Origin of the sequence: Mycobacterium sp., from assembly GCF_029961025.1 — a bacterium.
Classification (GTDB): Bacteria; Actinomycetota; Actinomycetes; order Mycobacteriales; family Mycobacteriaceae; genus Mycobacterium.
The window spans coordinates 1-57,671 of record NZ_JASBVP010000016.1 but is presented as its reverse complement, the minus strand read 5'-3'; the positions used below and the strand labels follow the sequence as shown (position 1 = coordinate 57,671).

Sequence of the window (57,671 nt, the reverse complement as noted above, 5' to 3'; positions counted from 1 at the left end):
CCATCCGGTGTGGCGTTCGTCGACTTCCCGCTGGACCACGTGTTCTCGCTCTGCGATGCCGACCCCCGCCCCGGCGCGCTCACCGGCCCGGCGCCCGCACCGGCCGCCGACGAAGACGCTCTCGACCGCGCCGCAAGTCTCCTGGCCCGGGCGCGCCGGCCGGTGGTCATGGCCGGCACCAACGTCTGGTGGGGCCGCGCGGAGGCGGCGCTGCTGCGGCTCGCCGAGCAACGGCAAATACCGGTGCTGATGAACGGAATGGCCCGCGGTACGGTACCCGCCGATCACGAGTTGGCGTTCTCGCGAGTACGGGCAAAAGCATTGGGGCAGGCCGATGTCGCCCTGGTGGTCGGAGTGCCGATGGACTTTCGGCTGGGCTTCGGAGGGGTGTTCGGCTCCCAGACCCAGCTCATTGTCGCCGACCGCACCCAACCCGCTCGCGAGCATCCGCGGCCGGTGGCGGCCGGGCTCTACGGTGACCTGCCGGCGACCCTGGCGGCCCTGGCCGACGGCGGCCGGGCCGGCCACCCGAACTGGCTCGAAGACTTGCGGGAGGCGGAGACCGCGGCGCGCGACCTGGAGCGGGCCGAGATGTCCGATGACCGGATTCCGCTGCACCCCATGCGGGTCTACGCCGAGCTGGCGCCGCTACTGGACCGCGACGCGATCGTGGTGATCGACGGCGGCGATTTCGGCTCGTACGCGGGCCGGGTGATCGACAGCTACCTGCCGGGATGCTGGCTGGATCCCGGCCCGTTCGGGTGCCTCGGCTCCGGGCCGGGCTACGCGCTGGCCGCCAAACTGGCCCGCCCGGACCGCCAGGTCGTGCTGCTGCAGGGAGACGGCGCCTTCGGGTTTTCCGGCATGGAATGGGACACCCTGGTCCGCCACCGCGTGCCGGTGGTCTCGGTGATCGGCAACAACGGCATCTGGGGCCTGGAGAAGCACCCGATGGAGGCGCTCTACGGCTATTCGGTCGTTGCCGAACTGCGCCCGGGAACCCGCTACGACGAGGTGGTGCGCGCCCTGGGCGGCCATGGGGAGCTGGTCACCGCCCCCGCGCAGCTTCGACCGGCGCTGGAACGCGCGTTCGCCAGCTCCCTGCCCGCCGTCGTCAACGTGCTCACCGACCCCACCGTGGCCTACCCGCGCCGATCCACCCTGGCCTGACCGGCCGGCTCGGCGCTCCGCCCGCCGGCCCGCGTACCGTTGTTTTGTGCCCAAGACCACCAGCGTCCTGCCGGGGCGTCTGAGCGGCCGATTCTGGCGGCTGCTCGGCGCCGCCACGGAGAAAAACCTCAACCGTTCCCTGGCCCAGGTGAACGCCGCGGCGGAATTCGGCGAGCAGGCCGCCGATCTTGATGACGAGCAGCTACGCAAAGCGGCCCGGCTGCTGCGGCTGGACAATCTCGCCGAATCCCCCGATATTCCGCAGTTCCTGGCCATCGCCCGGGAGGCCGGCGCGCGGGCCACCGGGCTGCGGGCGTTCGACGTGCAGTTGCTGGGTGCGCTGCGGATGCTGGCCGGTGACGTCATCGAAATGGCCACCGGGGAGGGCAAAACCCTGGCGGGCGCCATCGCCGCCGCCGGGTACGCCCTGGCGGGCCGCCATGTGCACGTGGTCACCATCAACGACTACCTGGCCCGACGCGATGCCGAATGGATGGGTCCGTTGATCGAGGCGCTGGGTCTCACGGTCGGCTGGATCACCGCCGAATCCACCGCCGAGGAGCGCCGCGGCGCCTACGCCTGCGACGTCACTTACGCCTCGGTCAACGAGATCGGTTTCGACGTGTTGCGGGATCAGCTGGTTACCGACGTCGCCGACCTGGTGTCGCCCAACCCGGATGTGGCGTTGATCGACGAAGCCGACTCGGTGCTGGTCGATGAGGCGCTGGTGCCGCTGGTCTTGGCCGGCACCACCCACCGGGAGACGCCGCGGGCGGAGATCATCCGGTTGGTGGGGGAGCTGGTCGGCGACAACGACGCCGACAAATACTTCGCCACCGACTCCGATAACCGCAACGTGCACCTCACCGAGGCCGGGGCGCAGCGGCTGGAGGCGGCCCTGGGCGGCATCGATCTGTATTCCGAGGAGCATGTCGGCACCACGCTGACCGAGGTCAACGTCGCGCTGCACGCCCACGTGCTCTTGCAGCGCGACGTGCACTACATCGTCCGCGACGGCGCGGTCCAGTTGATCAACGCGTCCCGCGGGCGCATTGCCGCGTTGCAGCGCTGGCCGGACGGCCTGCAGGCCGCGGTGGAGGCCAAGGAGGGCATCGACACCACCGAGACCGGCGAGGTGCTGGACACCATCACGGTGCAGGCGCTGATCAACCGCTACCCCACGGTGTGTGGCATGACCGGAACCGCGCTGGCCGCCGGTGAGCAGCTGCGCCAGTTCTACCGGCTCGGCGTGTCCCCGATACCGCCGAACACCCCCAACATCCGCGAGGACGAGCCCGACCGGGTCTACATCACCGCCGCCGCCAAAAACGACGCCATTGTCGAACACATCGTCGAGGTGCACCAGACCGGACGGCCGGTGCTGGTGGGCACCCGTGACGTGGCCGAATCCGAGGAATTGCACCGGCGGCTGCTGCGTCGCGGGGTGCCCGCGGTGGTGCTCAACGCCAAAAACGATGCCGAGGAGGCTCGGGTGATCGCCGAGGCCGGCAAATTGGGCGCGGTCACGGTGTCCACCCAGATGGCGGGGCGGGGCACCGACATCCGGCTGGGTGGCTCCGACGAGGCCGACCACGACCGGGTTGCCGAGCTGGGCGGGCTGCACGTGGTCGGCACCGGCCGCCACCACACCGAGCGGCTGGACAATCAGTTGCGCGGTCGGGCCGGCCGTCAGGGCGACCTCGGCTCGACGGTGTTCTTCTCCAGCTGGGAAGACGACGTCGTCGCGGCCAACCTCGAGCTGCCCAAGCTGCCGCGGCAGACCGACGAGAACGGCCGGGTCACAAGCCCTAAGGCGGCGGGGTTGCTCGACCATGCCCAGCGCGTCGCCGAGGGCAAACTGCTCGATGTCCACGCCAACACCTGGCGCTACAACCAGTTGATCGCCCAGCAGCGCGCCATCATCGTCGAGCGCCGCGACGCCCTGCTGCGCACCCCCGCCGCGCGCGAGGAACTCGCCGAGCTGTCGCCCGAACGCTACCGGGAGCTCGCCGAGAGCCTGCCGGAAGATCGGCTGGAAAAGATCTGCCGGCTGATCATGCTCTATCACCTTGACCGGGGGTGGGCCGATCATCTGGCATATCTGGCCGATATCCGGGAGAGCATCCATTTGCGCGCACTGGGCCGGCAGAACCCGCTCGATGAGTTTCACCGGATGGCGGTCGACGCGTTCGCGTCCCTGGCCGCCGATGCGATCGAGGCCGCCCAGCAGACGTTTGAAACCGCGAACGTGCTGGACGACGAGCCGTGGCTGGACCTGTCCAAACTCGCCCGGCCCACGTCAACGTGGACCTACATGGTGCGAGACAACCCGTTGGCCGACGACGCGCTGTCCGTGCTGAGCCTGCCCGGGGTATTCCGCTAAGGCCTGATTGCTCATGGAGGCCGGGCCCGCGCACGACCGGGTGCTGACGGTGCCCAATGCGCTCAGCGCGGTTCGCCTGGCGCTGATCCCGGCGTTGGTCTACGCGCTGCTGGTCGTGCACGCCGATGCGTGGGCGGTGGCGATCCTGGCTATCAGCGGTGTCTCCGATTGGGCCGACGGCAAAATCGCCCGGGTCCTGGGCCAAGCCTCCAGCCTGGGGGCGCTGCTGGATCCGGCCGTCGACCGGCTCTATTTGGTGACCGTCCCGATCGTGTTCGGGGTCCGCGGCCTGGTTCCGTGGTGGATTGTCATCACGCTGCTGGCACGCGACGGGTTGTTGGCCACGACCCTGCCGGTGCTCCGCCGCCGCGGACTGACGGCGTTGCCGGTGACCTACGTCGGCAAAGCCGCGACCTTCGGGCTGATGGCCGCCTTCCCCCTGATCCTGCTGGGTCATCTCGGCGGGGTGTGCAACCGGGTGCTGCTGGCCTGCGGGTGGGCGGCGTTGATCTGGGGCCTGTATATGTATCTGTGGGCGTTGGTGTTGTACGCGCTGCAAGTGGTCGCGGTCGTGCGGACGATGCCCCCGGTGACCGCCGGTGACCGCGGGTGGCGTGGCCACCGGGAACCCGGGGGCGAGCAACCGCGTGCGGGGAAGGGCGGATAACGGTGGCTGACCCGGAGCGGATGCTTGGCGGCTATGGGCTATGACCGGGCCGCGATGCGCACCGGGCCGCCCGACCGCGGTTCGTCCCGGTGCCCTCAGCGTTGCCGCCCCGCTGTCGCGGCGCCCGGACCAGCACCCAACCATGAGCCAGGAACCCGCTTCACCGGCCGGGGCACCGTCCGGCAATGAGCACACGCGGCGGGCCGGAGGGCGATGCAGCAGGCAGACCGGGTGGACGTGACCGCCTTGCGACAACCGAAATCGCACCAATACGCTCAGCCCGTCAAGTGAGTAACGCCGACCCGAACAGGAGCGCCGTGACCAACATCCCGCCCGACCTCTACTACACCGCCGAACACGAATGGGTGCGTCGCACCGGCGAGGACACGGTGCGGGTCGGGATTACCGATTTTGCGCAATCGGCACTCGGCGACGTGGTGTTCGTGCAGCTGCCTGAAGTCGGCACGCAAGTGACGGCCGGCGAGTCGTTCGGTGAAGTGGAGTCGACCAAGTCGGTCTCCGATCTCTACGCACCGGTCACCGCGAAAGTGGTTGCCGTCAACGGCGATCTGGAAACCAGCCCGCAGCTGGTGAACTCCGATCCCTACGGGGCGGGCTGGCTGATCGACCTGCAAGCCGATGGTGACTCCCTCGAGCGGGGCATCGCGACCCTGTTGGACGCGGAGGCTTATCGCGGCACGCTGAGCGAATGAGCAGCGCAGCATCGGTGAGCCGCCGATCGTGTGGTGGTGGGCACATTGCCGGGCGGTGCGCGGTACGGTCGACACATCGGCAGCACAACCCAGGGCGAGCCGGTCCGGCGAACCGGCAGACAACGCCGACGCGGTCAGTAAGGAGCAGCGGGTGACGGAAAAGAAAGACAGCGACCAGACCTCCGACGAAGTCACCGTGGAGACGACCTCCGTTTTCCGCGCCGACTTCCTCAGCGAGCTGGAGGCGCCCGCGCAAACCGGCGTCGAAAGCGCGGTGTCCGGGGTCGAAGGACTGCCGCCGGGCTCAGCGTTGCTGGTTGTCAAGCGGGGGCCCAACGCGGGCTCGCGCTTCCTGCTTGACCGGCCGACCACCTCGGCCGGCCGGCATCCCGACAGCGACATCTTCCTCGACGACGTCACCGTGAGCCGTCGCCACGCCGAATTCCGATTGGAGAACAACGAGTTCCATGTCGTCGACGTCGGCAGCCTCAACGGCACCTACGTCAATCGCGAGCCGGTTGACTCGGCGGTGCTGGCCAACGGCGACGAGGTGCAGATCGGCAAGTTCCGGCTGGTGTTTCTGACCGGCCCGAAGCCCACTGACGATCAGGGATCCGCGCACTAGTGACCGCGCCCGACACCCCCGCACTGGCCGGGATGTCGATTGGGGCGGTCCTAGAGCTGCTGCGCCCGGACTTCCCGGATATCACGGTCTCCAAGATTCGTTTCCTGGAGGCTGAGGGGCTGGTGACACCGCGGCGTTCCGCGTCGGGGTATCGGCGGTTCACCGCGTACGACTGCGCGCGATTGCGCTTTATCCTCACCGCTCAACGGGATCACTACCTGCCGCTGAAGGTGATCAAAGCACAACTCGACGCCCAGCCCGACGGTGAACTGCCCCCCTCCGCATCGCCTTATGGGGCGCCCCGATTGCTGCCGGTGGCCGGCAGTTCGCACGCGGGCGCCGGATCCGAGGCCGCGGCGGTGGCACCCACCCGCCAGCGGCTGAGCCGGGAAGACCTGCTGGCACGCTCGGGGGTGGACGATGCGCTGCTGACCGCACTGCTGAAGGCGGGGGTGGTCACCACGGGTCCGGCCGGGCTTTTCGACGAGCAGGCGGTTGTCATCCTGCAATGTGCGCGGGCGCTGGCCGAGTACGGTGTCGAGCCGCGGCACCTGCGGGCGTTTCGCTCGGCGGCCGATCGGCAATGCGATCTGATCGCGCAAATCGCCGGGCCGGTGGTCAAGACCGGCGCGCGTGACCGTGCCGATGATTTGGCGCGTGAGGTCGCCGCGCTGGCCATCACCTTGCACACGGCGCTGATCAAGTCGGCTGTTCGCGACGTACTTGACCGCTGAGGGCTAGACTTCGTTTGACGGCTTGGTATTCGACGGTTCGGTGACCACGCCGCACCGCGACGCCAGGACAGACTCGGACAGGCAGCATATGCGGAGGGCAGAGATGGGTGAAGTTCGCGTGGTGGGCATTCGCGTCGAGCAGCCGCAGAACCAGCCAGTGCTGCTGCTGCGCGAGGCCAATGGAGACCGGTATCTGCCGATCTGGATCGGCCAGGCGGAGGCCGCAGCCATCGCGCTCGAGCAGCAGGGCGTGGAGCCGCCCCGGCCTTTGACGCATGACCTGATCCGCGATGTTATTGCCGCGCTTGGGCATTCGCTTAAAGAGGTGCGGATTGTCGATTTGCAGGAGGGCACTTTCTACGCTGATCTGATCTTCGACCGCAACATCAGGGTGTCGGCACGGCCGTCGGATTCGGTGGCGATCGCGTTGCGGGTCGGTGTCCCGATCTACGTGGAGGAGGCGGTGCTCGCCGAGGCCGGCCTGCTCATCCCGGAGGCAACCGACGCGCAGTCCGGCGGCGCCGTTGGAGAGGACGAGGTGGAGAAGTTCAAGGAGTTCCTCGACAGCGTGTCACCCGACGATTTCAAGGCCACCTGACGGCGACGCCGCCGAACCACGTCGTCGCCACATCACGGATGTGTCTCAGCTGCGACCGTGAAGTCGACACGCCTCGCGGATCGCGGTGAGCGACCCGCAGGGTCGCCATACTTGGAGGGCGACGATGAGCGGATGGCTCGTCGGAAAGCGTATGCTCTCAAGCACTCGGGCCTGAGCAACTGCCGGGGCAGCCGGTGATATTGAGCGCGATCGGCGAGAGGAAGCACCGTGGGCGAGCAACCACATCAAGACCAGCTCGGCTTTGCTGACCACCCGGATCCCGCACCCGCCCCCGGACCCGAGGACACCGCGGCCGGCCGAGACGGCAGCACCCCGGCCCCGGGCGGGCCCGTGCAGGAGGGCCTGTTCCCCGACGACTCGGTGCCCGACGAGCTGGTCGGCTACCGCGGCCCGAGTGCCTGCCAGATCGCCGGGATCACCTACCGCCAGCTGGACTATTGGGCGCGCACCTCTCTGGTCGTGCCGTCGATTCGCAGCGCGGCCGGCTCCGGCAGCCAACGGCTGTATTCGTTCAAGGACATCCTGGTCCTCAAGATCGTCAAACGGCTGTTAGACACCGGCATCTCGCTGCACAACATCCGGGTCGCCGTCGACCACCTGCGTCAGCGCGGCGTCCAGGACCTGGCCAACATCACGCTGTTTTCCGACGGCACGACGGTATATGAGTGCACGTCGGCGGAGGAGGTCGTCGATCTGCTGCAGGGCGGGCAGGGGGTCTTCGGTATCGCGGTGTCCGGTGCGATGCGCGAGCTGACCGGCGTCATCGCGGACTTTCCCGGCGAGCGCGCCGACGGCGGTGAATCGATCGCAGCCCCCGAGGATGAGCTGGCGTCGCGGCGCAAGCACCGCGACCGCAAGATCGGTTGAGGACGGCGGTCACGGTCGGCGACCGGGCATCGGCCCTGCCGGCACCACCGGCTGGGTAGAATCGGCCTCGCATCGCCCTGGGGCGGGAGAGTTCCGTGACGGCCAGTCACGGACGCCGAAGGAGCAGCACCTCTCCGTCAACCTCTCAGGCACCCGGACCGCACCAGATTTCGATGCCTCTGGAAAGCGGCGGCCCGCCCGTCCGGGTCGCCCGCCGATGGGGAAAGACCATGGGCCAGTGGTCGAATCTCTCAGGCGCCCGGCGCGGGTAGACGACAGAGGGAGAGGAACACAGCCAGCTGCGGTTCCACCCTGACGTCAGGAGTCCCGATGGTCGACCCCCACGCCGTCACCGCCCCGCGCGCGTTCGCCGACCGGCATATCGGCCCGGGCCGCGAGGATATCGCGGCCATGCTTGCCGTCATCGGGGTCGACACCCTCGACGACCTGGCGGTCAAGGCGCTGCCCGCCGACATCCTCGACACCCCCACCGAGACCGGCGTAGCGCCCGGTCTGGAGCTGCTGCCACCGGCGGCCGACGAAGCCCAAGCGCTGGCCGAACTGCGCGCGCTGGCCGATGAGAACACCGTCGCGGTGTCGATGATCGGCCAGGGCTTCTACGACACCGTTACGCCACCGGTGCTGAGGCGCAATATTGTGGAGAACCCCGCCTGGTACACCTCCTACACGCCCTACCAGGCGGAGATCAGCCAGGGCCGGCTGGAGGCGCTGCTGAACTTTCAGACCATGGTGTCCGACCTCACCGGCCTGGAGGTCGCCAACGCCTCGCTGCTCGACGAGGCCAGTGCGGCGGCCGAGGCGATGACGCTGATGCACCGCAGCGGGCGGGGCGCATCGAACCGGCTGGCCGTCGACGTGGATCTGTACGCCCAGACGGCAGCGGTGCTGGCCGGCCACGCCGAGGCACTGGGCATCGAGATCGTCACCGTCGACCTGCGTGACGGCCTCCCGCCGGGGGAGTTCTTCGGTGTCATCGTCCAGCTGCCGGGCGCCAGCGGCCGGGTTAGCGACTGGTCCGGGCTGGTGGCGCAGGCACACGACCGCGGCGCGCTGGTCGCCGTCGGCGCCGATCTGTTGGCGTTGACGCTGATCACCCCGCCCGGAGAGATCGGGGCCGACGTCGCGTTCGGGACCACGCAACGGTTCGGGGTGCCGATGGGATTCGGCGGCCCGCACGCCGCGTATCTGGCGGTGCGCGCCGCCTACACCCGACAACTGCCCGGCCGGCTGGTGGGGGTTTCCGTTGATGCCGACGGGGCGCCGGCCTACCGGCTGGCGTTGCAGACCCGCGAGCAGCACATCCGCCGGGACAAGGCGACCAGCAACATCTGCACCGCACAGGTGCTGCTCGCGGTTCTGGCCGCGATGTACGCCAGCTACCACGGTGCCGAGGGCCTGACCGCCATCGCGCGCCGGGTACACTCGCACGCCCGTCACCTGGCGGGCGGGCTGGCCGGGGCCGGCATCGAGGTGGTTCACCCGGCATTCTTCGATACCGTGCTGGCCCGGGTTCCCGGGCGGGCCGCCCGGGTGCAGGCCGCCGCCAAAGAGCGCGGGATCAACGTGTGGAAGGTGGACGAGGATCACATCTCGGTCGCCTGCGACGAGACCACCACCGATGAGCATGTCAGCGCCGTGCTGGCGGCGTTCGGGGCCGGGCCGGCACGGGAGTTTCACGGCCCGGATATCGCCACCCGCACCTCGGAGTTTCTGACCCACCCGGTGTTTACCAGTTATCGCACCGAGACGTCGATGATGCGCTACCTGCGCACCCTGGCCGACCGAGACATCGCGTTGGATCGCAGCATGATTCCGCTCGGCTCGTGCACCCTGAAACTGAACGCCGCCGCCGAGATGGAGCCGATCACCTGGCCGGAGTTCACCCGGCTGCACCCGTTCGCCCCGGCCTCCGACACCGTGGGGCTGCGTAAACTCATCGACCAGCTGGGCACCTGGCTGGCGCAGCTCAGCGGCTACGATGCGGTCTCGCTGCAACCCAACGCCGGCTCGCAGGGTGAGTACGCGGGCCTGCTGGCGATCCGCCGCTACCATGCCAGCCGCGGTGAACCGCACCGCGATATCTGCCTGATTCCGTCGAGCGCACACGGCACCAACGCCGCCTCGGCGGCGCTGGCCGGTTTGCGGGTGGTCGTGGTCGCCTGCCGCGACAACGGCGACGTCGACCTCGATGACCTGCGGGCCAAGATCAACGGGTACCCGGGCCGGGTGGCGGCGCTGATGATCACCTATCCGTCCACCCATGGCGTCTACGAGCGCGACATCACCGCGATCTGCGCGGCCGTGCACGACGCCGGCGGGCAGGTCTACGTCGACGGGGCCAACCTCAACGCGCTGATCGGGCTGGCGCGGCCCGGGAAATTCGGCGGTGACATCAGTCACCTCAACCTGCACAAGACGTTTTGCATCCCGCACGGCGGTGGTGGCCCGGGCGTCGGGCCGCTGGTGGCGCGTGCGCATTTGGCGCCGTTTCTGCCGGGTCATCCCTACGCTCCGGAGTTGCCGTCGGGCCGCCCGGTGGCCTCGGCGCCTTACGGGTCGGCGTCGATCCTGCCGATCAGCTGGGCCTACATCAGGATGATGGGCGCTGCCGGCTTGCGGGCAGCCTCGCTGACCGCGATCGCGTCGGCGAACTACATCGCGCGCCGGCTCGACGAGTACTACCCGGTGCTGTACACCGGCGCGAACGGGATGGTCGCCCATGAGTACGTTTTGGACCTGCGCCCGCTCACCAAGGCGACCGGCGTGACCGTCGACGATGTCGCTAAACGGCTGGCGGACTACGGCTTTCACGCACCAACAATGAGTTTTCCGGTGTCCGGAACGCTGATGGTGGAACCCACCGAGAGCGAGAGCCTGGCCGAGATAGACGCCTTCTGCGAGGCGATGATCGCGATCCGCGGCGAGATCGACAAAGTGGCGGCGGGGCAGTGGCCCGTCGACGACAACCCGCTGCGGGGCGCACCACACACCGCCGACTGCCTGCTGGTGACCGAGTGGGATCACCCGTATACCCGGCAAGAGGCCGCCTACCCGCTCGGCAAGGCCTTCCGCCCGAAGGTGTGGCCGCCGGTGCGCCGCATCGACAACGCCTACGGTGACCGCAATCTGATCTGCGTGCGTCCGCAGGCGTCGTCCTACGCCCGGCAGCTCAGCTGAACCGCCGGGCGATCGCCCCCGCGATCGCCTCGGGGGCGTCCTCCTGGATGAAATGCTTGGCGTCGGCCAATTCGACGAGGACGTGGTCGGGGAAGGCGGCCCGGATCCGCGGAATCATCGCGGCGGGTCGAAACGCCGGATCCTTCATGCCCCAGACCAGCAGGGCGGGCTTGTCGCCCAGCGCGGCGAGCACTTCCCGGGCGAGCCGTTCCAAAAGCGGCCGGGCCGCCAGGATCTCCTTGGGCATGCGGGCCACACCCAGCCGCTCCTGGGGGCCGGGTTGGGCCGCCCGATAATGCGCCATCACCGCAGCGCTGAGCCGGCGGCCGGTGCCCGCGGGAATCAGTCGTTCGACGAAGAAATTGCGCTGCACGATCGCATACTGCATCGGGGGGCTGGACATCAGGGTGGCGAAGGCCTTCATCGCCAGCGTGTCCGCCGGCCAGAACCAGGTGTTGCCCAAGACGATGCCGCGCACCCGATCCGCCCGCGCCACATCGACCGCCAAGCTGATCGGCCCGCCCCAGTCCTGGCCCATCGTCAGATAGCCGTCCAGGCCGAGATGGTCGACCAGTTCGCCGACCACCCCGGCATGCTCGGCGACGGTGTATCCGAATCCCGCGGGCCGCTCGGACAATCCGAAACCCAGGTAGTCCGGTGCGACACAGCGGAAGCGCTCGCGCAGCGCGATGATGATGTCGCGGTACAAGAAGCTCCAGGTCGGGTTGCCATGGCACAGCAGGATCGGTGGTCCCGGGGAGTCGGCCGGTCCCTCGTCCACATAGTGCAGGCGGCCCCTGGTGCTGTCGAACCAGCGTGACACGAACGGATACAGCCGGGGATCCGGGGTGAAATCGACACTCATCGCGCTCCTCGATGCCGCTGCGATGCGATGCTAGCAGCGAACGGCGCCGGTGCCGCCCGGTCGTGATCGACGCGACGGGGTGCGGGGCGGCCGCTATCGTGGCGGCCCTCAGCTCAAAAAGCGGGCCACCGTGGCGGCCAGGTCCGGGGAGTCCGAGGTCGCCAGGTTCTGGTAGCCGCCGCCACTGAGCTGGGCGACCGCTTCCCAGGTCGGCCGGTCGGGGTCGCTGCCGAAGTCGATGATGTTGACCGCCACCGGTTTGGCCGGGTCGGCGCTCTGGCGGATGAACTCCTGCAGACCCGGCCCGTCGAGGGTGCGGTCGGTGTGTGGTCCCGCGGTGACGACCAGCACCGAATTGGGGCGGTCGGGCTGGAAATTGGCCAGCGCGTCGCGGTACACCAACCGCAAAGTGGTGAGCGACACCGCCCCACCGGGTGCCGAATGCTGATTGTCCAGCGTGGAGAGCAGCGCCTCCGAGCGTGGCCGACCGTGGATCGGCTCGTCCAACGGCCCGCTGGGCACCTCGGTTCGGCCTTCGATGCCGTCGAAGGTCCATAACCCGATCACCGAAGTCGCCGGCAGCGCCTTAATCCGGTCGTCTAGTGCGGCAATCACATTGGCCAGCCGACTGTGGCCGCCCTCCTGGGTGACCATCGACTGGTCCAGCATGATGATGACGGCCGGGCCGGTTGCCGGGGCGGTCAGCGCAGCGGCCAGGGTGGCGCGCAGCGGATCGTCGCCCACCGTCAGCGTCGACGGCAGCGCCGCGAAACTGGTGACGTCGCTGCTTGGTGGTTTCACGCCGGGCACGCGAAAGCCGGCCTTGGCCAGCACCGCGAGTTGGTCGGGCTTGCGCATGAACCGGGCAAACGCGCTGGCGGCGGTGACCTGCTCGGGTGATAACCAGGAGCCGGCCAGCAGCACCGTCGGATAGTCGGCGACGGCGACCGGTCCGGGCGGCAGCCAGGAGCTCAACGTGCGTTCGGCGTCGGGGGTCGACCGGGCGCGCTGGAACAGCTGCTGCTCGGTGGTGACGACCGCGTGCACCGGAGCGGCGGCCGGATCCCCGGGCGCCAGCAGCGTGTTCATCGCCGCCGCCAAAGACGTGTCCGGCAGTTTGGGTTGCGCATCAACCAGGGCGCGCACCGCCCCGGTCCCGGTGGTCGGTGGGGCCCCGGGAGGCGCCGATGCCGCGGCCACCGCTTCGGCCGCCAGGAAGGCGGCGTCACCGTTGCCGCTGACCGGCAGGGCCAACCGCAGCGAGCCCCACCCCGGCAGGCCCAGAGCGGTCAACGCCTCGGGTGTGGTTTGCAGCCCGGGCAGCGTCGCCCACGTCTGCCGGGAGAGGGCGCGGCGCAATTCGGGCCGCACCGCGAGCAGCACCGGCGAGCTGGCCAGCGAGCGGCTGTCGCTGACGGTTTGCCGGCCCGCGGCGGCGGTCAGCCGCGCCGTCGCTACCGAGCTGGCCGGGATCCACAGCGCGGGACGGGCGCCGAGGTCGGCCGGCCAGTCACCGGTGAAACCGTTGACGACGGCGTCGGAGCCCGCGGGTTTGACGCTCACCATGACGCAGCGGTCACCCACCGGGGTTGCCGAGGCGTTGTACCGTTCGGCGAATTCCTGAACCGTCTCGGCAATGGCGGGGTCGGCGATGACGGCTACCGTCTCTTTGCCGCCGAGGCAGCGCCCCGCGGCCAGGTGGGAACGGGTCGACAGCACCGTCCCGAAGAACCGCCAGGCAATCACCGCCGCCACCACCAGGACCACGGCAACCAGGGCGGCGATCACCCCGACACTGACCCCGCGCGGCCCGCCGTCGCTGCGGTGGCCGCCGCGCCACGGCGCACCGCCCCGATGGCCGCCACCGGCCCGCGCCGGCGTCGCAAACGGCTCCTCGGCGGGCCCCGCAAAGTCGGGATACTCCTCGCAGGCTTCGCCGGCCGCATCCCCGGGCTCGGGCATGCTGTGCCTACCCATGCCGGTGTCTGAATCCTCTCCTTCGACGCTGTCGACGCACCATCGCCCGCCCCGTTGCCGGCTGCAGTCCGAGTCTAGCCAGGCCGGCCCGCCGAGCGCGCACGGCGCTCACGCCCGATCGCGGGCCTTACGCTCCCTGCGGCGCCGATGCAGGATCGGCTCGGTGTACCCATTGGGCTGCTGCGCGCCTTCCAAAATCAGGTCTTGAGCGGCCAGAAACGCGATGCTGTCGTCGAAGTGGGGCGCCATCGGCCGGTAGTTGGGATCCTCGGCGTTCTGCCGGTCGACCATCGGGGCCATCCGTTCCAGGCCGGCCCGCACATCCTCGGCGGTGATCACCCCGTGGCGCAGCCAGTTGGCCAGCAATTGGCTGGAGATCCGCAGCGTGGCGCGGTCTTCCATCAACGCGACGTTGTGGATGTCGGGCACCTTCGAACACCCGACGCCCTGGTCGATCCAGCGCACCACGTATCCCAGGATCGACTGGCAGTTGTTGTCGACCTCCTCGCGGATTTCCTCCGGAGCCCAGGCCAGCTCCTTGGCCAGCGGAATGCTCAACAGCTGGTCGATGGCGGGGCGTTGCCGGCCGGCGAGTTGTCGCTGCACCTCGAACACGTCAACCCGGTGGTAGTGCAATGCGTGCAGGGTGGCCGCGGTGGGTGAGGGCACCCACGCGGTGCTGGCACCGGCACGGGGCTGGGCGATCTTCTGCTCCACCATATCGGCCATCAACTCGGTCGCGGTCCACATGCCTTTGCCGATCTGGGCGCGGCCGGTAAACCCGGCCGCCAGCCCGACGTCGACGTTGTTGTCCTCGTAGGCCAGGATCCACGGCTGGGTCTTCATGGCGGCCTTGCGGACCATCGGCCCGGCCTCCATCGAGGTGTGGATCTCGTCGCCGGTGCGGTCCAGGAAACCGGTGTTGATGAACACCACCCGGTCGGCCGCGGCCTTGATGCACGCCTTCAGGTTGACGGTGGTGCGCCGCTCTTCGTCCATCACACCGACCTTGAGGGTGGTCTGCGGCAACCCCAGAACGTCTTCGACCCGGCTGAACAGCTCGGTGGTGAACGCGACCTCCTCGGGGCCGTGCAGCTTCGGTTTGACGATGTAGATGGAGCCGGTGCGGCTGTTGACCAGCGGCCCGTTGACGTCGCTGGCTTTCAGCCCGTGGATGGCGATCAGGCCGGTGAACAACGCGTCCATAAGGCCCTCGAACACCTCGTGGCCGTCCGCGTCCACGATCGCGTCGTTGGTCAGCAAGTGGCCCACGTTGCGAACGAACATCAGGCTGCGCCCGGGCAGGGTGAACGCGCGCCCGTCGGGTGCGGTGTAGCGGCGATCGCCGTTGAGCACGCGGGTGAAGGTCCTGCCGTCCTTGGTGACCTCTGCGGTCAGGTCGCCCCTGTTCAGGCCCAGCCAGTTGCGGTAGCCGTGCACCTTGTCCTCGGCGTCCACGGCGGCCACCGAGTCCTCGAAGTCGATGATCGTGGTGACCGCCGACTCCAGGATCACGTCTTTGATCCCGGCGCGGTCGCTCCCGCCGATCGGCGAGTTCGGGTCGATGAGGATGTCGATGTGCAGGCCGTGGTTGACCAGCAGCACCGACGCCGGCTCCCCGGGCGCACCGGTGTAGCCGGCGAACTGGCCGCCGTCCGCCAGCGTGGTGTGCCGCCCGTCGGCCAAGGTGACGACCAGCCGGCCGGTGTCGACGGCGACACCGGTGGCCTCCGACCAGGAGCCATTGCCCAGCGGAACCGCGTCATCGAGAAACGCGCGCGCGTAGGCGATCACCTTGCCGCCACGCACCGGGTTGTAGCCGGCGCCCTTTTCGGCGCCGTCGCTCTCCGGGATGACATCGGTGCCATAGAGCGCGTCATACAGCGAGCCCCAGCGGGCGTTGGCCGCGTTCAGTGCGAACCGGGCGTTGAGCACCGGCACCACGAGCTGCGGGCCGGCCGTCTTAGCGATCTCGTCATCAACCCCGGACGTGGTGATGGTGAAGTCGTCGGGTTCGGGCAGCAGATAGCCGATCCGGGTGAGGAATTGACGGTAGGCCTCCGGGTCGTGCGGCTCGATGACGTGCTGCCGGTGCCACTTGTCGATTTGGGCTTGCAGCTCGTCGCGGCGGGTCAGCAGCTCCTGGTTTTTGGGGGTGAGGTCGGTGATGACCTTGTCCGCACCCGCCCAGAAGCTGTCCGGGTCGATGTCGGTACCGGGCAAAGCCTCATTGTTGATGAAGTCGTAGAGCACGCGGGCAACGCGCAGGTGTCCCACCGGCACGCGATCGGTCATCACGGTCCTCCTCATCGGCAACTAGCTCAGCGTACCGGCCGACGGCCCGACCACCGCGGGTCGCATCGCGCTACAGCAGGTCACACCGGGTAGCGGCACGGCCGGCGGCGGCCGGACCCGTCCGGTGACCGCTCGCTGGCAACGCAGCATCCCGGCGCATCCGGGGTTGATCGCTGAGATCATACGGGCCGACGCGGACGCGGCGTTCCCCGGCCGCCGGGTTCCGGCCAGCCACCCCGGACACCTCCGATGCCGCGCGTTCCGTGTCCCGCAGCGCCGACCAGCTCACCCACCAGGTCGGCCAGCGCCACCATCGCGACCACACCGCCGTCGGCGGCGGTCACCAGCGCCAGATGGCTCTTGGTGCGCCGTAGCTCAGCGAGGGCCTCGGCCAGCGGCGTCGACTCGCCGAGCAGCGGCAGCGGGCGCACCGCCGCGAGATCGACCACGGCGTGCGAATCGTCGGCGACCGGCAACACGTCCTTGATGTGCACATAGCCGATGAAACCGCGGTTCGCGCCGAGCACCGGAAACCGCGAATACCCGGTCTCGGCCAGCGCCCGCTGGAGCGCCGCGACGGTGGGCCCCGAGCCTTCCGCCGCCGCCGGCACCGCCCGAACGTCGGCCAGCGGCACCGCGACGTCGGCGACCACCCGATTGCGAATCTGCAGCGCCCGGGTGAGCCGGGTGTGTTCCTCGCGATCCAGCAACCCTTCCGACACCGATTCGGCGATCATCTCGCTGAGTTCGACCGTGGAGACGGTGACGTCGAGCTCGTCTTTGGGTGCCACCCGCAGCGCCCGCAGCGTCGCCCGGGTGCACCGGTTGTAGAACTCGATGACCGGGCCCGCCACCCGCAGGTAGGCCAAGTAGGGCGGGATCAACAGCATCGCCGCCCGCTCCGGGCCGGCGATGGCGATGTTCTTCGGCACCATCTCGCCGAGCAGCACGTGCAGCGCCACCACGACGGCCAGCGCCGCCACGAACGACCCCGTCTGCAGCAGCCCATCGGAGACCCCGGCCGCGCGAACGGGCCGCCCCAACAGATCGGCCACCGCGGGCTGGCCGATGCGGCCCAGCAGGATCGAGGACACCGTGATCCCCAGTTGGGCGCCCGCGAACATCAGCGGGAGCCGCTCGCCGGCCCGCAGCACCGTGACAGCGCGGCGGTTGCCGTGTTCGGCCAGCGCTTCCAGCCGGTCGCGGCGCGCCGAGATGAGCGAGAATTCGGCCCCCACGAAAAACGCGTTGGCGGCGATCAGAACGATGGTCAGCAGCACGCGCAGCACATCCGTCACCGGCGCCTCCGGTCGCGCTGGCCCGACCCGCCACCCGGGCGGAGTTCGAGCAGATCGATTCGCCGGCCGTCCATCCGGACCACCGTCGCCAGCCACCGCGCCGGGTGATCCGAACCGCCCTCCGGGTCAAACGCCACCAGTTCCACCGCCTCGCCGACGGTCGGAATGTGGCCCAGCCGCTGCAGCACCAGCCCGCCGATCGTCTCGTATTCACCCTCGGGGGCCCGGTAGCCGGTGGCCGCGGCCACCTCATCGATGCGCAGCAGGCCGGAAACCCGCCAGCCGCCGCCGGCGGCCACCACATGGGGGGTGGCGTCGTCGTGTTCGTCGCGAACGTCGCCGACGATCTCTTCGACCAGATCCTCCATCGTGACCATGCCCGCGGTGCCCCCGTACTCGTCGACCACCAGCGCGGCCTGCAGGTCATTGCCACGGATTTGGGCCATCACCGCGTCGCCGTCCAGCGTCGACGGCACCACCGCGACCGGCCGGGCGATAGCGGTGAGCGGCGTGCGGGCGCGCTCGGCGGGTGCCACCTCGAAAATTTGCTTGACGTGCACGATACCGACCGGGTCATCGAGGTCGCCGGCCACCACCGGGAACCGGGAGAACCCCGTCTGGGCGGCGGCGGCCGCCAGGTCGGCGACGGTGTCGCCGGTTTGCAGGGCCACGACTTTCGACCGGGGCGTCATCAGCTCCTCGGCTGTCAGCGTGCCAAACTGCAGTGACCGGCGCACCAGTGTTGCGGTGGTGGGATCCAGCGTGCCGCTGCGCGCCGAGGTGTGCACCAGTGACAACAGCTCCTGCGCCGAGCGCGCCGACCGCAACTTCTGGGTGGGCTGGATCCCCAGCCGGCGCAGGATCCAGTTCGCCGTCCCGTTCGTCAGCCGAATGGCCGGCGTCATGATCCAGGCGAACGCCAGTTGCAGCGCCACCACGGCGCGGGCGATCGGCAGCGGGCGCGCCACGGCGAGGTTTTTGGGCACCAGCTCGCCGAACACCATGGCCAACGACGTGACGATCGCCAACGCCGCGAACGCGGTGATCCCGTCGGCGAGTCGATCGGGCACCCCGAGCGCATCCATCACCGGGTGCGGCAGGTCGGCAACCACGGGTTCGGTGAGGTAGCCCGTCACCAAGGCGGTGAGGGAAATCCCCAGCTGAGCACCGGACAGCTGGAACGACAACGTGCGGTGTGCGCGCTGCAGGTAACGCCCGCGGCGGTCGCCGCCGCGGGCGCTGGCTTCGACGGTGCTGCGCTCCAGCGCGGTCAGTGAGAACTCGGCGGCGACAAACAGCGCGGTGCCCGCGGTGAGCACCGCGATGGCCAGCAGGCTGAGCAGGGTGGCGGTGAGGTTCATCGGTGGAACAACCTGGGTGACCGCCGGGCCCGGAGGCCCACGGCCTCACCGGGTGCCTGCGGCACGTGATCCCTTTCGCTCGATGCCGCCCAGCGTGCTGCTGCGGCTTGAAGTTCACATGCTAGCGAAGGCCACTCCAGCCACCGTGTCACTCCGGCACGAGCACTCCGGCACGAGCGGGTCACCAGCCGAAGGGCAGCGGATGGCCCTCGGCGAAACCCGCGATGGACTGCACCCCGATCACGGCACGCTCGTGCAATTCCGCCAGTGTCGCCGCGCCGACGTAGGTGCAGGTGCTGCGCACCCCCGAGGTGATGTGGTCGATCAGGTCCTCAACACCGCCGCGGTCGGGGTCCAGACCCATCCGCGACGTCGAAATCCCTTCCTCGAACAACGCTTTGCGAGCGCTGTCGTAGGCGCTGTCGGCGGCGGTGCGGGCGACCACCGCCCGCTTGGACGCCATTCCGTAGCTCTCCTTGTACGGTCGATTGTCCCGGTCACGCATCAGGTCGCCGGGGGATTCGTAGGTGCCGGCGAACCACGAGCCGATCATCACGTTCGACGCCCCGGCCGCCAGCGCCAGCGCGACGTCCCGCGGGTGGCGAATTCCGCCGTCGGCCCACACGTGCGCATCGAGTTCTTTTGCCGCACGGGCACACTCCAGAACAGCGGAGAACTGTGGCCGTCCCACGCCGGTCATCATCCGGGTGGTGCACATGGCCCCCGGTCCGACACCGACCTTGACGATCTTCGCCCCCGCGCCGATGAGGTCTCGGGTGCCTTCGGCGGACACCACGTTGCCCGCGGCCAGTGGCACCCCCAACCGCAGCGAACAGACCGCCCTGATCGCCTCCAGCGCCCTCGCCTGATGGCCGTGCGCGGTGTCGATGACCAGCAGGTCCACCCCGGCCTCGACCAGGTCCTGGGCCTTGGCGGCGACGTCCCCGCTGATGCCCAGCGCCGCGCCGATACGCAACCGTCCCCTGGCGTCGACGGCCGGGGTGTAGATGCCGGCTCGGATCGCCCCGGCGCGGGTCAGCACACCCGCCAGCGTGCCGTCCGCGGTGGTCAGCACCGCAAGGCCGATCGGGGCGTGTTCGAGCAGGTCGAACACCTTGCGCGGATCGGTGCCCACCGGGGCGGTCACGAAGTCGGTGATCGCAACGTCGCGCACCCGGGTGAAGCGGTCCACGCCCATGCAGGACGCCTCGGTCACCAGGCCGATCGGGCGGCCCCCGGAAACCACCACCGCCGCGCCGTGCGCCCGCTTGTGGATCAGCGCGGTCGCGTCGGACACCGAGTCGTCGGGAGCCAGGGTCACCGGGGTGTCGACGACCAGGTCCCGGCTTTTGACGAAATCCACCGTCTGTTTGACCGCGGCGATCGGAAGGTCTTGCGGCAGAATGACGATGCCGCCGCGGCGGGCAACGGTCTCGGCCATGCGCCGCCCGGCTACCGCGGTCATGTTGGCGACCACGACCGGGATGGTGGTCCCGGAGCCGTCGTGGGTCGACAGGTCGACGTCGAACCGTGACGCCACCTCCGAGCGGTTGGGCATGATGAACACGTCGTCGTAGGTCAGGTCGTATCCGGGGCGGTGCCCGTCCAAAAACCGCATCCCGCGCCCCTTACACCGGTATTTCGCTGCGGTCCCCGTTCCACAGCGTGTGAAACGAGCCCGGCTCGTCGATTCGTCGGTAGCTGTGGGCACCGAAGAAGTCGCGCTGGGCTTGGGTGAGCGCGGCGGGCAGCCGCCGGGTGCGCAGCGCGTCGTAATACGACAGCGCCGAAGCGAAACCCGGGATCGGGATACCCAGTTGCGTTGAGGCGCACACCACCCGCCGCCAACTATCGATCGCCGATTGCAGCGCGTCACGGAAATACGGTGCGACGATGAGGCTGGGCAGGTTGGGGTCGGCGTCGAAGGCCGCTTTGATGCGGTCGAGGAACTTCGCGCGGATAATGCAGCCGCCGCGCCAGATGGTCGCCAGGTCGCCCGGTGCGATACCCCAGCCGTATTCGGCGCTGCCGGCCTGGATCTGGTTGAAGCCCTGCGCGTACGCGACGATCTTCGACGCGTACAGGGCCCGGCGGATGTCCTCGGTGAAGGTGTCGGGGTCGCCGGGCCGGGAAGCCAGTCTGCCGGGCGCCAGCCCGACGGCGGCCCGGCGTTGGGCGGTCGATCCCGACAGCGCGCGGGCGAACACCGCCTCGGCGATCCCGGTCACCGGAACGCCCAGGTCGAGCGCCGACTTAACGGTCCAGCGACCGGTGCCTTTCTGCTCGGCCTCATCGAGGATGACGTCGACCAACGGTTTGCCGGTCTTGGCATCGGTCTGCCGCAGCACCTCTGCGGTGATCTGCACCAGATAGCTGTCCAGATCGCCGGTATTCCAGGCGCCGACGACATCGGCGATCTGCGCCGCGGTGAGCCCCAGGCCGTCGCGGAGCAGCTGGTAGGCCTCGCCGATCAGCTGCATATCGGAGTACTCGATGCCGTTGTGCACCATCTTCACGAAATGCCCCGAGCCGTCGGGGCCGATGTGGGTGCAACAGGGCATGCCGTCGACGTGGGCGGAGATCGTTTCCAGCATCGGGCCCAGCGACTTATACGACTCCGCCGACCCGCCGGGCATGATCGACGGCCCGTTCAGCGCGCCCTCCTCCCCGCCGGAGATGCCGGCGCCGACGAAGTGCAGTCCGCGCTGCGCCATCGCCTGCTCGCGGCGGATGGTGTCGGTGTAGAGCGCGTTGCCGCCGTCGACGATGATGTCTCCGGGATCCATGGCCTCCGCCAGCTGGTCGATGACGGCATCGGTGGCCTCGCCGGCCTTGACCATGATCAGCACACGGCGCGGCTTTTCCAGCGCGGCAAGGAATTCGGGGATCGTCTCGGTGCGCACAAAACTGCCCTCGGAGCCGTGGCGGGCCAGCAGCGCATCGGTCTTGGCGACCGACCGGTTGTGCAAGGCCACGGCGTAGCCGTGCCGGGCGAAGTTGCGGGCGATGTTGGCACCCATCACACCCAGGCCGGTGACCCCGATCTGGGCGATGGCCGCGGCGGTGTCCGGTTGCCTCGAACTCATAATCGTCGCCTCGTTATCGTGGGTGGCCTCAACGCCGGTTAGCCGGCGAAGAGCCGATGCAGTTCGATGAGCCACGGGACGGCCAGCGCCACGGTGGGCACCACCAGCACCACCGCCGCTGCCAGGTAGACGGCCGCCGACAACGCCGCGCTGTTGCCGCGGCCCGACAGTCGGCGCACCCGAAGCACGGTAGTGGGGCCGCCCGCGGCCAGTGCGCCCGCGGGCGGCTGCCCGGCAGCGCAGGTCACCAACGCCCGGGCCAGGGGAGTGCGTCCGGCGGCGCGCACCGCGGCATCGTCGGCTAACAGCTCGACCAGCAGCCGCACCGCATCCAGCGCACAGGCGCTGCGGACCAACCGCGGAAACGCGGCGTGCACCGCGGTGAACGCCTCTAAGACCAGGTCATGACGAGCGCGCAGGTGTGCGCGCTCGTGGCTGAGGATGGCGGCGACTTCGTCGTCGGCGAGGCTGTGCAACGCCCCTTCGCTGACCACAACCCGGCTGCGTACCCCCGGCAGGCAGTAGGCGAGTGGTTGCGCCACATCCAAAACCCGCACATCGCGGGTGCGGCTGCTGCGGGTTCGGGTGCTTAAGGCGGGCGCGGCGCCGACCAGGTCGACAATCCTGCGGTGATGGGCCCGCCGCCGCCGGGTGACGACGGCAACCCGAAGAACTGCGACCGCCAATCGCACGCCGATGAGCACGGTGACCGCGAAAACCCCGACATATAGCGCCCACAGCTGCCAGCCCAGCTCGGCGATATCGCCGATGACGCCGGCGGTGGGCCGGCCGTCGGCACCCGGCATCAGCAACCTGCTGGCGATCGCGATGCCGGCGCTGAACGCCGACAGCACTGCGGCCAGCGCGATGGCCTGCCACAACACCACCGTGGCCCGCGGGGCGCGCAACGGCCACGCCGCTCGGGCCAGCACCGCCGGCACCGGGCCGGCCAACAACACCGCGAGGACGGTGAAAGCCAGCGCGGACACGCTGTCAGTCTCCCTCGATCTCCAAACTCGACGCGGTGCGGGATTTCCGCTGACCGGATTCCAATTCGGCCAGCGCGCGCCGCAGTGCCGCCGCTTCATCGGCGCCGACCCGCTCCACGAAGTGCACCAACGCAGCTTGCCTGCTGCCGGAGTCCGCCGCCTGATCCAGCGCGTCGACCATCAGCCCGGCGACCAGTTCATCGCGGCTGTGCACCGGCGCGTAACGATGAGCCCGGTCGTGGCGGATCTGGGACACCAGGTTTTTCTTCGCCAGCCGTTGCAGCACCGTCATCACGGTCGTGTAGGCCAGATCGCGTCGCGCCGACAACGCATCGTGGACCTGGCGCACGGTTTGCGGCTCCGACGCAGACCACAGGTGATCCATCACCGCACGTTCCAGATCCCCCAACCGCGTCAGCTTGGGCATCTCAGCTCGGGCATTCTGCTTCCCTCCCGATCGATGAAACCAGCCTACCGGTTACTACCACCGGTCGTATCGGCGGCCTTCGCGACCCGGCATCCGGCCCGCCGGCCCGACCGGGATCGGCGTTGGGGCCGACCCGCCGGCGGTGCCCCCGCCCCAAGGTGTAGACACATGGGCGTGCCATCGTCGTTTACCCCGGTCGGGCCCGCGGATTTCACCTCGCCCTTCGACCGGGAACTGGGGCTGGTGTTCACCGAGATCGGTCCCGACACCACCCGGGCGCAGTTGGAGGTGACTCCCAAACTGCTGCAGCCGATGGGCATCGTGCACGGCGGGGTCTACTGTTCGATGATCGAGAGCCTGGCCAGCACCGCTGCCTACGCCTGGCTGGCAACTCGCGGCGGCGGCAGCGTCGTCGGCGTCAACAACAACACCGACTTTCTGCGGGCAATCAGCTCGGGCACGGTGTACGGTACCGCCACACCGCTGCACCGGGGGCGCCGTCAGCAACTGTGGCTCGTGATCGTCACCGACGCCGCCGAGCGGGTGGTGGCCCGCGGTCAGGTGAGGCTGCAGAACCTGGACCGGGAGCCCGCCGGCGGCTGAGCTAACCTTCCTGCGGCCGCTGCCCCGGATGGGCGGTTCCGTGACCGGGAAGCCGGTTTCGGGAAGCCGGTGAGCCGGCCGTTTTCGCCGTCGCTTCGCCGCGGTGCTCCTCGGCGGCCAACACGGCCAGCTGTTCGAGCCGGGTGCGGGCGAAGGCCTGCTGCTCGGTGATGGTCAGCTGGCTGCGCCGGTTGCTCAGGAAGGTCACCGTCCAGGACAGCAGCGTGGTGAGCTGATTCTTGAAGCCGACCAGATACGCCAGGTGCAGCACCAGCCAGGCCAACCAGGCGAGCAAGCCGCTAAACTCCAGCGGACCGATCTTGGCGACCGCGGAGAACCGCGACACCGTGGCCATCGACCCCTTGTCGAAGTATTGGAACGGCTCCCGCTGCGCCGCATCGGCGCCCGCGAGTTCGGCTTTGATCGTGTTAGCGGCGTACTTGCCGCCCTGAATGGCTCCCTGCGCCACGCCCGGGACCCCCTCGACGGCGGCCATGTCACCGACGACGAACACGTTGGGGTGGCCCGGAAGGGTCAAGTCGGGCAGCACCTTGACCCGCCCGGCCCGGTCCAGTTCGGCTCCGGACTGCTCGGCGAGGTCACGACCGAGCGGGCTGGCCAACACGCCGGCCGACCACACCTTGCACACCGAATCGATGCGCCGAAGGCTGCCGTCGGCCTCCGTGACGGTGACGCCGTTGCGGTCCACATCGGTGACCATCGCGCCGAGTTGGATCTCCACGCCCAGCTTTTTCAGCCGCGCCGCCGCCTTGCGGCCGAGCTTGTCTCCCATCGACGGCAGCACCGCGGGCGCGGCGTCGAGCAGGATCACCCGCGCCTTGGTCGGATCGATGTGCCGGAAAGCCCCCTTGAGGGTGTGACGAGCCAGCTCGGCAATCTGCCCGGCCATTTCCACCCCGGTAGGCCCGGCGCCGATCACCGTGAATGTCAGCAGCTTTTCGCGGCGCTGCGGGTCGCGGGACCGCTCCGCCTGCTCGAACGCGCTCAGAATACGCCCGCGCAGTTCAAGGGCGTCGTCGATCGATTTCATACCGGGAGCGAACTCGGCGAAGTGGTCGTTGCCGAAGTAGGACTGACCGGCACCGGCGGCGACGATCAGGCTGTCATAGGGGGTGTCGTAACTGTGGCCCAGCAAATCCGAGACAACAATCTTTCGGTTGAGGTCGATCCGGGTGACGTCGCCCAGCAGCACCTGGACGTTGCGCTGTCTGCGCAACACCACCCGGGTCGGCGGGGCGATTTCGCCTTCGGAGATGATGCCCGTCGCCACCTGGTACAGCAGCGGCTGGAACAGGTGATGGGTGGTGCGCGCGATCAGCTTGATGTCGACGTCGGCCCGTTTAAGCGTCTTCGCCGCGTTCAGCCCGCCAAATCCGGAGCCGATGATGACGACTTGGTGCCGACGGTTGACGGTGGCGTCGGGACGGGCACTCATGTGGGTGCACTCCTGGGCGGGCGGAAGCCCCTCGGCGGCGACTGCACTCCCCGGTATAGCCTAGTCACCTGACGACCCGCGGCCCGTCACCGAAGCTGGCTCCAATGCCCGCCGATAATTCCCGCCGATTCGCCCCGGCGTTCCGATACGACCGACGACGCCGCTCGGCGGTTGGCTGCTAGCCGCAACGAGTCGGCGCACCGCTGCCGACGTGCAGCAGCTGCCCGGTGAGGTGGCGAGCCGCGGGGGAGGTCAGAAACAGCGCCAATCGGGCGATCTCCACGGTGACCGGCGGCGGGACCCGGGACAGCCCCTGGTATCCGGGCTGGGTGCTGCGCCCACCCGCGATCGCGTTGACGCTGATGCCGCGGGCACCGAAAACGCCCGCCTGCCCGGCGATCCAGTTCGCCAGCGCGGCTTTGGCCGCGGCCTGGGCGCTGCCCGCCGGGGCGTTCTCGGGAACCACCGCGAGGATCGAGCCACCGGAGCGCAAGTGATCGCCCACGATTTGTGTGGTCAACACCGCCGACAGCACCGTCTCGTCCAGCGCATGCCGCCATGTGCCAGCCAGATCCGCAACGGACGCAGCGGAATAACCGCGCGGGTCGCCGGTGTCCCAGCGCGACGGGGGCACATTGACAAGGGTGTCCAAATGCCGCGGGAACAGCCCGTGAGCTGCGGTGAGGCTGACCGGGTCGGTGGTGTCGCAGACGATCGCCTCCACATCAAGCTCCTTGGCGGCGATTTCGAGGTCGTCGCGGCGCGCGCCCATCAGCGTCACCGCGTGGCCGGCATCGCGAAAGCGTTCGGCGACGGAGCGTCCCAGCTCGGTATCTCCGCCGGTGACCAGCACCTCCATTGCCATGACCTCCTTGTCGTCGACACCGCCCGACCGGTCTGCGGCGAACCTGCCGAGACCCGGCGCCCGGGGTTTGGACGTGCGGCGGCAGCAATCGCCGTAGATGTTACTGGACGGTAGCTAGTGATGGAACTCCGGGCCGACACGACGCGCCCATCATTTGGATAACTATTCGGCCGTAACGCGGGAGCCGGGCCGCACCGTTTCGGGCTGGCACCGTGATTGCGCCGGGAGCGAGCCGGTTCCGGGCCACCGGCCGCCCCGTCGCGGCGGCATCAGTGTGGCGTGACCGGCGGATCAGCGGTCCATAGCATTCACATTCACTCTCCATAGCATTCACATCGTCAGCAAGGCGCACTTGCGTCACGGACGTAACACGGTAGGTTTTTCGACATGGAGCACGCGGACCCGAACCCCAGGAGTCGCAAGGGTTCCTGGGTAGCGCTGGCGATCGCGGCGGTCGGCGGCGCTGTGGCCGTCGCGTCACCGGCCACCCCAGCGATCGCGGATCCCACGGCCCCGGCGCCGGGAACCACGACCGCGTCGCCTTCGCCGGCCCCCAATGCAGCGCCGGACGCCGCCCCGGGGCCGGTCGATCCCAATGCGCCCCCGCCTCCGGCCGACCCGAACGCGGTCCCGCCGCCGGTCGAAGCGAACGCGCCGGACGCCGGCCGGGTCGACAACCCACCGGGCGGATTCAGCTTCGTCATCCCTGCCGGCTGGGTGGAGTCAGATGCAACCCACCTGGACTATGGCTCGGCGCTGTTGAGTAAGCAAATCGGACCGGCCCAGCCCGGGCAGCCCCCGCCGGTCGCCAACGACACCCGGATTGTGCTCGGTCGGCTGGACCAGCGGCTCTACGCCAGCGCCGAACCCGACAACGCGAAGGCTGCGACCCGGCTGGCGTCCGACATGGGGGAGTTCTTCATGCCCTACCCCGGCACCCGGATAAACCAGGAGAGCACCCCGCTGAAAGCCAACGGGATGGCGGGCAGTGCGTCCTACTACGAGGTCAAGTTCAGTGACACCAGCAAGCCGAACGGCCAGATCTGGGCGGGTGTCGTCGGCTCCACCGCCCCCAATGCGGCTACCGCCTCGCCCCCGCAGCGCTGGTTTGTGGTGTGGCTGGGCACCGCGAACGACCCGGTGGACAAGCCGGCGGCGGTGACCCTGGCCCAGTCGGTGCGGCCCTGGGCGCCACCACCGGCGCCGCCGGCGCCGCCACCCGCGGCACCGGCCCCGGGTGCTCCGCCGCCGGGCCCGACACCCGCGGGGCAACCGCCCGCAGGAGCCCCCGCGGCCGCGCCCGCTTCACAGACGACCCGGGCGGCCTAAAGGCCTAAAGGCCTTAAGGGTGTCGGCGCCACGGCCTTTGTCCACCGCCGTGGCGTTGCTCCGGCGAGCCAGATGTCAGGCCGAGTGGTTGCGCACCACGCGTCGCCGAGGGGCACTATGAGGGCATGGTCGTGGGGTCGATGAAAGCGACGATGAGTGCGTGGCGGGTTCGCACGCCCGGCCCGATGGAGACCCACCCGCTTGAGCGGATCAGCACCGAGGTCCCGCGTCCTGGCCCCGCCGAGCTGTTGGTGGCCGTGCACGCATGCGGGGTGTGTCGCACCGATTTGCACGTGACCGAGGGTGACCTACCGGTGCACCGCGCGGGGGTGATACCCGGGCACGAGGTGGTGGGGGAAGTCGTCGAAGTCGGTGTCGACGCCGGCGATGGGTTCGCGGTGGGGGACCGGGTCGGCATCGCCTGGCTGCGATACACCTGCGGGGTGTGCACCTACTGTCGACGCGGCAGCGAGAACCTGTGCCCGCAGTCCCGCTACACCGGCTGGGACGCCGACGGTGGCTACGCCGAATTCGCCACCGTCCCAGCCGCTTACGCGCACCACCTGCCAAACGGCTACAGCGACAGCGAGCTGGCGCCGTTGCTGTGTGCCGGGATCATCGGATACCGCTCGCTGCTGCGCGCCGAGCTACCGCCCGGCGGTCGGCTGGGGATCTACGGATTCGGGGGCAGCGCGCACATCACCGCGCAGGTCGCGGTGGCGCAAGGCGCCGAGGTCCACGTGATGACCCGGGGGGCGAAAGCCCGCGAATTGGCGTTAGAGCTGGGTGCCGCATCGGCCCAGGGGGCCGCCGACCCGCCTCCGGTGCCGCTGGACTCGGCGATTCTCTTCGCCCCGGTCGGTGATCTGGTGCTGCCCGCGCTGGAGGCGTTAGACCGCGGTGGCACGTTGTCGATCGCCGGAATTCACCTCACCGATATCCCGGGGCTCAACTATCAACGACACCTGTTCCAGGAGCGCCAGATTCGTTCGGTGACGTCAAACACCCGCGCCGACGCCCGGGCTTTCCTGGAGTTCGCCGACCGGCACCGCATCCGGGTCACCACCGTGGAGTACCCGCTCGAACAGGCGGACCGGGCGCTGTCCGACCTTTCCGCCGGCCGTATTGCCGGCGCTGCGGTGCTGCAGGTGTCGCGAGCCGGCTGAGCCACGGCAGCCCAACATTCAGGGTCGTCGATAAGGTCACCGCGGGGACGGCTCAAGCGGACCCGTCAGGTGGTAACTTGCCACACTACGGCGGCCGCCAACGCGCCCAAGCCGTTGCACGACCAGTGCAACGCAATCGGCGCGATCAGGCTGCCGCTGCGACGGCGCAGCCAGCTGAACACCAACCCGGCCGCCCCGGTGACTACCACGGCCAGCAGCACACCGGCCAGCATGCCGACAACACCGCCGCCGAACAGCCGAGTTAAACCGACGTTGCTGCTGGTCAGGCCCAACGACGTCGCGATGTGCCAAAGGCCGAACAGCAGCGAGCCCCCCAACGCGACACCGCGAAATCCCCAGGCCCGCTGCAGCACGCCCTGCAGCGCACCGCGGAATACCAGTTCCTCTGGGATGACGGTTTGCAGCGGGATGATGAGCGTCGAAGCGATCAGCGCCCCGGAGGTCGTGGCGTAGCGAAGGTTCATGAACAACGGCCGGGTCAGCGGCAGTAACGCACCGACAGCAACCGCCGACGCGACGATGCCCACCGCGGCCAGCGCGTAGGCCACCCCGGATTTCCAGTGTTCACGGCCGAGGCCCAGCTCGGCCCACTCGAGGCCAGTGCGCCGCAGCAGAATCACCAGGCCAGTAGCGGCCACCGGCACCGCCACAATACCCGCCCAGGCGGTGGTGAAGTGGGCGATCAGATTCGTTAGCACCAGCACCGCCACGACGACGGCGATGTCGAGATGAACCCGGAATCGGTGCGGCAGAAATGACGGCGAGGCCAGTGGCCGCAGTCCGCGCGCCCCGGTCGATTCACTGGACATTTACCGTGAGTCTACCCGCGCTGCTCGCATCACCGCGTTGGCCGCCCGGCGCCGGGATGCCCGGACGCGGCCTGCCACCGGGCGACTCGAGGGATGTTAGGTTCGACAATGCGTCGCACGATCACCGGAATGCGTCGCACGATCACCGGCGTCGGTAACCGATCGCGAAAGGTGCCGCAATGCCCGTCGATCCCCGGACCCCGGTGTTGATCGGCTACGGCCAAATCAACCAGCGCGACGACACGGATGGCCTTGAGCCCGTCGACCTGATGGCGGCGGCCGCGCGGGAAGCCGCCCCCTCCCGGGTGCTGGAGGCCGTCGACAGCATCCGGGTGGTGAACTTACTTTCGGCGCACTACCGCGACCCCGGACTGCTGCTCGCCGAGCGCATCGGCGCCGATGATCCCGACACCACCTACAGCGGCATCGGCGGCAACGTGCCGCAGTCACTGGTCAACCAGGCCTGCCTGGACATCCGGACCGGGCGGGCCGGGGTGGTGCTTATTGCCGGCGGGGAAACCTGGCGCACCGCAACACGACTGCGTACCCGGGGGGGCACCCTGAGGTGGACACACCAGGACGAGTCCGTTCCGATGGCCCGCGTCGTGCAGGACAATGTCCCGCTGGCCGGCCCGGCCGAGTTGCGGATCGGGCTGGACCGGCCGGCGTACGTCTACCCGATCTTCGAGCAGGCGCTGCGGATCGCCGCCGGCGAGCCGATGGAGGATCACCGGCGGCGCATCGGTGAACTGTGGGCACGGTTTAACCGCGTCGCCGTGAACAATCCGCACGCCTGGATCCGCACACCCGTCAGCGCCGACGAGATCTGGCGGCCCAGCCCGCAGAACCGGATGATCAGCTGGCCCTACACCAAGCTGATGACCTCCAACAGCATGGTCGATCAGGCCGCGGCGCTGATCCTGACGTCCGTTGGGCAAGCGGCCCGCCTTAAAATCCCCGACGAGCGCTGGGTCTACCCGCACGCGGGCACCGACGCCCATGACACCTACGCCGTCGCCGAGCGGGCCGACCTGCATCGCTCGCCCGCCATCCGCATCGCCGGCGCCCGGGCGTTGGCACTGGCGGGTGTTGGCATCGACGACATCGACTACGCCGACCTGTACTCGTGCTTTCCGTCCGCCGTGCAGGTGGCCGCCGCCGAACTTGGGCTGCCGATCGACGATCCCGCCCGCCCGCTGACGGTGACCGGCGGACTGACCTTCGCCGGCGGTCCATGGAGCAACTACGTCACGCATGCCATCGCCACCATGGCCGAGCTGCTGGTGGCCAACCCCGGTCGGCGCGGGTTGGTCACCGCCAACGGCGGTTACCTGACCAAACACAGCTTCGGTGTGTACGCCACCGAGCCGCCGTCGGAATTTCGCTGGGAAAATCCGCAGCCGCTGATCGACCGGATTCCCGCACGGGAGGCGGCGATCGAATGGGAGGGTGTCGGCACCGTCGAGGCCTGGACCACCCCGTTCGACCGGGACGGGCGGCCGGAAAAGGCGTTCCTGGCCGTCCGCACACCCGCGGACTCACGCACCCTGGCGCTGATCGCCGACCCCACGGCGGCCGAGATGACCGTGCACGAGGACATCGCCGGCGCCAAGGTCGCGGTCCGCGCGGACGGCACCGCGACCTTGGGGTGTTAGCTCCGCCACACGGCCGGCGGAGAACATCCCGCGACCCGATGGTGTTTTACAGGCGTGTCAAAACTTTCAGACAAACCGCGCCGCCACGCCTATTGTCGGGATAGGCACCGGGTGAGGCGGGTGACGCTGTGCGGATCCTAGTGACGGGGGTCAGCGGAGCGCTCGGGCGTGCCGTCGCACGACGGCTGGTCGCGGCCGGTCATGTGGTCACCGGGATCGCGACGCGCCCGGATGGCCGGCTGCCGCCCGAGGTTTCGTTCGTGTGCGCGCCGCTGAGTGATCCGGTAGTACAGGTTTTGGCCGACGAGGCCGACACGGTGATTCATCTTGCTCCGATCGAGGCCGACGCGCCCGATTGCGCCGGCATCAGCGGTGTGGTGCACATCACCGATGCGGCGGCCCGCGCGGGCGCCCGGCTGCTGTTCGTGTCCCACGCCGCCGGGCAGCCCCGGCTGTACCGGGAGGCCGAATCGCTGGTGTCCACCGGCTGGGGGCCCAGCCTGATCGTGCGACTCGCGCCGCCGGTGGGCCGCCAGGTCGACTGGATGGTGGCCCGCACGGTGGCGAGTTTGCTGCGGTCCAAGGCCTCGGTGCAGCCGGTGCGGCTGGTGCACCTGGACGACCTGGTGCGCTTCCTGGCGGTCGCGGTGGCCACCGACCACACCGGTGTCGTCGATTTCGCAAGCCCGGACACCATCAACACGATTACCGCGTGGCGGCTCCTGCACCCGGTCGGTCGGCGGTGGGCGCCCGCTCGGGCGCATCGCGTTCAATCCTGGGCCCAGCTGACACCCGAGATGGATCTCACCGCGGTGCAAGAGGAGTGGATGTTCGAATTCGGTTGGTCGGCAACCGAGGCGGTTGCCGACACCGCGCGCGGGCTGGCCGGACGCCGACTCCGCGCAACCGGTGCCGCCGATCTGACCGGTCGGCTGTCGCTGCCGGTCGAGTCTCGACCGCGGCTAGAGCCCCGCGATGGCACACCCCTGCAGTGCGCCGCGCCGGACGGCCTGGAGGGCGAGTTCGACGACCGAATCGATCCGCGGTTTCCGGTTTTCGCCGCGGCCTGCCTCACCGAGGCGTTCCCCGGGCCGCTGACCCCGCTGACACTCGACATCCAGCTGGGCGGGCTGCGGGCGGCCGCCCGGGCGATTGGCCAGGTGATGATGCTCGACAGCGTGGTGGCCGGTGAGTGGGAAAGCCGGGCCATCGCGGTGTTCGGGCATCGACCGTACGTGGGGGTGTCCGCCAACGCGCTCGCCGCCGCCCAGTTGCCCGGCTGGGACCGGCACGCCGTCGCCACGCAGGCCACCGGTGGAAAGCTCCGCGGACCCGACCTGCTGCCGTTAGGCCGGCCACCGCTGGCGGGCGGGCCGTTCGGGTCGGCGGCCAAGTCACTGGCCCTGGCACGGTCGGTGGCGAGGTTGCGTCACCTCAAGGCCGACACGCAGGCCTACCGGGCGGCCGCGGTGAGCGAGCACCTCGAGCCGGCGCAGCTGGCCGGGTTGTCGGACGCCGGCCTGGAGGTGCGGATCGGGTTGCTGCGTGACCGGATCCATCAGGGGTGGTGTCTCACGGCGCTGTGGCTGATCGACACCGGTGTCACCGCGGTGATGCGCGAGCACACCCGTGCGGGTGGTACCGGCAGCGTGTCCGGGATGGGTGAGATTGTGCAGACCGGCGCAATTGCGGCAAAAGTGACCCCGCTGGCGGAGATGCTGCGCGCCGATCCACGATTGCGCGAGGCGGCGCGTGACGGCGACCTCAACCGTTTTTGCGCGTCGTCCGACATGGCTGCCCTCGCTTTGCGGTCGGCCGTTGCCGGGCTCGCTCATCGCGGGCCGGGCGAAGCGGAGCTGGCCAACCCGACATTCGGTGACGACCCGGCGATATTGCTCAAAACCGTCGCGGCCGCCGCGGCCGGCTCGCCGGCCGCGGGCCCGCCAAGCGGCGCATCTCCGCGGTCCGAGGGCTGGACGGCCCCTGGCCGTTCGCCCCGGGAGCTGGTCTACGACACCACCATGCGATTCACCCATGAACTTCGGATGGCGGTGCGTGAGCTGGGATCTCGACGGGTCCGTGCGGACTTCATCGATACCGTCGATGATGTCTACTACCTCACCGGTGACGAGCTGGTGGCCATGCCGTCCGACGCCCGGCTGCGCGTCAAACGCCGGCGCGCGGAACGGGAACGCTTGCAGGCACTGCGACTGCCCGACGTTATCGATCACGCTTGGCTGCCCGTGGTGCTCAGCCCTGCCGGTTCGCTGCCCGAAATGGCCGGCTAGACCACGGCTAGATCCGTGGTTCCAGATCGCTACCGCGAGCGATACCGGCTGCGCGCCGTGGCCGGACCGACGGCCTGTGCCGGGCTCGCGGAGGAATCCGGTGCGCAGGTCCTCCTTTCCGGCCGATCTGTCATTGCTCCGGCCGGCAGGGAGGCCGCCGGTAGGGCCGTGGTCCGGTCAGCTCAACAATCGGCGCAACGTCAACGCATTGCGGACGGCGTGGCCGTGCACATCGTTGTTGAAATACACCCAGACATCGCGGCCCTCGCCGGCCCAGCCGGCGATCCGATCGGCCCAGCACCGCAGCTCACCCGGCGAATACGACCCCGCGTACAACGTGTCCGGGTCCGGGCCGTGCATCCGGACATACACCAGGTCGGTGGTGGCGCGCGGGATGCACGCCAGGCCGGCACCGCTCATCACCACGTAGGCGGCGCGGTACCGCTCCAGCAGCCGGTACACCCCGGGATTGTTCCACGAGGGATGCCGCAACTCCACGGCGATGCGGATCCAGGCCGGCAGGAGGGCCAGAAGGGCTTCCAGACGAGCCTGGGACACCCGGTCGCGGTGCTGTCCGGGATGCAGCTGAGCCAGCAGCACCCCGTGGTGATCGCCCAATGCCTGCCAACAGCGCCGAAACCGCTCCACCCACGGTTCGGGTGAGGCCAGTCGGCGGTAATGTGTCAGCCCGCGATGCGCCTTGACCGACATGGTGAACCCGTCCGGCAGTTGCTCGCGCCACCCGGCGAAGGTCGCATCCCGGGGCCAACGGTAAAAACTGGCGTTGAGCTCCACCGTGTCGAAAACCTCGGCATACCGGGCCAACCGGCGCGCCGCCGGCAGCCCCGGCGGGTAGAGCACCCCCGTCCAGTGGTCATAGGACCAGCCGGAGGTGCCGATTCGTACGCTCACCGCCGGTCAACCGGTCACCTGACGGCGCACCTTGACGTCCAGCGAGAACCTCACCAATGCGGCAGCGAGGCGCGAGTTAGCCTGCGGCGCAAGCGACCCCAGTTCTCCCGGTTCGGTGGGCAGACCGAGTTCCCCGGCCGCGGCGAGGGCGCGCTCGTCGAAATAGGGCCGCACCCAAGTCCACACGTCTTGAACCTCTCGCAGGAAGATCGCAGCCCCGGTGTCGCCGATTCCGTTGAACCGCTTGAGCATGCGGGTCGCCGCCCGCACGTCGTGCCCGCTGCGCCGCGCGATGTCACGCAGATCACCGGAGTACTCGTCACAGACCCGGTGGGCCATGCCGGTCAGCCGGGTGGCCGAGCTTTCGTCATAGCGGACGTAGTGGGCTCGGCCGAACGCGTCGATGATGGCCTGCCGGTCGGCGGCCAACACCGATTTCGGAGTGCGCAAACCCGCCTTGAACAGCTCCCGGGCGGCGTGCACAGCGACCGCAGCGCTGATCGGCTTGCTGGCCAGCATGCACAGCACCAACAGTTGAAACAGCGGCATCGGGGTGTTTTTGATCCGGATTCCCGCCTCCATCGCGTACGTGGTGCCGGCTACGTCAAGCAGCCGTTTGACCAGTTGCTCGCGCTCGCCCATGGCCCCGGAACCTATCCGCTACGCCGTTTCACCGACCAAGCCGGTCAATGGGCTCACGTGGTGGCGTCCCTGCGGCTCGCCGATGTCCGCCGGCGGCACCCGCAACGGTGTCACTCCAGATCGACCCGAATGGTCAGCAGGTCGGTGCCCAGCACACGGACCCCCGCGCTGTTGAGTCTGGGCAGGCTCTCTAGCCGCTGCCGTGGATCGTCATCGGGCAATAGATGCGCGGTTCCGCTGCGCCATCGGCCGTGCACGCGTACCCGCACCGCCGGGTTGGCTTTGATGTTGCGGACGTAATCGGAGTGCTCGCCATGTTCGGAGACCATCCAAAACTGGTTGCCGACGACACGGCCGCCGACGGGGGTGCGCCGTGGCCGACCGGTCTTGCGGCCAATGGTTTCCAGCATCGTCACCGGCAGTTGCCGGCCCACCGGATTGATCACCAGACGTTGCACGCGATGGACGACGCGACGTTTCAGGTGCCGTAGATCTGCCATGCGGTGATTGTCCTCCCCGGACACCTCGGCCATGGCATGTTCGCCCGACACCGGCCCTGGATCATCACCCATTGCCCGTCCGCGGGTGGCCACCGATGGCCCGGGGAGGGTGATCCGGGCGGCTGAATCACCGGCCGGGATCGCCGAGTCGAGGTGTCCGTATCGGGATCAGCCGCCGCAGCTGGGTCACCTGCTTGGGCGTCAGCTCCTGCAGGCAGGTGACGCCGAGCAGCCGCATGGTCCGGCCGAGCTGACCCGAGAGGATCTCGATGGCGCGGCGCACGCCGGCCTCACCACCGGCCATCAGTCCGTACAGGTAGGCCCGCCCGACCAGGGTGAAGCGCGCCCCCAAGGCGATGGCGGCGACGATGTCGGCGCCGGACATGATGCCGGTGTCGAGCAGGATCTCGGTGTCTTTGCCCAGGTCGGCGGCCACCGAAGGCAGCAGGTGAAACGGCACCGGGGCCCGATCGAGCTGGCGGCCGCCGTGATTGGACAACACGATGCCGTCGGCGCCGGCATCCACGGCGGCACGGGCATCCTCGAGAGTCTGGATGCCCTTGACGACGAGCTTGCCGGGCCACTGAGATTTGATCCAGACCAGGTCCGCGAAGGTGAGACTGGGGTCGAACATGGTGTCCAGATACTCGGCCACGGTGCCCGGCCAACGGTCCAGCGACGCGAACGCCAGGGGCTCGGTTGTCAGCACGTCAAACCACCAGCGCGGCCGGGACAGCACGTCGAGCACGGTGCGCGGCGTCAACGCGGGCGGGATCGTCATCCCGTTGCGGGCGTCTCGTAACCGTGCGCCGGCGACCGGAACGTCGACGGTGACCAGCAGGGTGTCGAACCCCGCGCTGGCGGCCCGGCGCACCAACGCCATCGATCGGTCCCGATCGCGCCACATGTAGAGCTGAAACCATTTGCGGCCCATAGGAATGGCTGAAGCCACGTCTTCGATGGAGGCGGTGCCCAAAGTGGACAGCGAAAACGGAATCCCCGCCGCGGCGGCGGCCCGCGCACCGGCGATCTCGCCCTCGGTGTGCATCAGCCGGGTAAACCCGGTCGGCGCGATCCCGAACGGCAACGCGACGGATTGCCCGAGGACCTCCCATCCGGTGCGTACTTGGCTGACATCGCGCAGGATCATCGGGTGGAACTCGATGTCGCGGAAAGCCTGCCGGGCGCGCTGCAGGGCCAGCTCGTCCTCGGCGGCGCCGTCGGCGTAGTCGAATGCGGCCTTCGGGGTCCGACGGCGGGCGATGCGCCGCAGGTCCTGGATGGTCAAAGCGGTCTGTAGGCGTCGCGCGGTGCGGTTCAGTCGGGGCTTACGGAACCCGATCAGCGGCGCGAGATCCCGGGCCCTCGGGACCCGCCGTTTGACCGCGCTCATGACCGGCCCGATGCACGCTTGCCATCCACGCCGGCCATTTAAGCAGCCGGGTGCCATCGCGCGCACGGCGCCTCACGGCCGGAACCTGGCCGCATAGAGGGCCTTCAGCTCGTCCTGCAGGGTTGGCGCCGGGCCGTCGACCACGGCGCCGGGTGCGACCGTGGTGATCGGCAACGGTGCCACCGGCGGCGGCGGCAGCCGCCATTCCGCGAGCCAGCGGTGGAGCTGAGCCGCTGATGTCGCGTACACGATGCGGCCGAGGCCGACCCATGCGTGGGCGGCGGCGCACATCGGGCAGTGCTCGCAGGACGTGTAGACGGTCGTGCGATTGCGGTCGGCGGGGGCCAGATGCGCTGCCGCCCACCGAGCTATGGCCAACTCGGGGTGCCGGGTGAGATCACCGGTCCCGGACCGGTTGCGGTCCTCGTAGAGGATCCGGGCATCGGGGCCGACCAGGATCGAACCGAACGGCGCATCCCCGTTGTCCAGCGCGATACGCGCCAGCACGACACAACGGCGCAGATGCGCAAGGTCGGCCTCGTTGAGAGCCACAGCCCACAAGGTAGCGCGTTCGGCCGGCTATCGATGCCCGCCCAAGCGTCATCAAGCCGACTTTTTAAGCTCCTCGGCGGCGTCGATGGTCGGCTCACCCTGACGCCAGTTGCAGGCACACAGCTCGCCGGACTGCAGCGCGTCGAGCACCCGCAGCACCTCGTCGACGTTGCGGCCCACCGAATCGGGGGTCGCCGAAACGAATTGGATCACGTTGTCGGGGTCGACGATGAAGGTCACCCGGTCGGCGACACCCTGGTCGTTGAGCACCCCGGTAGCCGTGACCAGCTCCCGCTTGATGTCCGAGAGCATCGGAAACGGCAGGTTTTTGAGATCGGGGTGCTGGGCACGCCAGTGGAAGTGCACGAATTCGCTGTCCACGGAGACGCCCAGAACCTGTGCGTCCCGGTCTGCGAATGCGTCGTTGAGTTGGCCGAACGTGGCGATCTCGGTCGGGCACACGAAGGTGAAGTCTTTCGGCCAAAAGAAAATTATCCGCCACTTGCCCGGATAATCGTCACTACTGATTGTGGTGAAGTAATCTCCGGGCTGCGCAGCACCGATCTTCGACAGGTCGCCGGGCCGCAGCGCAACGAGCCGATAGGTTGGGAACTGATCACCGATGGTGAGTAGTGGCATGCTGCTCCTTGGGTTCCGATCTGTCTACGCTGGCCTCCATCTTGCCTGGAAATCACTCACAAGTAAACGTGATATTTCCCACTACACTAATAGGTATGGCCGATAGAACTTATCAACCCACGATTGCCGGCCTGCGGGCGTTCGCAGCGGTCGCGGAGAAACACAACTTCAGCAGTGCGGCAACCGCTCTGGGGGTGAGTCAGTCGACGTTGTCGCAGGCCTTGACCGCTCTGGAAACCGGCCTCGGCATCAGGCTGATCGAACGGTCGACGCGACGGGTGTTCTTGACCGCGGAGGGCAGGCGGCTGCTGCCACACGCCCAAGCGGTGGTCGAGGCGGTGGCCGGTTTCACCGCCGCGGCGGCCGGAACATCCGACCCGCTGCACGGCAGCATGCGTTTGGGGCTGATCCCGACGGTGGCGCCCTATGTGCTGCCGACGGTGCTGGCGGGATTGGCCGATCAGTTACCCGATTTGACGTTGCGGGTCATCGAGGACCAAACGGACCGCCTGCTCACCGCACTGCGCGAAGGGGCGCTGGATGCCGCGCTGATCGCCCTGCCGGCGGGCACCGGCGGAGTCACCGAGATCCCCATCTATGACGAGGATTTCGTGCTGGTGCTGCCCCCCGGGCATTCGTTATCGGGCAAACGGCGGGTACCGCCGGCCGCGCTGGCGCAGCTGCCCCTGCTGTTGCTCGATGAAGGCCACTGCCTGCGTGATCAGGCCCTGGATGTCTGCCGCAAGGCGGGGGTACGCGCCACGGTGGCTAACACCCGGGCGGCGTCTTTGGCGACCGCTGTGCAATGTGTGGCCGGCGGGCTCGGGGTGACGCTGATCCCGCAGAGCGCGGTCCCCGTCGAGGCAGCGCGCAGCCGCCTGGGTCTGGCCTGCTTTGCCGCACCCCGGCCGGGCCGACGCATCGGGCTGGTGTTTCGCTCTTCCAGCGGTCGCGAGGCACCCTACCGGAAACTTGCCCGGCTCATCGGCGAGTTAGTCAGCCGGGACCGAGACGTGCGCCCCGTCGGCCCGTAAGTGCAAGTTCGACGGACCCTCACGCTGGCGCGCACCGTGACTCGGCGTGACGGCCCGCGTGCGGCGGCGCACCGGCGGCGATGATTGCCCGCAGGGTACGCCGGCACCGCCCGCAGTCGGCGCCGGCACCGCACGCCTCGGCGATCTCTTTGGATGTCGATGCGCCGCGAGCGACGATCTCCGACACCGTCTGAGTCGTCGCGCCGACACACAGACACACGTACATCAGCACCGTCCCTCTAGGCTCGCTTCCGTAGCGCCCACCACAGCCACACCATCGGGAGTGTCTGAGCGAGTCTCTTAGAGCAGTCTAACCTAAGTACCTCCGAGGTGGGTGGCCCGCCGTCGCGCTACCCCGCGCCCGGGTCGGGCGGCGCGCCCATCGTCGTCGCCTTGTCGGGCCCGTTCGGCTTTCCGGCGGCCGATACCCGGTCGGTGCCCCAGCCGGTTTAGCAGCCGGTCTAGATTGAACTCGGCAGGCTGGGCGGTTCTCGCGATCGGGCCGCACGTGGCTGGCTAGCATCGCGTTACACGCTCGACAGCTTCAATCACCGAAGGAGTGACCATGCAAGGCGACCCGGATGTGCTACGCCTGCTCAACGAGCAATTGACCAGTGAGCTGACCGCCATCAACCAATACTTTTTGCACTCCAAGATGCAGGAGAACTGGGGTTTTACCGAGCTGGCGGCGCGCACCCGCGCGGAGGCTTTCGACGAGATGCGGCACGCCGAAATGGTCACCGACCGGATACTCTTGCTCGATGGCTTGCCGAATTATCAGCGCCTCGGGTCGCTGCGCGTCGGCCAAACGCTGCGCGAACAATTCGAGAGCGATCTCGCGATCGAATTCGACGTGATGAACCGCCTGAAACCGGGGATCATCCTGTGCCGGGAAAGACAAGACAGCACCAGCGCACAGCTTTTGGAAAAGATCGTCGCCGACGAGGAAGGCCACATCGATTACCTGCAAACCCAGCTGGAATTGATGGACAAACTGGGCGAGCAGCTCTATGCGGCCCAGTGTGTAGCCCGGCCGCCGACGACCTGAGCCCGGCCGGCCAGAGCGGTAACGCGACATCCGCGTCGCAACACCACCTGCCCTGCACAATGGTGCCATGACCGTCGCGCCGCTGGCCGCCGCAGCGATCGCTCAATTGGAGGCCGAGGGGGTCGACGTCGTCATCGGCACAGTCGTCAATCCCGCGGGACTCACGCAAGCCAAGGCCGTGCCGATACGCCGGACCAACACATTTGCCTACCCCGGGTTGGGTGTCAGTCCTGTCTGGAATGCGTTCGCCATCGACCAAAGCGGCATCGCCTTCGCCGACGACATCGGTGTCGTCGGCGATTACCGCGTCCGCATCGATCTGTCCGCACTGCGGATCATCGGTGACGGATTAGCCTGGGCTCCGGGCTCTTTCTTCGAACAAGACGGCACCCCGCTTCCGGTGTGCAGCCGCGGCACCCTGGGCCGGATCGAGGCTGCGCTGGCCGACGCCGGCCTGCATGCGGTTGTCGGGCATGAAATCGAGTTCCTCCTCGTCAATCCCGACGGCAGCCGGCTGCCGTCGACGCTGTGGGCGCAGTACGGTTTGGCCGGGATGCTCGAGCACGAGGCCTTCGTTCGTGATGTCACCGCCTCGGCCACGGTCGCGGGTCTGGGGATCGAACAGTTTCATCCCGAGTATGGCGCCAACCAGTTTGAGATTTCGTTGACACCACAACCGCCGGTTGCCGCCGCCGACCAGCTGGTGCTGACCCGCATCATCATCGGCCGTGTTGCCCGCCGTTACGGGCTGCGCGTCAGCCTGTCACCTGCGCCCTTTATCGACAGTGTCGGATCCGGTGCCCATCAACACTTTTCGCTGACCACTTCGGAAGGGCCCCTGTTCTCGGGAGGAACAGGCGCACGAGGTATGACATCGACGGGCGAAAGCGCCATAGCGGGCGTGCTTGCCGGTTTGCCCGAAGCGCAGGGCATCTTATGCGGATCGATTGTGTCCGGCCTGCGGATGCGCCCCAGCAATTGGGCGGGAGCCTATGCGTGCTGGGGGGCCGAAAACCGCGAGGCCGCGTTGCGATTCGTCAGTGGCGGTCCCGGAAGTCCTTACGGCGGCAATGTTGAGGTGAAGGTAGTCGATCCGTCGGCCAATCCGTACTTCGCATCGGCTGCGATCCTCGGGCTGGCACTGGACGGAATTAAGCGCCAGGCTAGCCTGCCGCCGGAGACGACGGTGGATCCGGCGGAGCTTTCCGATCGGGATCGCGACCATGCCAAGATTGTGCAACTGACAAATAATCAAACTGAAATGATTGCCGCACTGGATAATTCGCATGTAATGCGGGCTATTTTAGGTGATCCTGCGGTGAACGCTCTGGTGGCGGTCCGGCGTTTGGAGCACGAACGCTACGGCGAGCTCAGTCCCGAACAACTGGTTGAGAAGTTTCGCATGGCCTGGAGTGTGTGACCATTATCGGCCCGGCTGGCTCCGCCCTGGCGCATCACCTCGCCGATGTGCAGCTGATCGATCAGCATGCGCATGGCTGCTGGCTGACGTCCGGGGACCGCAAGCGCTTTGAGAACGCCCTGAATGAGGCCAACACCGAACCGCTTGCCGAATTCGACACCGGATTCGACTCCCAACTCGGTTTCGCCGTGCGGGCTCACTGTGCCCCGGTCCTGGGATTGCCTAAGCATGCCGATCCCCAGGACTACTGGGAACGCCGCTGCCAGCTCGCCGAGACGGAGCTGGCCAGCCGGTTTTTGCGCGGCGCGGGTGTCACCGACTGGCTGGTGGACACCGGGATCGACGGGGTGGCCGGAGTTGCCGAACTCGGTGAGTTGTCCGGGTGCCGCGTTCATGAGGTGGTTCGCCTCGAGCAGGTAGCCGAGCAGGCCGCTCAGGCACCGGGCGACTACGCCTCGGCGTTCACGGAGATCCTGCACCGGCGCACCGCCACCGCCGTGGCCACCAAGTCCGTCCTGGCGTATCGGGGGGGATTCGAGGGTGATCTGAGCGAGCCGTCGGTGTCCGAGGTGGCCGACGCCGCCGGTCGGTGGCGTGACGCGGGCGGTGTCCGGCTGCGGGATCGCGTCCTGCTGCGTTTCGGCTTACATCAGGCGCTGCGGCTGGATAAGCCACTGCAATTGCATGTCGGCTTCGGCGACCGCGACTGTGACCTACACAAAGCCAATCCGCTGTACTTGCTGGATTTCCTGCGCAAGTCGGGGAACACCCCGATCGTGTTGCTGCACTGCTACCCCTATGAACGCGAGGCCGGCTATCTGGCTCAGGCTTTCAACAACGTCTATCTTGACGGCGGGCTGTCCCTCAGCCATCTGGGGGCTCGCGGGCCGGCGTTCCTCGCCAGAATGCTGGAGCTGGCGCCCTTCCGCAAGATCGTGTACTCATCCGATGGCTTCGGGCCCGCCGAACTGCACTTCCTGGGCGCGACGCTGTGGCGCAACGGCCTGTATCGGGTGCTGCGAGGCTTCGTCGATAACGGGGACTGGAGCCAGGCCGACGCCATCCGGGTGGCGAACCTCATCGCCCGTGACAACGCGGCGCGCATCTATCGCCTTGACACGGCCGGGCAATGACGTATCAGACCGCTTCGGCCGCCGGGCCCGTGCGGAGGCGATCATGTGCACCGCCCGGGGCGGGAGCAGCACCCCGGATCGTCTAGTCGGCGAACTCACTTGCCGGGCCGTTTTCGCCGTCCGGTAGGTCGTGCCGCACCACACGCACCGTGCCGCGGGGCAGGCAGGCGGCGTAGCCGTGGTACTTGCCGTAGAGTTCCCACGCGGTGACCCGGCGGTCCGGGGGCACGTCGATCCGGTGTCCGTCGGAGAACTCCAGATGCAGATCGCCACTGTCATACCAGACCACGCTGGTGCACGTCGTCCCGGCGAAGTCGAAGAGGGGGCGCTCCTCCACGGCGACGTCCCTGGGGTCGATCGTCACCACTTCGACGGGTGACGTGTCGGTCGCGGGCAAGGTGAGGCGCAGCGGCACCGAGATGACCAACTCGTTGTAGTCGTCGAAGTACAGGACCAGGCCGTCACGAAACATGATTCGCTGGACCGTGCAGCCCTCAAGCCACCGCTTTACCGTCTGTTCAGCCATGTCTTTAACTGTGACTGCAATAAGTCATGTGCACAAGAGCGGGCGTGGCCCGCGGCGGCTGGTGCACCCTTGTACGGACGGTCGATAGGGGTTAGCGTTTCGACGTCCGGTACCACGATCAAGACGGAGTGATCGCCATCGACACGCAGATCAATGACACCGCGCACGACGCCGAACGGTTCACCGCCGACCGAACCGTGGATGACGGCGAGGCACCGGTCATAGTCAGCTTGGTCGACGCCGCTATGCAGATGTTTACCGCCGCGATCGACACCTTGCCGGACGTCAGTGATCCGGAGTTTTCCGGACGCGCTGCTGTCATCTTGTCCGGACTGCGCAAGCTTCAAGCCGCGTTGACACGCGCGGCGTCGCGGGAAAGAGCAACGCCGTCGGTTATCGTGGCGCTCAGCGGGGTTCGAACTCGCTATGACGATCTGATGAGCATGGCGGCCTCGGCGCCCGGGGCCACCCTGGGCCAGCAACTCTATGTCGCGCGCCGGCGCGCCAAGCTGTCCGCCCAGGAAACCGCCAACGGCGCCGGTCTGCCGGCGGATTTGCTCGACGCCATCGAGGCTGACGAAATCCCGACTGCAGACGAGGCAGCCCGCATCCGGGAACTCATCGCGGCTTTGGGCGGCTAGCCCCGGCTAGCCCCAATGCCGGGACCGCTGAGTCGACAGCCGGGCCCATGTCGGGCGAGATTCCGCCGGCCAGGATCCAGAGTTAGCCTGGAGTCGACTGTGAGGTCGGCATGCGTGGGACGCTGATGTCGGTGCTGCGTGAACCCGTGGCGAACCGCCACCACCACGGGGCAGCGCTGCGCTCGCCCGGGATCCGGGTGGTCACCGCCGCCGCGCTTCTGGTGTCGCTGGCGTTGGGGGGAGCGGTGGTCTCGATCGGCCGACTGCATTCGTCGCCGACGGACTTTCTCGACCACCCCGCCAACCCGGTGAGTGACGCCGCTAGCGAGGCTCAAGTTGTCGAGCCGGCCAGGGAGATAGTCGCCTTCGCCCGGCTGCAGACGCCGACGGCCGGTTATCTGTTGATGTCGTGCAAGAACCGCGACGACCCTCCATATCAGGGCGCCGTCTACCTGAACTTCCGGCTGCCCACGGGGACCAGCGACGACACCTTCTTCCGAAACGTGATGGCGACGATGCTTGCGCACGGCTGGCGCGAGGGTCGTCCGCCCACCCGGCAACCGCTCGGTGGCACCCTGTACAAAGACGGTGTCACCGCCATCCTCTATCGCAGCAGCGACGACGCCACCGTGGGGATTATCCGCCTCTACGGTCAGTGCCGGAACACCGGCAACCACCGCAACGACACCACCGGCTGGGTCGACATCACCGAGCGGCTCTATCACAGCTAAGGTGGGTCCGGTCCGGTGGGCTTCGCGGCTTAGCCGCGGACCCACCGGGGAGCGGGCACCGCTATCCGCTGTGGCTGTGCTGAGCGGTGGCGTGCTCGGCGCCTACCCGAGACCGCGCCCGCTGGTCGAATTCCTCCAACTCGGCGGGGGTGAGGACGAGCGCATCCGGTCCGGGAAACACCGTTGTTTCGTGGCCGCTGGAGGCCCACCGCACTACATAGGGTGGCGATCCGTCGGCCGACCGCACCTCGGTGATCACTCCGCGCTGCTCCGGACGTTCAACCGTCGTACCCTTGATCACCAGCCAATCGCCAACATGGGCCTTCATCGCCCCTCCTTTCCGTCACTTCTCTACCGATTGTGCTCGTCGAGCAGCGGTTGGGAAAGGGACCGCGGTGAGCGACTCCGGATCAATTCCGGGCCGAGCAGCCACCCGCCCCGGCCCGGCATCGGCGGCCATCAGCAAGGCCACATCCCGGCCGCCGCTACCGCAATTGGGTCATGGGTCGGAAACCGATCCATCGGCCCCGGCGGGCGTGCTTCGTCGGCCCAGCCTTGACTAGGCCCCGCCGCTGGCACCCAGCGAACGCTGCAGGTCGGGTTTCATCGCCTGCAGTTGGGCGCCCCAATACTCCCAGCTATGCGTGCCGCTGTCCGGGAAGTTGAACACCGCGTTGTGGCCGCCGGCGGCGTAGTAGGCGTCCTGAAACTTGAGGTTGCTGCTCCGCACGAAGTTCTCGAGGAACTCGGCGGGAACATTGGCGCCCCCCAACTCTGACGGAGTGCCGTTGCCGCAGTAAACCCAGAGCCGGGTGTTATTGGCAACCAGCTTGGGGATCTGCACGGTCGGGTCGTTGGCCTGCCATGCCGGGTCGCTCGGCGGGCCCCACATGTCCACGGCATGGTAGCCGCCGGCGTCACCCATCGCCAGGTTGATCAGCGACGGGCCCATCCCGGAGGAGGGATCCATCAGCGCCGACATCGAGCCCGCGTAGATGAACTGCTGGGGGTGGTAGGCGGCCAGGATCAACGCGGAAGCACCCGCCATGGACAGGCCGACCGCGGCGCTGCCCGTGGGCTTGACATTGCGGTTGGATGACAGCCACCCGGGCAACTCGCTGGTCAGGAAGGTCTCCCATTTGTAAGTCTGGCAACCGGCCTTGCCGCAGGCCGGCTGGTACCAGTTGGTGTAGAAACTGGACTGCCCGCCAACCGGCATAATCACCGACAGGCCCGACTGGTAGTACCACTCGAACGCGGCCGTGTTGATGTCCCAGCCGTTGTAGTCGTCCTGCGCGCGCAGCCCGTCGAGCAGATACACCGCCGGCGAGTTGGGTCCCCCGCTTTGGAACTGAACCTTGATGTCGCGGCCCATCGACGGCGAGGGCACCATCAGGTATTCGACGGGCAGCCCCGGCCTGGAGAAGGCCCCCGCCGTCGCCGCACCGCCGGCGAGACTGATCAGGCCCGGCAGGGCCGTGGCCGCGGCCGCAGCCACCAGCAGCCGGCGTGCCCAACCCCGCATCTTCTTGCTCACCTCGATCATGCTTGTGCCCCTGTTCGGTCGTAGGCCGCCATGGCCATGGGCAAAACTTACCGTGTCGATGGGCCAGATGTCGATCCGGACGCAAAGACATTTCGATTCGATATCGCTTGCAGGCGGCGAACTCGCGCCGTGATCGACCGAAACACCGTCCGCGCCTCGTCGAACCCCGGGCGCCGCCACCGTGACCGCCGAGAGCCGGCATCGCGGCGGTATTCATCGTTCGCGGTTCGAACACTACCGTGCAGCCGATATTGCCCAATGAGACAGCAAGCGTCTCAGGAAGATGCGGGTGTCGCCACGGACATTGACTCGCGTGGTCCCAGGTCGAGACGAAACGGCGGGTACTCGTCGCGCATCAGCGTCGCGTAGGCGACTACCCGGATGGCCCACCGGTTGATGCCGAGCACGAACTCAAATAACCCCTTGGGGTAGCGCCCGGTGAAAAGCAGGCCCACCATCGCGATGACCAGCAGGATCTCCACTAAGGGGGGCAAGAGGTAGGCGACGAATTCGTTCGGGTTGACGGTGAGAACGTGCCATCCGGCGGTGAAGAAGACGAGGAGTATCAGGTAATGCGGAACCGCCAGCAGCCACCACTTGATCAGAACCAGGCCCCGGTTCAAACGTTCGGGGTAATCGACCTCCAGGTCGGCCGGGTAGTCGGCTTTGGTCCGCAGGCTGAACGGCGGATATTTGTCGGTGCCCAACGCCGACAACGCGTAAAAGCTCACCCGCCAGCGCCATCGCAGAACACCGAGGCGGAAATCGAACAGCGGACGGGGATATTTGCCGGTGATCAGGATTGCGAAGAACGCAACAATGGTGACCACCAGCACCCCGAGATGCAGAAATATCAAAATAACGTAATGCGGGACGGCCAGAATCCATTTGATCAGCCATTGCCAGCGTGACAACTGGGGATCGAGGTCTCCCCGGACCCGGACCGGATAGCTTTGAGGTCGCATAGCTGTGCTCCTGGGGTGTGTTTTCGGCTCGATCCGCGAGCCGCCGGTGTTCGGTTTCGCACGGTCACATTCGCTCTGCGCGGCCTCGGTCACCCGGTGAATGTCCTGGCGACGTCGGCCGCGGTGGTCAGGGCGGCGATGTGGTCGTCGACTGACTCCAGACCGGCGCCCATGGTGTTGATCGCCACGTGAGACGCGCCGGCATCGGCCCACGTGCGCAGCGCATCCGCGAGCTCTCCCGCATTGCGTCGCCAGGACACTCGGCCCTCCATGGCGATACCGGCGGGGTCTCGGCCGGCCTCCGCTGCCGCGCGGCGGATCAGCCGGAGTGCTTCATCGAGCCGCGGGCCGGGACCCACCATGGGAAACCAACCGTCGGCCAGGCGGCCGATGCGCTGGTAAGCGCGGGGGGAAGAACCCCCGAACCACACCGGAATCGGTCGCTGCAGCGGCAGTGGCGCCAGTCCGGCCCCGGTCACGCGGTGAAACGTGCCGCGATAGGTGACCGTTTCTTCTGTCCATAACCTGCGCATGAGGTCAACTTGCTCTTCGCAGCGCTTGCCACGGGTGGAGAAATCTTCGCCTAACGCTTCATATTCCACAGCGTTCCACCCGATCCCAACGCCGAGGCGCAGCCGGCCGCCGCTGAGCAGGTCCACCTCGGCGGCCTGTTTCGCGACCAGAACCGCTTGCCGCTGAGGCAGAATCACGACAGCGCTTGCCAATTCCAAGGATCTGGTCATGGCTGCCAGATAGCCGAACAATACCAATGGCTCGTGGAAGGTGCTGCGGATGTCATAAGGCCCGTCCCAGCCGACATGGACCGCGGGATCGGCGCCGACGACGTGGTCGTAGGCCAGTAAGTGCGTGAAGCCCAGCCCTTCGACGTGCTCGGCGTAGGCGCGCACGGCGCCCGCGTCGGCGCCGATCTCGGTTTGCGGGAACACTACTCCCACTCGCATCTTGTCTCCTGCGTTAACTCAGGCCGCTTTGGGCCGGGTGGCGGAAAATGACACCGTAACCTCGTCGGCTACCTTCACCGAGCCCATGAGCAGTGAATAGGGTTTGACGCCGAAATCCGATTGGCGAACGGTCGCGCCGGTGGATATTCTCCACAAATCACCGAGGTCATCTGTTTGCAGGTCGATTTCGCGGTCACGTGTCCTGCCGTGGATGTGCAGCTTCCCGATCAGGCGATACCCACTGCCGGTCTTTTGAATACTTTCGGCGGCAAAGCAGATCCGGGGAAAACGGCCGGCATCGAGCGCCCGCAATGCATTTGACCGCACCAGCGCCTTCTCCGCTGCCGACAAGGCCCCGACGCCACCCTCTCCGTGCAGCACCTCAAACGAATCCACCTCGACCGTGAGCTTCGCACTGGCGGGTTTGTCGTCCTTCCACACCACGGTGATCTGCCATCGCCGCATCGCGATGGTGAGCCGATGCCCCATCCGCGCAGCTCTGCCCGTGACTCCCGTGCGGATAAGGAGTTCCCCGTCGGATGCGTCCAGGGCCCACCGTTCATCGGCCACACACCGAATGTATCGACCGTTGGCGATCGGCGATGCCGGGGATGGCGCCTTACATGGTGAGCGCCATACGGTAGCGCGCCTGTCCACGGTCCATGGTTGCATAGGCGGCCGGGGCTTCGGTGAGCGGTCGCTGCTCCACCCAGGGGCGGATTCCGGCGAGCACCGCGAAATTCATGGTCTCTTCCACATCGCGAGCGGTACCGGAAGGATGGCCGGGCCGCACCGCCAAGGCTCTGAATAGCCTGCGCAACATCGGTTTTCGTGGAGTCGATATAGTGGTGGGCACCGAGGCGACGGGCATCGTGTTCGTTGCCGGGACCGCGAGCGATCGCGATGGTTTCAAAGCCCATTGCCCGGCACAACTGCACCCCGAGGTGTCCCAGACCGCCAATGCCCAACACCGCGACCCGATCACCGGCTACCGCGTTCGCGCGGCGCAACGCGTTGTAGGTCGTCACACCGGCACAGCCCATCGGGGCGGCGTCGGCGAACGACAACTCGTCTGGAATCCGCGCGAGCGCGGTGGCCGGCACCACCACCGATTCCGCATAGCCGCCCGGATAATGCCAGCCTGGAACGTGCAAATTCGGGCAGTGGATAAAGTCGCCTTTTCGGCACGGAGTGTAGTGGCCGCAGTGACCTCCGAACCATCCGACCGCGACGCGATCACCGACGCCGAAATCGGCAACACCGCCACCAACCTCCAGGATTGTCCCGGCGATTTCATGCCCAGGGTCAACGGCCAGGACACGCTCGGGAAGTCGCCGCGGACAAAAGCGCGGTCGGTGCCGCAGATGCCGCACGCGGAGACCGCGAGGCGTACCTCGCCGCGACCCGGTGAAGCGGTGTCGACGCCGGTGACCTCCAACGGCCCGCCCGCGGACCTTATCTGCACAGCCCGATGAATCGCCATCGGCCTTCCTTACCGGTGCTGGACCGGTGCTGGCTAAGACGTGGTTCTGGTCGCGGGGGACTTTCGTGGGCCTTCCCGCCGGGTGTTGATGGTAGCGGGTGTGCGCTGGGGTTTTGTGCCGTTGAGCAAACCGCCCTATGGGCGGGGCCGCACCCGCTATGCTGTGGGCCGAGCCATAGGGGTATTGGCCGGATCGGGCGACATAACACCGAGGGTGAACCATGATTCGCGAACTGTTCGTCACCGCCGCCGTGGTGGGTGCGGCTATCAGCATGGCGCCGGTCAGCGCCGCCGATCCTCAGCACTACGACGGCGATGTGCCCGGTATGAGCTATGACGCTTCCCTCGGTGCGCCGTGCGATAACTACCAGCGGTTTATCTTCGGCCGGGGCCCCGGTGGCCAGGTCGAGGCGTGCCATTTCATCATCAATCAGTTCCCGCCCGCACAGTCGGGCTACTGGGTGATCTCCTACCCGATATACGGAGTCCAGCAGGTGGGTGCACCCTGCCCGAATCCGCGCGGATCGGTGGCCCAGACTCCCGACGGGCTGCCCATGATGTGCACCGAGCACGGGTGGCAGGTCGGGCAATTGACCGGCGGCGGATTCCCGATCGTCGGCGGGGGATTTCCCTCCGACACCGGGATCACCGGCTAACGACCGGTCGCTGCCGCCAGGCAGCGCTTCTCCGCCAGCAGCATCGTCCGCCCCGCGCGGTGCCGCCAGCACGTCGCCCGACCGGCCCCACCGGTGCTGCGGCTGCGGGAACCGTGATCCGTTTCCGCCGGTGCGGTGCCAATCCAGCCCGTACCGTCGGCGCCCGCGGAGCCGGCTCTGTTGCCGTGTCGGCGTGACCGGCGCCGCACCCCACCACCGGTATCGGACGGTCTCGTTGGGCCGTGGCCCTGCGGTAGCCTGGCCGGACATGGGACGCGTGGACGGGAAAGTTGCACTCATCAGCGGCGGCGCCCGGGGGATGGGCGCTGCTCATGCGCGGCTGCTGGTGGCTGAGGGCGCGACGGCGGTGATCGGCGACATCCTGGACGGCGAGGGCAAGGCGCTGGCCGATGAGCTGGGAGCCGCGGCGCGCTACGTCCATCTCGACGTGACCGATCCCGATCAGTGGAAAACCGCGGTTTCCACGGCGGTGGGCGAGTTCGGAAAGCTCGACGTGCTGATCAACAACGCCGGCATCGTGAACCCTGGCCCGCTGAAGACGATCGATTTGACCAAATGGCAGCGGGTCCTCGACGTCAACCTCACCGGCACGCTGCTCGGTATGCAGGCGGTGATCGATCCCATGACCACCGCGGGCGGGGGCTCGATCATCAACGTCTCGTCGATCGAAGGCCTGCGAGGCGCCCCCTGGGTGCACGGCTACGTGGCCTCCAAGTGGGCGGTTCGGGGTCTCACCAAGTCGGTGGCGTTGGAACTGGCACCGCTGAAAATCCGGGTCAACTCGATTCATCCGGGCTTCATCCGCACCCCGATGACCAAGCACCTGCCCGACAACGTGGTGACTATCCCGCTCGGCCGCCCGGGCGACCCGAGGGAGGTCTCGACGTTCGTGGTGTTCCTGGCCAGCGACGAGTCCTCGTATGCGACCGGTGCCGAGTTCGTCATGGACGGCGGCCTGGTCGCCGACGTTCCCCGCAAAGCGCTGTAGACCGCACCGGCCCGGTCAGGATTTCTTAGGCAGCGGGGTGAGATCTCGTTTGCTCGTTTGCTTGTTTGCTCCGACGTTCCCGCGGTCCCACACGCCCGGGCTTTTGCCTGCCCGGCCCCCGCCGGGGGATGCCGCCGAGCCGCCCGATGCCGCGACCGGCGGTTGCCTTTTCCGCGATGAATTCGACGGGCCCGCCGGATCGGCCCCAACCTCGTCGTGCGCGCCACAAAAGACCCAACCACGTCCTTCGGCGACCTGGTGCGCGGCAGCTGGCACGGAAAGCGCGTGTCCGGATCGCTTCGGACGCGCAGGTCGCACGGCACACCCCCGATGGCGCGCGGCGTTCACCGTGTGGCGGTTATGTACTGGGAGTGCATAATGTCGTCGATGTGAACGTCGACGGCTGCGGGAGTTCTCCCGTAACCGGCCTGCAATTCGGGATTTGAGCGGATGGGATCGACGGCCCACCCGTGGTCGATCAGCCATGCCGCGGTGTTGGTCTTGTTTTCATGGTCGTAGGTCAAAGCCGAAAAGTCGACCTCACCCGCCGTATTGACACCCGGGAAGGCCGCCTCCAAGGCGGCGAACTGGTCCCAATCATGAAACGAGCCGAGGGCGCCGACCGCCAGACGGCTGCCCGGCGCGGAAAGCCGGTCGATGCGGACGAAGAGGGTATCTTGAGCGGCGGCGGTCAGGTAGGGCAACACCCCCTCCACCGACCAAGCGGTGGGTTTGTGCGGATCGAACCCGGCTGCGGTCAGCGCCATGGGCCAGTCCGCCCGCAGGTCTGCCGCCACTTCTTTCCGGTGAGCGGTGGGCTGAGCACCGTGCTCGGCGAGCACACGCGCCTTGAATTCCAGCACCTTTGGCTGGTCGAGTTCGAAAACGACCGTTCCGCTGGGCCATTCAAGCCGATACGCCCGACAGTCGAGGCCGGCTGCCAGGATCACCGCCTGCCGTAGACCGGCCCCGGCGGCAGCCCGAAAGAACTCGTCGAAAAATCGTGTTTGCACCCCGTAGAGACGTGGGAAAGCAGTCGCATTCTCAGAGGTCACCGGGTTTGCCAGCAGCCCGGTGAGATATGGGTCTCCGGAAGCGGTGATGAAATATTTGGCGTACTCATCGCGCACCAGCGGCTGGGGGTGCAAGGCGTGCACCGCGCGCCACCCCGCGACCAGCAACGCCGTGTAACCCACGCCGCTGACGATGTCCCATTGGTCGTTATCCGACCGGGCCCATCTCGATTCGGGTCTAGCCATAGAACTGCCTTTCGTCGGCGCCTCACCGGCCGGCCAGATCAGTTTTCTCCGGTCATGAGCAACCTACCTGCCATGGTGCCGCCGAAATCGCTGGATACCTCGGCGGATCGGTGCCCACCTCAGCGCGCTCCACGCACCTTGGTGACTGCCGTCGGCGCGGTCGTGCGGGTTTCCCGTTGTCACGGCGGGTGCGGTCGACGATCACCCTCGGTGTGACCGTGAAGGGACCGCTGGTGCACGCATTCGACGGCCATGGTAGCGTACCCTCCCTGCATCGTCGGCCACGGATGGGCCGTTCGACGTTCCGCCACAGAAGGACCAAGCCGGGGTTAGCCCGGGTTAGCTCCGGATTTGCTCAGGATTAGCCCAGGATTTTCCCGTAGACGAGGGACGAAGACCCAGGTAAAGCCACACTTCGTCGCGACTTGCATTATATCTCGTACATGCGCCAAATGAGCCCTTGTCGGACACGTGGCCAACTATTTGGAGTGGCAGATCCATGATCGGCAGCCCACCTCTTCCCATCTGGCCGCGTAACGTCTAAACTACCCGCTGAACACGATTTCACTACGAGATTACAGAAGGAATCAGCACAAGGATTTAAAAATAATTATTTATAAGGATTAGCGCGTGTGTAGATGCAATTTCTCTTTTTTACTAATCGGCGTTTATCGAGATCGGAGCCTCGGTGAATGACATTCTGCAGAACCGGCAATATGCCGATCAGTAGTGCCGCGCATTTGTTGTGTCGCGTCAGAACATTGCCGCCGGCTCCGAGGATGTCGGTGCCACCTACCAGGCACCCCCCCTGCTCAGTGCTTCCAATGAGATGGTCAGTAACACAGCGTTTTTCGTGTTGCCCTTCGGGTGCCGCAGGCGTTTGGTGGGTGTTGTCACGCCCCGGCGGGCCGGTATGGCGGCCCGATCATCATGATGTGGTTACGGGCCTGCGAGAGCTTCCACCCGATGCTATAGATGATCCAATGCGTCATGCGGTCGGTGCCGATGAGTGCCGAAGCTTCCTCGTCAAGGATGGGAACGGCGCAGGTCGCAGCCCGTTTACGCTGATCGTTCGGGACGTCGGCGGGAAGTTCACCGTGGATGCGCGCGTGCAGAGCGCCCGGCTATATTGAACGGACTTAACCGGAACACGCGGGAGAACTTCATATGGGAAGTTAGCGCGGAAACGACATTGGGGAGGATCCAATGACGCCTGTGTCAGCCAGTGGAGGAGACGATTCCGGTCTCGACTTCATCGGCATCGGTTTCGGACCGTCGAATCTCGCACTGGCCGTGGCAGCTGACGAGATCACACCAAACTGTCGCGGTTTATTTCTAGAACGCGATCAGAACTTTCAATGGCATCCAGGAATGATGTTCCCCGGTGCGAAAATGCAAATTTCATTCTTGAAAGACCTCGCCACGCTTCGCAATCCGGCAAGTAAATATACATTTCTTCAGTATACTAAAGCGAAAGGGCGTCTGGAACAGTTCGTCAATCTCAATGAATTCCGTCCCAGTCGACTCGAGTACCAAGATTATCTGCAGTGGGTTGCTAAATTCTTCGCCGACAGAGTCCGATATGGAACCGTCGTAACCGGAGTGGTGCCAATTCGTGAATCGTCATCCGCAACAGCTCCCCTGGCCCAGTTCAAGGTCTATGCCCGTGAGGTAATGACGGGGACCAAATACTGCTTCCTTACCCGCAACGTCGTTTATAGCGGTGGTGGCGTCCCGCGCGTTTGTGGCGAACATACGGGTACGTCTGCAGTGTTGCACTCCAGTCAATTTTTGCCGCGCTTCACAAATCGTTTCAACCGGACAGAAATGGCCTATCGTTTTGCGGTTGTTGGAAATGGTCAAAGCGCTGCAGAGATCGTCGAATACGTGTTAAACTATTATCCCAAGGCGACGCTTCACTTATTCATACCCGATCACACCCTTCGAGCAGCAGATAGTTCTCCATTCATTAATGAACATTTCTTTTCTGTCAAGGCTGCGGAATTTTACGAATATCCCCTTGCCAAAAGGATCGCGCTGCGCGAGGAATTACGTCCAACAAATTACGGTGTCGTGGACCCGGATCTGTTGCAGAAACTGTATCAAGCCGCATACCTGGATGAGGTGAAGGGATACCGCCGATTACATCTTCATTGTGAGTCGCGGTTAGCTCACGTCAGGGAGATCGACGGGCACGTCGTTGCCACATTTGAGGACCGTTTTAGTGGCGAGTCCAGCGAATTTAGCTTCGACGGTGTTGTCCTGGCCACTGGTTACGACAGAGCGGTGGACTCTGAGATTTTCCGGGAAGTGTTGCCATATATCTTACGTGATGAGTCCGGTGCGATTTCGCTGTCTCGCAGCTGCCGAGTCAACACTACACCTGCGTTAACGGCCGGACTGTTTCTGCAGGGGTACGGTGAAGGATCGTTCGGGATCGGCGACACCCTGCTGTCGCTGTTGCCGTTCCGAGCGCAAGCGATCGTCGAGGAAATTGCGAAAAATTGCGCCAGCATCCCGACTTTGTGCCGCCGCAATACCTATGGCGAATATCCACCGAAACGATATATCGAAGCCGATCTTGACCATTTACGGGCCGTCATCAATAGGTACCGATTCGCCACACTTGTCTCTGCGCGGGGAGTGGATGACCCGGTCGTGACACAGCTGCCATTGACCCTTGACACATCGCGCGGATCGCTGGGAGTTCTTTTCGGGCATATGGATGCGGCGAATCCGCACGCCGAACTACTTGACGGACGCCGGGTGCTCGTCTTGTTCCATGGGCCGAACGGATACATTTCGCCACAGGTATACGAATCAGACCAACTGCCTACGTGGAACTCCATCACCGTGGAAGTACGTGGACGTGCACGAATTCTGCGGGACAAAGACGCCGTGGTTGACGGTCTTTGTGGTATAGCGGCGGCAGCGGACCCATCTCCGGGCGGCTATCGGCTAACTCGCGAAGCGGCCAGCGACGAAAGGCTTTTCCCCCTCATCGTTGGATTCGAGATTGACATCGAGGGGATGACCGGACGTTTCAAGCTTTCTCAGGATCGAGATGACGGGGATCGTTGGCGTGCTGCCCGTGCATTGGCGCAGGGGATGCAGCAGGATGACCGTGACCTCATTTCCTCGATCGTCGGATTCCCGCTCGATAGCGATGATGACCCGACCCAGTTACCGCAGGAGCGAATGACGTGAAGATAGCAACACGCTGGCTGCCGACGGGTGATCGACTGTTTGCTCAGTGGGTTCGCGGGCAGCGGTGGGTGGTTTCGGTTTTGATGGCGGCCGGGTTACAACGTTTCGGGAACCCAATCGGCAACGGTTTTGGGTATTCCGCGGATGGAGTAGGCGGTTTCAGGTCGATCACTGACTGCGCTCGAATGGCGATGCCGGATCGAAGTAACCCGATGGGGCAGCTATTTACCCAGCTGCTTAACTTCGATCTATGGTGGCGCGGTGCGTTTTTCGTCGGTGCGCAACGTATCTGGTTATCAGGGAAGCTTGCCGTCAAAGGCGCCTGGTATAACATTGTGGGTCTGTGGGAGCGACGTTTCGTGCTAGGTCTGATGCATGGTTTCGTAGACGGCACAACCTGTTTGGCGATGACATCACCGGCTGTGGTGTCGCTGTGGTCAACGATCGGCTGCAGCACGGCTGGAGGGTTCGCTGATTCTAGCCGGCCGATGGGTAGCTTATTGCAGGGCGGTGAGGCCAGGGGCGTGTGCACGATGTCGAGCAAGATCGGTCGTCCTACCAGGTGTGAGTTAGGGGAGCTGGCGCGGGTCGGCGCTTTTGACGCCTAGACCGGCTACTGCCGCGGGGGAATCACTTGGGCGGGGGTTACTGCTGGAGGAGCGCGATGAAGGTTGCTGATCGTGTGTTTCCGCTGACTCGGGGACAGCTGGATATCTGGCTTGCGGAGAAGACGGGCCGGTTCGGCGCGAAATGGCAACTGGGTGTGCTTTTACGTATCGACGGCGCGGTAGATCCGGGCGTGCTCCAGTTCGCCATACGCCAGGTGGTGCAGGAGGCCGAACCGCTTCGCGCAATCTTTTTCGAGGTCGATCACAAGGTGTTCCAGCGGGTGGTTGATCACCCGGACGTTGAGCTTGCTCGCTATGATCTCCTCGGCGCGCAGGATCCTGCGCAGGAAGCCTATCGGCTGGCATCGTCGATTCAACGCACGCTGATGCCGCTCAGCGGTCCGCTATTCAAGTTTGCGTTAATGCAGACGCGCGTGGACGAATTTTATTTGTTCGTGTGCTGCCATCACATAGTGGTGGACGGTATCGGCCTCGCTCTTGTTTGTCACCGGATTGCAGCGGTTTATTCTGCGATCGTTGGCCGGTCGTCGATTCCTCCGGCTTTTTTCGGTTCGTTGGGCGATCTGATCGACTACGAGTCAGAATACGAAGCGTCCAATGACTACCTTGATGATCAGGCCTATTGGGCCAAAAACGTTCCAGGGGACAGTGGCTTTGGTTATCGGCTGAACCACATCGCGGGTGGCAGCGATGGTCAGTCGACGCCGCCGATTCAGCTGGATGACACCGTTGTTGACGGGATACTCAGGTTATCGCAAACGCTCGGAGTACGCCGGTCGTCGGTGATTACCGCGGCATGCGCGTTGTTGGTGCGCGGATATGACATTGAGAATCCGGAAGTGGTGCTTGATTTTCCGGTAAGCAGGCGTGTGCGTCCAGAGGCAAAGACGATTCCCGGAATGATGTCCGGTGTCGTGCCATTGGTGTTGACAGCTGAGCCGAGACAGACCGTGAGTAGTTTTTGTGAATATGTTGACCTGCGAATACGAGAGGCGCTTATACATCAGCGGTTCCCGGTTCAAGTTATTGAACGAAAATCACGTTCCGGAGACTTAGAGCAAGTTTCGAACCGGGTTGTTGTCAATTTCCTTCCAACGACGCATCTCGACAATTTTGGTGGCGCTTCGGCATCGGGAACTCTCACCCATTCAGGTGTGGTGGATCAGTCGGGCCTTGTATTTTTCAGGGACAATGATCAGCTGTTTCTCAGCACACAGGGCTCGGGACAATTCTTTTCGAATTCCGACGTCCTCGATCTGGCCGCGCGGTTGCAGCGGGTGCTGGCGGGGATGCTCACCGATCCGGGGCGGCTGGTGTC

General features: G+C 67.0%; 51 protein-coding genes, 3 pseudogenes and 1 riboswitch (1 of these 55 running past the window's edge). Of the genes and pseudogenes, 27 read left to right on the top strand and 27 right to left on the bottom strand.

Annotation, left to right across the window (positions count from 1 at the left end):
• The 10 genes and pseudogenes from QJR12_RS16445 to gcvP form a co-directional block, all read left to right on the top strand.
• Positions 1-1,170, top strand: partial view of an acetolactate synthase gene (locus tag QJR12_RS16445; RefSeq protein WP_300584380.1) — the 3' portion only. It extends 474 nt beyond the left edge of the window; the window shows 1,170 of its 1,644 coding nt (coding positions 475-1,644); its start codon lies beyond the left edge, outside the window; its stop codon occupies positions 1,168-1,170.
• Between the two features lie 46 nt (positions 1,171-1,216).
• On the top strand, positions 1,217-3,553 hold the full coding sequence (gene secA2, locus QJR12_RS16440; protein WP_300584378.1) for an accessory Sec system translocase SecA2: 2,337 nt from the start codon (positions 1,217-1,219) through the stop codon (positions 3,551-3,553).
• Between the two features lie 13 nt (positions 3,554-3,566).
• The gene (locus QJR12_RS16435) at positions 3,567-4,220 is read left to right on the top strand and encodes a CDP-alcohol phosphatidyltransferase family protein (RefSeq protein ID WP_300584376.1); all 654 of its coding nucleotides are present in this window, start codon (positions 3,567-3,569) and stop codon (positions 4,218-4,220) included.
• Positions 4,221-4,421: 201 nt separating this feature from the next.
• Positions 4,422-4,511: pseudogene (locus QJR12_RS16430) on the top strand (hypothetical protein); the annotation flags it as partial.
• A 26-nt stretch (positions 4,512-4,537) separates the two neighbouring features.
• Positions 4,538-4,933, top strand: coding sequence for a glycine cleavage system protein GcvH (gene gcvH / locus QJR12_RS16425; protein WP_300584373.1), 396 nt, complete (start codon positions 4,538-4,540; stop codon positions 4,931-4,933).
• Positions 4,934-5,084: 151 nt separating this feature from the next.
• A complete protein-coding gene (gene garA, locus QJR12_RS16420; RefSeq protein WP_300584370.1) occupies positions 5,085-5,558 on the top strand; it encodes a glycogen accumulation regulator GarA in 474 nt (157 codons plus the stop codon).
• Positions 5,558-6,292 (top strand): MerR family transcriptional regulator, encoded by a 735-nt coding sequence (locus QJR12_RS16415; RefSeq protein ID WP_300584368.1) that lies wholly within the window; start codon positions 5,558-5,560, stop codon positions 6,290-6,292. Before garA ends, QJR12_RS16415 begins: the two co-directional genes overlap by 1 nt.
• Before the next feature lie 103 nt (positions 6,293-6,395).
• Positions 6,396-6,890 (top strand): bifunctional nuclease family protein, encoded by a 495-nt coding sequence (locus QJR12_RS16410; RefSeq protein WP_300584408.1) that lies wholly within the window; start codon positions 6,396-6,398, stop codon positions 6,888-6,890.
• Between the two features lie 228 nt (positions 6,891-7,118).
• Positions 7,119-7,778, top strand: a complete 660-nt coding sequence (locus QJR12_RS16405; RefSeq protein WP_300584366.1) for a MerR family transcriptional regulator — start codon at positions 7,119-7,121, stop codon at positions 7,776-7,778.
• Positions 7,779-7,851: 73 nt separating this feature from the next.
• A riboswitch (glycine riboswitch) is annotated at positions 7,852-7,949 on the top strand.
• Positions 7,950-8,108: 159 nt separating this feature from the next.
• The gene (gcvP, locus tag QJR12_RS16400; RefSeq protein ID WP_300584365.1) at positions 8,109-10,976 is read left to right on the top strand and encodes an aminomethyl-transferring glycine dehydrogenase; all 2,868 of its coding nucleotides are present in this window, start codon (positions 8,109-8,111) and stop codon (positions 10,974-10,976) included.
• Here gcvP and QJR12_RS16395 read toward each other — a convergent pair.
• The 9 genes from QJR12_RS16395 to QJR12_RS16355 form a co-directional block, all read right to left on the bottom strand.
• A complete protein-coding gene (locus tag QJR12_RS16395; RefSeq protein WP_300584363.1) occupies positions 10,969-11,841 on the bottom strand; it encodes a haloalkane dehalogenase in 873 nt (290 codons plus the stop codon). The two genes, gcvP and QJR12_RS16395, sit on opposite strands and share 8 nt — an antisense overlap.
• A 108-nt stretch (positions 11,842-11,949) precedes the next feature.
• A complete protein-coding gene (locus tag QJR12_RS16390; RefSeq protein WP_300584361.1) occupies positions 11,950-13,818 on the bottom strand; it encodes a substrate-binding domain-containing protein in 1,869 nt (622 codons plus the stop codon).
• A gap of 108 nt (positions 13,819-13,926) precedes the next feature.
• Positions 13,927-16,113 (bottom strand): malate synthase G, encoded by a 2,187-nt coding sequence (locus QJR12_RS16385; RefSeq protein WP_300584359.1) that lies wholly within the window; start codon positions 16,111-16,113, stop codon positions 13,927-13,929.
• A 179-nt stretch (positions 16,114-16,292) separates the two neighbouring features.
• On the bottom strand, positions 16,293-17,411 hold the full coding sequence (locus tag QJR12_RS16380; RefSeq protein WP_300584357.1) for a hemolysin family protein: 1,119 nt from the start codon (positions 17,409-17,411) through the stop codon (positions 16,293-16,295).
• Positions 17,408-18,772, bottom strand: a complete 1,365-nt coding sequence (locus tag QJR12_RS16375; RefSeq protein ID WP_300584354.1) for a hemolysin family protein — start codon at positions 18,770-18,772, stop codon at positions 17,408-17,410. Before QJR12_RS16375 ends, QJR12_RS16380 begins: the two co-directional genes overlap by 4 nt.
• 181 nt (positions 18,773-18,953) lie before the next feature.
• Positions 18,954-20,390 carry a GuaB1 family IMP dehydrogenase-related protein gene (locus QJR12_RS16370; protein ID WP_300584352.1) on the bottom strand — a complete coding sequence of 479 codons (1,437 nt, stop codon included), beginning with the start codon at positions 20,388-20,390 and terminating at the stop codon, positions 18,954-18,956.
• Between the two features lie 10 nt (positions 20,391-20,400).
• On the bottom strand, positions 20,401-21,858 hold the full coding sequence (gene gndA / locus QJR12_RS16365) for an NADP-dependent phosphogluconate dehydrogenase (protein ID WP_300584350.1): 1,458 nt from the start codon (positions 21,856-21,858) through the stop codon (positions 20,401-20,403).
• A 38-nt stretch (positions 21,859-21,896) separates the two neighbouring features.
• Positions 21,897-22,847: a M56 family metallopeptidase gene (locus tag QJR12_RS16360; protein WP_300584347.1), complete on the bottom strand. Its 951-nt coding sequence runs from the start codon at positions 22,845-22,847 to the stop codon at positions 21,897-21,899.
• A gap of 4 nt (positions 22,848-22,851) precedes the next feature.
• The gene (locus QJR12_RS16355; RefSeq protein WP_300584344.1) at positions 22,852-23,274 is read right to left on the bottom strand and encodes a BlaI/MecI/CopY family transcriptional regulator; all 423 of its coding nucleotides are present in this window, start codon (positions 23,272-23,274) and stop codon (positions 22,852-22,854) included.
• 168 nt (positions 23,275-23,442) lie between these two features.
• Between QJR12_RS16355 and QJR12_RS16350 the strand changes: the two genes are divergently transcribed.
• Positions 23,443-23,877, top strand: coding sequence for a PaaI family thioesterase (locus QJR12_RS16350; protein WP_300584342.1), 435 nt, complete (start codon positions 23,443-23,445; stop codon positions 23,875-23,877).
• A gap of 1 nt (position 23,878) precedes the next feature.
• Here the strand turns inward: QJR12_RS16350 and QJR12_RS16345 are convergent, their stop codons facing one another.
• Positions 23,879-25,333: an NAD(P)/FAD-dependent oxidoreductase gene (locus QJR12_RS16345; protein ID WP_300584340.1), complete on the bottom strand. Its 1,455-nt coding sequence runs from the start codon at positions 25,331-25,333 to the stop codon at positions 23,879-23,881.
• 178 nt (positions 25,334-25,511) lie between these two features.
• Entirely contained in the window at positions 25,512-26,198 is a 687-nt protein-coding gene (locus tag QJR12_RS16340) for an SDR family oxidoreductase (protein WP_300584338.1), read from the bottom strand.
• Between the two features lie 387 nt (positions 26,199-26,585).
• Here QJR12_RS16340 and QJR12_RS16335 point away from each other — a divergent pair, with 387 nt between their 5' ends.
• Positions 26,586-27,527 (top strand): APA family fibronectin-binding glycoprotein, encoded by a 942-nt coding sequence (locus QJR12_RS16335; protein WP_300584336.1) that lies wholly within the window; start codon positions 26,586-26,588, stop codon positions 27,525-27,527.
• A 140-nt stretch (positions 27,528-27,667) separates the two neighbouring features.
• A complete protein-coding gene (locus QJR12_RS16330; RefSeq protein ID WP_366526320.1) occupies positions 27,668-28,693 on the top strand; it encodes a zinc-binding alcohol dehydrogenase family protein in 1,026 nt (341 codons plus the stop codon).
• Between the two features lie 65 nt (positions 28,694-28,758).
• On the opposite strand, the gene QJR12_RS16325 is transcribed toward QJR12_RS16330, so the two are convergent.
• Positions 28,759-29,523, bottom strand: coding sequence for a CPBP family intramembrane glutamic endopeptidase (locus tag QJR12_RS16325; protein ID WP_300584332.1), 765 nt, complete (start codon positions 29,521-29,523; stop codon positions 28,759-28,761).
• Positions 29,524-29,702: 179 nt separating this feature from the next.
• Here QJR12_RS16325 and QJR12_RS16320 point away from each other — a divergent pair, with 179 nt between their 5' ends.
• Both QJR12_RS16320 and QJR12_RS16315 read left to right on the top strand, forming a co-directional pair.
• A complete protein-coding gene (locus QJR12_RS16320) occupies positions 29,703-31,178 on the top strand; it encodes an acetyl-CoA acetyltransferase (protein WP_300584330.1) in 1,476 nt (491 codons plus the stop codon).
• A gap of 128 nt (positions 31,179-31,306) precedes the next feature.
• Complete coding sequence (locus tag QJR12_RS16315; protein WP_300584328.1) at positions 31,307-33,466, top strand: NAD-dependent epimerase/dehydratase family protein; 2,160 nt, start codon at positions 31,307-31,309, stop codon at positions 33,464-33,466.
• A 177-nt stretch (positions 33,467-33,643) separates the two neighbouring features.
• Here the strand turns inward: QJR12_RS16315 and QJR12_RS16310 are convergent, their stop codons facing one another.
• The 6 genes from QJR12_RS16310 to QJR12_RS16285 form a co-directional block, all read right to left on the bottom strand.
• Positions 33,644-34,378 carry a DUF72 domain-containing protein gene (locus tag QJR12_RS16310; protein WP_300584326.1) on the bottom strand — a complete coding sequence of 245 codons (735 nt, stop codon included), beginning with the start codon at positions 34,376-34,378 and terminating at the stop codon, positions 33,644-33,646.
• Between the two features lie 6 nt (positions 34,379-34,384).
• Positions 34,385-35,020 (bottom strand): endonuclease, encoded by a 636-nt coding sequence (locus tag QJR12_RS16305; RefSeq protein WP_300584324.1) that lies wholly within the window; start codon positions 35,018-35,020, stop codon positions 34,385-34,387.
• Positions 35,021-35,130: 110 nt separating this feature from the next.
• Positions 35,131-35,520, bottom strand: coding sequence for a nitroreductase family deazaflavin-dependent oxidoreductase (locus QJR12_RS16300; protein WP_300584406.1), 390 nt, complete (start codon positions 35,518-35,520; stop codon positions 35,131-35,133).
• A gap of 127 nt (positions 35,521-35,647) precedes the next feature.
• Complete coding sequence (locus QJR12_RS16295) at positions 35,648-36,913, bottom strand: alpha-hydroxy acid oxidase (protein WP_300584322.1); 1,266 nt, start codon at positions 36,911-36,913, stop codon at positions 35,648-35,650.
• 72 nt (positions 36,914-36,985) lie between these two features.
• Positions 36,986-37,465, bottom strand: a complete 480-nt coding sequence (locus tag QJR12_RS16290) for a nucleoside deaminase (RefSeq protein ID WP_300584321.1) — start codon at positions 37,463-37,465, stop codon at positions 36,986-36,988.
• A gap of 51 nt (positions 37,466-37,516) precedes the next feature.
• Positions 37,517-38,104: a peroxiredoxin gene (locus QJR12_RS16285; RefSeq protein ID WP_300584319.1), complete on the bottom strand. Its 588-nt coding sequence runs from the start codon at positions 38,102-38,104 to the stop codon at positions 37,517-37,519.
• Between the two features lie 95 nt (positions 38,105-38,199).
• Between QJR12_RS16285 and QJR12_RS16280 the strand changes: the two genes are divergently transcribed.
• On the top strand, positions 38,200-39,138 hold the full coding sequence (locus QJR12_RS16280; protein ID WP_300584317.1) for a hydrogen peroxide-inducible genes activator: 939 nt from the start codon (positions 38,200-38,202) through the stop codon (positions 39,136-39,138).
• 19 nt (positions 39,139-39,157) lie between these two features.
• On the opposite strand, the gene QJR12_RS16275 is transcribed toward QJR12_RS16280, so the two are convergent.
• Positions 39,158-39,364: a (2Fe-2S)-binding protein gene (locus QJR12_RS16275; protein WP_300584315.1), complete on the bottom strand. Its 207-nt coding sequence runs from the start codon at positions 39,362-39,364 to the stop codon at positions 39,158-39,160.
• A gap of 339 nt (positions 39,365-39,703) precedes the next feature.
• On the opposite strand from QJR12_RS16275, the gene bfr reads away from it, so the two are divergent.
• The 3 genes from bfr (at position 39,704) to QJR12_RS16260 (ending at position 42,739) form a co-directional block, all read left to right on the top strand.
• A complete protein-coding gene (gene bfr / locus QJR12_RS16270; protein WP_300584313.1) occupies positions 39,704-40,186 on the top strand; it encodes a bacterioferritin in 483 nt (160 codons plus the stop codon).
• Positions 40,187-40,253: 67 nt separating this feature from the next.
• Positions 40,254-41,606: a glutamine synthetase family protein gene (locus tag QJR12_RS16265; RefSeq protein WP_300584312.1), complete on the top strand. Its 1,353-nt coding sequence runs from the start codon at positions 40,254-40,256 to the stop codon at positions 41,604-41,606.
• 2 nt (positions 41,607-41,608) lie between these two features.
• Positions 41,609-42,739, top strand: coding sequence for an amidohydrolase family protein (locus QJR12_RS16260; RefSeq protein WP_300584404.1), 1,131 nt, complete (start codon positions 41,609-41,611; stop codon positions 42,737-42,739).
• 82 nt (positions 42,740-42,821) lie between these two features.
• Here the strand turns inward: QJR12_RS16260 and QJR12_RS16255 are convergent, their stop codons facing one another.
• On the bottom strand, positions 42,822-43,265 hold the full coding sequence (locus tag QJR12_RS16255; RefSeq protein ID WP_300584310.1) for a DUF6188 family protein: 444 nt from the start codon (positions 43,263-43,265) through the stop codon (positions 42,822-42,824).
• A gap of 251 nt (positions 43,266-43,516) precedes the next feature.
• On the opposite strand from QJR12_RS16255, the gene QJR12_RS16250 reads away from it, so the two are divergent.
• Positions 43,517-43,906 carry a hypothetical protein gene (locus QJR12_RS16250; protein WP_300584402.1) on the top strand — a complete coding sequence of 130 codons (390 nt, stop codon included), beginning with the start codon at positions 43,517-43,519 and terminating at the stop codon, positions 43,904-43,906.
• A gap of 110 nt (positions 43,907-44,016) precedes the next feature.
• A complete protein-coding gene (locus QJR12_RS16245) occupies positions 44,017-44,637 on the top strand; it encodes a hypothetical protein (protein ID WP_300584308.1) in 621 nt (206 codons plus the stop codon).
• A 61-nt stretch (positions 44,638-44,698) separates the two neighbouring features.
• Here QJR12_RS16245 and QJR12_RS16240 read toward each other — a convergent pair whose 3' ends face one another.
• The 6 genes and pseudogenes from QJR12_RS16240 to QJR12_RS16215 all read right to left on the bottom strand — a co-directional run bounded on the left by QJR12_RS16240 (position 44,699) and on the right by QJR12_RS16215 (position 49,593).
• Entirely contained in the window at positions 44,699-44,965 is a 267-nt protein-coding gene (locus QJR12_RS16240) for a DUF1918 domain-containing protein (protein WP_300584306.1), read from the bottom strand.
• Between the two features lie 231 nt (positions 44,966-45,196).
• Positions 45,197-46,183 (bottom strand): diacylglycerol acyltransferase/mycolyltransferase Ag85B, encoded by a 987-nt coding sequence (ag85B, locus tag QJR12_RS16235; RefSeq protein ID WP_300584304.1) that lies wholly within the window; start codon positions 46,181-46,183, stop codon positions 45,197-45,199.
• Positions 46,184-46,458: 275 nt separating this feature from the next.
• Positions 46,459-47,148, bottom strand: coding sequence for a DUF4389 domain-containing protein (locus QJR12_RS16230; RefSeq protein WP_300584302.1), 690 nt, complete (start codon positions 47,146-47,148; stop codon positions 46,459-46,461).
• An 89-nt stretch (positions 47,149-47,237) separates the two neighbouring features.
• Complete coding sequence (locus QJR12_RS16225) at positions 47,238-48,110, bottom strand: LLM class F420-dependent oxidoreductase (protein WP_300584300.1); 873 nt, start codon at positions 48,108-48,110, stop codon at positions 47,238-47,240.
• 18 nt (positions 48,111-48,128) lie between these two features.
• Entirely contained in the window at positions 48,129-48,680 is a 552-nt protein-coding gene (locus QJR12_RS16220) for a YceI family protein (RefSeq protein WP_300584297.1), read from the bottom strand.
• Positions 48,681-48,729: 49 nt separating this feature from the next.
• Positions 48,730-49,593: pseudogene (locus tag QJR12_RS16215) on the bottom strand (alcohol dehydrogenase catalytic domain-containing protein).
• A 221-nt stretch (positions 49,594-49,814) separates the two neighbouring features.
• Here QJR12_RS16215 and QJR12_RS16210 point away from each other — a divergent pair.
• The 3 genes and pseudogenes from QJR12_RS16210 to QJR12_RS17795 all read left to right on the top strand — a co-directional run.
• Positions 49,815-50,249, top strand: a complete 435-nt coding sequence (locus tag QJR12_RS16210) for a hypothetical protein (RefSeq protein ID WP_300584296.1) — start codon at positions 49,815-49,817, stop codon at positions 50,247-50,249.
• Positions 50,250-50,517: 268 nt separating this feature from the next.
• Positions 50,518-51,258: a glucose 1-dehydrogenase gene (locus tag QJR12_RS16205; protein ID WP_300584294.1), complete on the top strand. Its 741-nt coding sequence runs from the start codon at positions 50,518-50,520 to the stop codon at positions 51,256-51,258.
• Between the two features lie 106 nt (positions 51,259-51,364).
• Positions 51,365-51,466: pseudogene (locus QJR12_RS17795) on the top strand (1,3-beta-glucanase); the annotation flags it as partial.
• 136 nt (positions 51,467-51,602) lie between these two features.
• On the opposite strand, the gene QJR12_RS16200 reads toward QJR12_RS17795, so the two are convergent.
• Positions 51,603-52,517 (bottom strand): class I SAM-dependent methyltransferase, encoded by a 915-nt coding sequence (locus QJR12_RS16200; protein WP_300584292.1) that lies wholly within the window; start codon positions 52,515-52,517, stop codon positions 51,603-51,605.
• A gap of 1,206 nt (positions 52,518-53,723) precedes the next feature.
• Here QJR12_RS16200 and QJR12_RS16195 point away from each other — a divergent pair.
• The 3 genes from QJR12_RS16195 to QJR12_RS16185 all read left to right on the top strand — a co-directional run.
• A complete protein-coding gene (locus QJR12_RS16195; RefSeq protein WP_300584290.1) occupies positions 53,724-55,724 on the top strand; it encodes a SidA/IucD/PvdA family monooxygenase in 2,001 nt (666 codons plus the stop codon).
• Positions 55,721-56,332 (top strand): hypothetical protein, encoded by a 612-nt coding sequence (locus QJR12_RS16190; RefSeq protein WP_300584288.1) that lies wholly within the window; start codon positions 55,721-55,723, stop codon positions 56,330-56,332. The genes QJR12_RS16195 and QJR12_RS16190 overlap by 4 nt, the downstream gene beginning before the upstream one ends.
• 56 nt (positions 56,333-56,388) lie before the next feature.
• The coding region (locus QJR12_RS16185) for a condensation domain-containing protein (protein ID WP_300584286.1) at positions 56,389-57,671 on the top strand (1,283 nt) is incomplete at its 3' end.

What these genes read in the sequence shown, in the direction of transcription:
- QJR12_RS16225 (WP_300584300.1), bottom strand. Translation starts at nt 48,110, where the DNA reads ATGCGAGTGGGAGTAGTGTTCCCGCAAACCGAGATCGGCGCCGACGCG.
- QJR12_RS16435 (WP_300584376.1), top strand. Translation starts at nt 3,567, where the DNA reads ATGGAGGCCGGGCCCGCGCACGACCGGGTGCTGACGGTGCCCAATGCG.
- QJR12_RS16275 (WP_300584315.1), bottom strand. Translation starts at nt 39,364, where the DNA reads ATGTACGTGTGTCTGTGTGTCGGCGCGACGACTCAGACGGTGTCGGAG.
- QJR12_RS16280 (WP_300584317.1), top strand. Translation starts at nt 38,200, where the DNA reads ATGGCCGATAGAACTTATCAACCCACGATTGCCGGCCTGCGGGCGTTC.
- gndA (WP_300584350.1), bottom strand. Translation starts at nt 21,858, where the DNA reads ATGAGTTCGAGGCAACCGGACACCGCCGCGGCCATCGCCCAGATCGGG.
- QJR12_RS16370 (WP_300584352.1), bottom strand. Translation starts at nt 20,390, where the DNA reads ATGCGGTTTTTGGACGGGCACCGCCCCGGATACGACCTGACCTACGAC.
- QJR12_RS16385 (WP_300584359.1), bottom strand. Translation starts at nt 16,113, where the DNA reads ATGACCGATCGCGTGCCGGTGGGACACCTGCGCGTTGCCCGCGTGCTC.
- QJR12_RS16230 (WP_300584302.1), bottom strand. Translation starts at nt 47,148, where the DNA reads ATGCGACCTCAAAGCTATCCGGTCCGGGTCCGGGGAGACCTCGATCCC.
- QJR12_RS16340 (WP_300584338.1), bottom strand. Translation starts at nt 26,198, where the DNA reads ATGGCAATGGAGGTGCTGGTCACCGGCGGAGATACCGAGCTGGGACGC.
- QJR12_RS16345 (WP_300584340.1), bottom strand. Translation starts at nt 25,333, where the DNA reads ATGAGTGCCCGTCCCGACGCCACCGTCAACCGTCGGCACCAAGTCGTC.
- QJR12_RS16265 (WP_300584312.1), top strand. Translation starts at nt 40,254, where the DNA reads ATGACCGTCGCGCCGCTGGCCGCCGCAGCGATCGCTCAATTGGAGGCC.
- QJR12_RS16195 (WP_300584290.1), top strand. Translation starts at nt 53,724, where the DNA reads ATGACGCCTGTGTCAGCCAGTGGAGGAGACGATTCCGGTCTCGACTTC.
- QJR12_RS16300 (WP_300584406.1), bottom strand. Translation starts at nt 35,520, where the DNA reads ATGGCAGATCTACGGCACCTGAAACGTCGCGTCGTCCATCGCGTGCAA.
- QJR12_RS16240 (WP_300584306.1), bottom strand. Translation starts at nt 44,965, where the DNA reads ATGAAGGCCCATGTTGGCGATTGGCTGGTGATCAAGGGTACGACGGTT.
- gcvP (WP_300584365.1), top strand. Translation starts at nt 8,109, where the DNA reads ATGGTCGACCCCCACGCCGTCACCGCCCCGCGCGCGTTCGCCGACCGG.
- QJR12_RS16330 (WP_366526320.1), top strand. Translation starts at nt 27,668, where the DNA reads ATGAAAGCGACGATGAGTGCGTGGCGGGTTCGCACGCCCGGCCCGATG.
- QJR12_RS16200 (WP_300584292.1), bottom strand. Translation starts at nt 52,517, where the DNA reads ATGGCTAGACCCGAATCGAGATGGGCCCGGTCGGATAACGACCAATGG.
- QJR12_RS16205 (WP_300584294.1), top strand. Translation starts at nt 50,518, where the DNA reads ATGGGACGCGTGGACGGGAAAGTTGCACTCATCAGCGGCGGCGCCCGG.
- QJR12_RS16285 (WP_300584319.1), bottom strand. Translation starts at nt 38,104, where the DNA reads ATGCCACTACTCACCATCGGTGATCAGTTCCCAACCTATCGGCTCGTT.
- QJR12_RS16210 (WP_300584296.1), top strand. Translation starts at nt 49,815, where the DNA reads ATGATTCGCGAACTGTTCGTCACCGCCGCCGTGGTGGGTGCGGCTATC.
- QJR12_RS16295 (WP_300584322.1), bottom strand. Translation starts at nt 36,913, where the DNA reads ATGAGCGCGGTCAAACGGCGGGTCCCGAGGGCCCGGGATCTCGCGCCG.
- QJR12_RS16245 (WP_300584308.1), top strand. Translation starts at nt 44,017, where the DNA reads ATGCGTGGGACGCTGATGTCGGTGCTGCGTGAACCCGTGGCGAACCGC.
- QJR12_RS16375 (WP_300584354.1), bottom strand. Translation starts at nt 18,772, where the DNA reads ATGAACCTCACCGCCACCCTGCTCAGCCTGCTGGCCATCGCGGTGCTC.
- QJR12_RS16395 (WP_300584363.1), bottom strand. Translation starts at nt 11,841, where the DNA reads ATGAGTGTCGATTTCACCCCGGATCCCCGGCTGTATCCGTTCGTGTCA.
- ag85B (WP_300584304.1), bottom strand. Translation starts at nt 46,183, where the DNA reads ATGATCGAGGTGAGCAAGAAGATGCGGGGTTGGGCACGCCGGCTGCTG.
- QJR12_RS16255 (WP_300584310.1), bottom strand. Translation starts at nt 43,265, where the DNA reads ATGGCTGAACAGACGGTAAAGCGGTGGCTTGAGGGCTGCACGGTCCAG.
- QJR12_RS16410 (WP_300584408.1), top strand. Translation starts at nt 6,396, where the DNA reads ATGGGTGAAGTTCGCGTGGTGGGCATTCGCGTCGAGCAGCCGCAGAAC.
- QJR12_RS16320 (WP_300584330.1), top strand. Translation starts at nt 29,703, where the DNA reads ATGCCCGTCGATCCCCGGACCCCGGTGTTGATCGGCTACGGCCAAATC.
- QJR12_RS16350 (WP_300584342.1), top strand. Translation starts at nt 23,443, where the DNA reads ATGGGCGTGCCATCGTCGTTTACCCCGGTCGGGCCCGCGGATTTCACC.
- QJR12_RS16325 (WP_300584332.1), bottom strand. Translation starts at nt 29,523, where the DNA reads ATGTCCAGTGAATCGACCGGGGCGCGCGGACTGCGGCCACTGGCCTCG.
- QJR12_RS16390 (WP_300584361.1), bottom strand. Translation starts at nt 13,818, where the DNA reads ATGGGTAGGCACAGCATGCCCGAGCCCGGGGATGCGGCCGGCGAAGCC.
- QJR12_RS16250 (WP_300584402.1), top strand. Translation starts at nt 43,517, where the DNA reads ATGTTTACCGCCGCGATCGACACCTTGCCGGACGTCAGTGATCCGGAG.
- QJR12_RS16355 (WP_300584344.1), bottom strand. Translation starts at nt 23,274, where the DNA reads ATGCCCAAGCTGACGCGGTTGGGGGATCTGGAACGTGCGGTGATGGAT.
- bfr (WP_300584313.1), top strand. Translation starts at nt 39,704, where the DNA reads ATGCAAGGCGACCCGGATGTGCTACGCCTGCTCAACGAGCAATTGACC.
- QJR12_RS16335 (WP_300584336.1), top strand. Translation starts at nt 26,586, where the DNA reads ATGGAGCACGCGGACCCGAACCCCAGGAGTCGCAAGGGTTCCTGGGTA.
- QJR12_RS16305 (WP_300584324.1), bottom strand. Translation starts at nt 35,020, where the DNA reads ATGGGCGAGCGCGAGCAACTGGTCAAACGGCTGCTTGACGTAGCCGGC.